Annotated in this window: 62 protein-coding genes (2 of these 62 running past the window's edge); 35 read left to right on the plus strand and 27 right to left on the minus strand. The window is 63.4% G+C overall.

Going from position 1 to position 54,650, the window contains the following annotated elements:
- The 5 genes from mtaB to NKH83_RS06985 form a co-directional block, all read left to right on the plus strand.
- Nucleotides 1-401 carry the 3' portion of a tRNA (N(6)-L-threonylcarbamoyladenosine(37)-C(2))-methylthiotransferase MtaB gene (mtaB, locus tag NKH83_RS06965; protein WP_352802832.1) on the plus strand. 901 nt of this gene lie to the left of the window's left edge, so the window shows 401 of its 1,302 coding nt (coding positions 902-1,302); its start codon lies beyond the left edge, outside the window; its stop codon occupies nt 399-401.
- Nucleotides 402-412: 11 nt separating this feature from the next.
- Complete coding sequence (gene ftsY / locus NKH83_RS06970) at nt 413-2,239, plus strand: signal recognition particle-docking protein FtsY (RefSeq protein WP_352479668.1); 1,827 nt, start codon at nt 413-415, stop codon at nt 2,237-2,239.
- Between the two features lie 60 nt (nt 2,240-2,299).
- Nucleotides 2,300-2,974 (plus strand): septation protein A, encoded by a 675-nt coding sequence (locus NKH83_RS06975; RefSeq protein WP_352479735.1) that lies wholly within the window; start codon nt 2,300-2,302, stop codon nt 2,972-2,974.
- A 66-nt stretch (nt 2,975-3,040) separates the two neighbouring features.
- Complete coding sequence (locus tag NKH83_RS06980) at nt 3,041-3,661, plus strand: pyridoxamine 5'-phosphate oxidase family protein (RefSeq protein ID WP_352479669.1); 621 nt, start codon at nt 3,041-3,043, stop codon at nt 3,659-3,661.
- Nucleotides 3,662-3,694: 33 nt separating this feature from the next.
- A complete protein-coding gene (locus NKH83_RS06985) occupies nt 3,695-4,228 on the plus strand; it encodes an NADPH-dependent FMN reductase (protein ID WP_352479670.1) in 534 nt (177 codons plus the stop codon).
- A 7-nt stretch (nt 4,229-4,235) separates the two neighbouring features.
- On the opposite strand, the gene NKH83_RS06990 is transcribed toward NKH83_RS06985, so the two are convergent.
- Nucleotides 4,236-4,445, minus strand: a complete 210-nt coding sequence (locus NKH83_RS06990; protein WP_254817859.1) for a tautomerase family protein — start codon at nt 4,443-4,445, stop codon at nt 4,236-4,238.
- 32 nt (nt 4,446-4,477) lie between these two features.
- Nucleotides 4,478-5,395, minus strand: coding sequence for an SMP-30/gluconolactonase/LRE family protein (locus NKH83_RS06995; protein ID WP_352479671.1), 918 nt, complete (start codon nt 5,393-5,395; stop codon nt 4,478-4,480).
- Nucleotides 5,396-5,657: 262 nt separating this feature from the next.
- Between NKH83_RS06995 and NKH83_RS07000 the strand changes: the two genes are divergently transcribed.
- Nucleotides 5,658-5,825, plus strand: a complete 168-nt coding sequence (locus NKH83_RS07000; RefSeq protein WP_254817861.1) for a hypothetical protein — start codon at nt 5,658-5,660, stop codon at nt 5,823-5,825.
- A gap of 33 nt (nt 5,826-5,858) precedes the next feature.
- Here the strand turns inward: NKH83_RS07000 and NKH83_RS07005 are convergent, their stop codons facing one another.
- The 4 genes from NKH83_RS07005 to ccmA form a co-directional block, all read right to left on the minus strand.
- A complete protein-coding gene (locus NKH83_RS07005; protein WP_352479672.1) occupies nt 5,859-6,434 on the minus strand; it encodes a DsbE family thiol:disulfide interchange protein in 576 nt (191 codons plus the stop codon).
- A complete protein-coding gene (ccmD, locus tag NKH83_RS07010; protein WP_352479673.1) occupies nt 6,431-6,598 on the minus strand; it encodes a heme exporter protein CcmD in 168 nt (55 codons plus the stop codon). Before ccmD ends, NKH83_RS07005 begins: the two co-directional genes overlap by 4 nt.
- A gap of 126 nt (nt 6,599-6,724) precedes the next feature.
- Entirely contained in the window at nt 6,725-7,390 is a 666-nt protein-coding gene (gene ccmB / locus NKH83_RS07015) for a heme exporter protein CcmB (protein WP_352479674.1), read from the minus strand.
- Between the two features lie 88 nt (nt 7,391-7,478).
- Nucleotides 7,479-8,087 carry a heme ABC exporter ATP-binding protein CcmA gene (gene ccmA / locus NKH83_RS07020; protein WP_352479675.1) on the minus strand — a complete coding sequence of 203 codons (609 nt, stop codon included), beginning with the start codon at nt 8,085-8,087 and terminating at the stop codon, nt 7,479-7,481.
- A 283-nt stretch (nt 8,088-8,370) separates the two neighbouring features.
- Between ccmA and acnA the strand changes: the two genes are divergently transcribed.
- A complete protein-coding gene (acnA, locus tag NKH83_RS07025) occupies nt 8,371-11,061 on the plus strand; it encodes an aconitate hydratase AcnA (protein WP_352802840.1) in 2,691 nt (896 codons plus the stop codon).
- 42 nt (nt 11,062-11,103) lie between these two features.
- Here acnA and NKH83_RS07030 read toward each other — a convergent pair whose 3' ends face one another.
- Nucleotides 11,104-11,775: a ceramidase domain-containing protein gene (locus NKH83_RS07030; RefSeq protein WP_352479677.1), complete on the minus strand. Its 672-nt coding sequence runs from the start codon at nt 11,773-11,775 to the stop codon at nt 11,104-11,106.
- 175 nt (nt 11,776-11,950) lie between these two features.
- Here NKH83_RS07030 and NKH83_RS07035 point away from each other — a divergent pair, with 175 nt between their 5' ends.
- Both NKH83_RS07035 and NKH83_RS07040 read left to right on the plus strand, forming a co-directional pair.
- Nucleotides 11,951-12,700, plus strand: a complete 750-nt coding sequence (locus NKH83_RS07035; RefSeq protein ID WP_352479678.1) for a DUF1223 domain-containing protein — start codon at nt 11,951-11,953, stop codon at nt 12,698-12,700.
- 476 nt (nt 12,701-13,176) lie between these two features.
- Nucleotides 13,177-13,563, plus strand: coding sequence for a DUF2794 domain-containing protein (locus NKH83_RS07040; protein WP_254817869.1), 387 nt, complete (start codon nt 13,177-13,179; stop codon nt 13,561-13,563).
- Nucleotides 13,564-13,567: 4 nt separating this feature from the next.
- On the opposite strand, the gene NKH83_RS07045 is transcribed toward NKH83_RS07040, so the two are convergent.
- From NKH83_RS07045 to NKH83_RS07060, 4 genes are all read right to left on the minus strand, one after another.
- Nucleotides 13,568-14,137 (minus strand): GNAT family N-acetyltransferase, encoded by a 570-nt coding sequence (locus NKH83_RS07045; protein WP_352802845.1) that lies wholly within the window; start codon nt 14,135-14,137, stop codon nt 13,568-13,570.
- Nucleotides 14,138-14,246: 109 nt separating this feature from the next.
- Nucleotides 14,247-15,026, minus strand: coding sequence for a Bax inhibitor-1/YccA family protein (locus tag NKH83_RS07050; protein ID WP_254817871.1), 780 nt, complete (start codon nt 15,024-15,026; stop codon nt 14,247-14,249).
- Nucleotides 15,027-15,245: 219 nt separating this feature from the next.
- Nucleotides 15,246-17,795, minus strand: a complete 2,550-nt coding sequence (locus NKH83_RS07055) for an ABC transporter permease (protein ID WP_352802848.1) — start codon at nt 17,793-17,795, stop codon at nt 15,246-15,248.
- On the minus strand, nt 17,795-18,505 hold the full coding sequence (locus tag NKH83_RS07060) for an ABC transporter ATP-binding protein (RefSeq protein ID WP_352479681.1): 711 nt from the start codon (nt 18,503-18,505) through the stop codon (nt 17,795-17,797). Before NKH83_RS07060 ends, NKH83_RS07055 begins: the two co-directional genes overlap by 1 nt.
- Before the next feature lie 108 nt (nt 18,506-18,613).
- On the opposite strand from NKH83_RS07060, the gene NKH83_RS07065 reads away from it, so the two are divergent.
- The 4 genes from NKH83_RS07065 (at nt 18,614) to NKH83_RS07080 (ending at nt 20,750) form a co-directional block, all read left to right on the plus strand.
- The gene (locus NKH83_RS07065) at nt 18,614-19,258 is read left to right on the plus strand and encodes an arylesterase (protein ID WP_352479682.1); all 645 of its coding nucleotides are present in this window, start codon (nt 18,614-18,616) and stop codon (nt 19,256-19,258) included.
- 137 nt (nt 19,259-19,395) lie between these two features.
- A complete protein-coding gene (gene thpR, locus NKH83_RS07070; protein ID WP_352479683.1) occupies nt 19,396-19,992 on the plus strand; it encodes an RNA 2',3'-cyclic phosphodiesterase in 597 nt (198 codons plus the stop codon).
- Nucleotides 19,993-19,998: 6 nt separating this feature from the next.
- Complete coding sequence (locus NKH83_RS07075; RefSeq protein WP_352479684.1) at nt 19,999-20,295, plus strand: 4a-hydroxytetrahydrobiopterin dehydratase; 297 nt, start codon at nt 19,999-20,001, stop codon at nt 20,293-20,295.
- A 92-nt stretch (nt 20,296-20,387) separates the two neighbouring features.
- Nucleotides 20,388-20,750, plus strand: a complete 363-nt coding sequence (locus NKH83_RS07080; RefSeq protein ID WP_352479685.1) for a YkvA family protein — start codon at nt 20,388-20,390, stop codon at nt 20,748-20,750.
- A 40-nt stretch (nt 20,751-20,790) separates the two neighbouring features.
- Here the strand turns inward: NKH83_RS07080 and NKH83_RS07085 are convergent, their stop codons facing one another.
- Nucleotides 20,791-21,399 (minus strand): methyltransferase family protein, encoded by a 609-nt coding sequence (locus tag NKH83_RS07085; RefSeq protein ID WP_352479686.1) that lies wholly within the window; start codon nt 21,397-21,399, stop codon nt 20,791-20,793.
- 362 nt (nt 21,400-21,761) lie between these two features.
- On the opposite strand from NKH83_RS07085, the gene NKH83_RS07090 reads away from it, so the two are divergent.
- The 3 genes from NKH83_RS07090 to NKH83_RS07100 all read left to right on the plus strand — a co-directional run bounded on the left by NKH83_RS07090 (nt 21,762) and on the right by NKH83_RS07100 (nt 24,211).
- On the plus strand, nt 21,762-22,268 hold the full coding sequence (locus tag NKH83_RS07090) for an invasion associated locus B family protein (protein ID WP_023721899.1): 507 nt from the start codon (nt 21,762-21,764) through the stop codon (nt 22,266-22,268).
- Between the two features lie 261 nt (nt 22,269-22,529).
- Nucleotides 22,530-23,762, plus strand: a complete 1,233-nt coding sequence (rlmN, locus tag NKH83_RS07095) for a dual-specificity RNA methyltransferase RlmN (RefSeq protein WP_352479687.1) — start codon at nt 22,530-22,532, stop codon at nt 23,760-23,762.
- Complete coding sequence (locus NKH83_RS07100; protein WP_352479688.1) at nt 23,759-24,211, plus strand: hypothetical protein; 453 nt, start codon at nt 23,759-23,761, stop codon at nt 24,209-24,211. The genes rlmN and NKH83_RS07100 overlap by 4 nt, the downstream gene beginning before the upstream one ends.
- 39 nt (nt 24,212-24,250) lie before the next feature.
- Here the strand turns inward: NKH83_RS07100 and NKH83_RS07105 are convergent, their stop codons facing one another.
- Entirely contained in the window at nt 24,251-24,892 is a 642-nt protein-coding gene (locus NKH83_RS07105) for a LysE family translocator (RefSeq protein WP_352479689.1), read from the minus strand.
- A 168-nt stretch (nt 24,893-25,060) separates the two neighbouring features.
- Between NKH83_RS07105 and NKH83_RS07110 the strand changes: the two genes are divergently transcribed.
- Both NKH83_RS07110 and NKH83_RS07115 read left to right on the plus strand, forming a co-directional pair.
- Nucleotides 25,061-26,284, plus strand: coding sequence for an argininosuccinate synthase (locus NKH83_RS07110; RefSeq protein WP_352802855.1), 1,224 nt, complete (start codon nt 25,061-25,063; stop codon nt 26,282-26,284).
- Between the two features lie 191 nt (nt 26,285-26,475).
- Nucleotides 26,476-27,069 carry a hypothetical protein gene (locus NKH83_RS07115; protein WP_352479691.1) on the plus strand — a complete coding sequence of 198 codons (594 nt, stop codon included), beginning with the start codon at nt 26,476-26,478 and terminating at the stop codon, nt 27,067-27,069.
- Between the two features lie 92 nt (nt 27,070-27,161).
- On the opposite strand, the gene NKH83_RS07120 is transcribed toward NKH83_RS07115, so the two are convergent.
- Entirely contained in the window at nt 27,162-27,956 is a 795-nt protein-coding gene (locus NKH83_RS07120; protein ID WP_352479692.1) for a lytic murein transglycosylase, read from the minus strand.
- A 185-nt stretch (nt 27,957-28,141) separates the two neighbouring features.
- Here NKH83_RS07120 and NKH83_RS07125 point away from each other — a divergent pair, with 185 nt between their 5' ends.
- The 7 genes from NKH83_RS07125 (at nt 28,142) to rpsP (ending at nt 35,179) form a co-directional block, all read left to right on the plus strand.
- Nucleotides 28,142-29,389 carry a flavin monoamine oxidase family protein gene (locus NKH83_RS07125; protein ID WP_352802858.1) on the plus strand — a complete coding sequence of 416 codons (1,248 nt, stop codon included), beginning with the start codon at nt 28,142-28,144 and terminating at the stop codon, nt 29,387-29,389.
- Nucleotides 29,390-29,479: 90 nt separating this feature from the next.
- Nucleotides 29,480-30,574, plus strand: coding sequence for a zinc-binding metallopeptidase family protein (locus tag NKH83_RS07130; RefSeq protein WP_352479694.1), 1,095 nt, complete (start codon nt 29,480-29,482; stop codon nt 30,572-30,574).
- A 63-nt stretch (nt 30,575-30,637) separates the two neighbouring features.
- A complete protein-coding gene (locus NKH83_RS07135) occupies nt 30,638-31,240 on the plus strand; it encodes a DUF1236 domain-containing protein (RefSeq protein ID WP_352479695.1) in 603 nt (200 codons plus the stop codon).
- 146 nt (nt 31,241-31,386) lie between these two features.
- The gene (locus NKH83_RS07140) at nt 31,387-32,355 is read left to right on the plus strand and encodes a CPBP family intramembrane glutamic endopeptidase (RefSeq protein WP_352479696.1); all 969 of its coding nucleotides are present in this window, start codon (nt 31,387-31,389) and stop codon (nt 32,353-32,355) included.
- A 410-nt stretch (nt 32,356-32,765) separates the two neighbouring features.
- Nucleotides 32,766-34,394 (plus strand): signal recognition particle protein, encoded by a 1,629-nt coding sequence (gene ffh / locus NKH83_RS07145; RefSeq protein ID WP_254817889.1) that lies wholly within the window; start codon nt 32,766-32,768, stop codon nt 34,392-34,394.
- A 7-nt stretch (nt 34,395-34,401) separates the two neighbouring features.
- Complete coding sequence (locus NKH83_RS07150; RefSeq protein WP_352802860.1) at nt 34,402-34,728, plus strand: chorismate mutase; 327 nt, start codon at nt 34,402-34,404, stop codon at nt 34,726-34,728.
- Between the two features lie 49 nt (nt 34,729-34,777).
- Nucleotides 34,778-35,179: a 30S ribosomal protein S16 gene (gene rpsP, locus NKH83_RS07155; protein ID WP_254817891.1), complete on the plus strand. Its 402-nt coding sequence runs from the start codon at nt 34,778-34,780 to the stop codon at nt 35,177-35,179.
- 71 nt (nt 35,180-35,250) lie between these two features.
- Here rpsP and NKH83_RS07160 read toward each other — a convergent pair whose 3' ends face one another.
- Nucleotides 35,251-35,514, minus strand: a complete 264-nt coding sequence (locus NKH83_RS07160) for a YMGG-like glycine zipper-containing protein (protein ID WP_023680734.1) — start codon at nt 35,512-35,514, stop codon at nt 35,251-35,253.
- A gap of 206 nt (nt 35,515-35,720) precedes the next feature.
- Nucleotides 35,721-36,131, minus strand: a complete 411-nt coding sequence (locus NKH83_RS07165; protein ID WP_352479698.1) for a DoxX family protein — start codon at nt 36,129-36,131, stop codon at nt 35,721-35,723.
- A gap of 254 nt (nt 36,132-36,385) precedes the next feature.
- Here NKH83_RS07165 and NKH83_RS07170 point away from each other — a divergent pair, with 254 nt between their 5' ends.
- Nucleotides 36,386-36,793, plus strand: a complete 408-nt coding sequence (locus NKH83_RS07170) for an ACT domain-containing protein (RefSeq protein WP_352479699.1) — start codon at nt 36,386-36,388, stop codon at nt 36,791-36,793.
- 187 nt (nt 36,794-36,980) lie between these two features.
- Here the strand turns inward: NKH83_RS07170 and NKH83_RS07175 are convergent, their stop codons facing one another.
- The gene (locus NKH83_RS07175) at nt 36,981-38,015 is read right to left on the minus strand and encodes an aspartate-semialdehyde dehydrogenase (RefSeq protein ID WP_352479700.1); all 1,035 of its coding nucleotides are present in this window, start codon (nt 38,013-38,015) and stop codon (nt 36,981-36,983) included.
- A gap of 455 nt (nt 38,016-38,470) precedes the next feature.
- On the opposite strand from NKH83_RS07175, the gene NKH83_RS07180 reads away from it, so the two are divergent.
- From NKH83_RS07180 to NKH83_RS07190, 3 genes are all read left to right on the plus strand, one after another.
- Entirely contained in the window at nt 38,471-40,318 is a 1,848-nt protein-coding gene (locus tag NKH83_RS07180; protein WP_352701217.1) for a DEAD/DEAH box helicase, read from the plus strand.
- 87 nt (nt 40,319-40,405) lie between these two features.
- A complete protein-coding gene (locus NKH83_RS07185) occupies nt 40,406-41,119 on the plus strand; it encodes a DUF805 domain-containing protein (protein ID WP_352802864.1) in 714 nt (237 codons plus the stop codon).
- 108 nt (nt 41,120-41,227) lie between these two features.
- Nucleotides 41,228-41,872 (plus strand): DUF805 domain-containing protein, encoded by a 645-nt coding sequence (locus NKH83_RS07190; RefSeq protein ID WP_352802867.1) that lies wholly within the window; start codon nt 41,228-41,230, stop codon nt 41,870-41,872.
- On the opposite strand, the gene NKH83_RS07195 is transcribed toward NKH83_RS07190, so the two are convergent.
- The 6 genes from NKH83_RS07195 to leuD form a co-directional block, all read right to left on the minus strand.
- A complete protein-coding gene (locus NKH83_RS07195; RefSeq protein WP_352802870.1) occupies nt 41,862-42,347 on the minus strand; it encodes a GNAT family N-acetyltransferase in 486 nt (161 codons plus the stop codon). The genes NKH83_RS07190 and NKH83_RS07195 overlap by 11 nt on opposite strands.
- 4 nt (nt 42,348-42,351) lie before the next feature.
- Nucleotides 42,352-43,455: a 3-isopropylmalate dehydrogenase gene (leuB, locus tag NKH83_RS07200; protein ID WP_352802872.1), complete on the minus strand. Its 1,104-nt coding sequence runs from the start codon at nt 43,453-43,455 to the stop codon at nt 42,352-42,354.
- A gap of 139 nt (nt 43,456-43,594) precedes the next feature.
- On the minus strand, nt 43,595-43,945 hold the full coding sequence (locus NKH83_RS07205; protein ID WP_352803334.1) for a VOC family protein: 351 nt from the start codon (nt 43,943-43,945) through the stop codon (nt 43,595-43,597).
- A 51-nt stretch (nt 43,946-43,996) separates the two neighbouring features.
- A complete protein-coding gene (locus NKH83_RS07210; protein WP_352738387.1) occupies nt 43,997-44,380 on the minus strand; it encodes a RidA family protein in 384 nt (127 codons plus the stop codon).
- A gap of 321 nt (nt 44,381-44,701) precedes the next feature.
- Nucleotides 44,702-45,628: an Ivy family c-type lysozyme inhibitor gene (locus NKH83_RS07215; protein WP_352802875.1), complete on the minus strand. Its 927-nt coding sequence runs from the start codon at nt 45,626-45,628 to the stop codon at nt 44,702-44,704.
- A gap of 61 nt (nt 45,629-45,689) precedes the next feature.
- Nucleotides 45,690-46,295, minus strand: coding sequence for a 3-isopropylmalate dehydratase small subunit (leuD, locus tag NKH83_RS07220; RefSeq protein ID WP_254817902.1), 606 nt, complete (start codon nt 46,293-46,295; stop codon nt 45,690-45,692).
- Between the two features lie 155 nt (nt 46,296-46,450).
- Here leuD and NKH83_RS07225 point away from each other — a divergent pair, with 155 nt between their 5' ends.
- From NKH83_RS07225 to NKH83_RS07240, 4 genes are all read left to right on the plus strand, one after another.
- Nucleotides 46,451-46,876: a GNAT family N-acetyltransferase gene (locus NKH83_RS07225; protein WP_352479709.1), complete on the plus strand. Its 426-nt coding sequence runs from the start codon at nt 46,451-46,453 to the stop codon at nt 46,874-46,876.
- 92 nt (nt 46,877-46,968) lie between these two features.
- Nucleotides 46,969-47,280 (plus strand): ArsR/SmtB family transcription factor, encoded by a 312-nt coding sequence (locus NKH83_RS07230; RefSeq protein WP_031213186.1) that lies wholly within the window; start codon nt 46,969-46,971, stop codon nt 47,278-47,280.
- A complete protein-coding gene (locus NKH83_RS07235) occupies nt 47,280-47,726 on the plus strand; it encodes an SRPBCC family protein (protein ID WP_352802879.1) in 447 nt (148 codons plus the stop codon). The genes NKH83_RS07230 and NKH83_RS07235 overlap by 1 nt, the downstream gene beginning before the upstream one ends.
- Nucleotides 47,727-47,763: 37 nt before the next feature.
- Nucleotides 47,764-48,252 carry an SRPBCC family protein gene (locus tag NKH83_RS07240; protein WP_352802882.1) on the plus strand — a complete coding sequence of 163 codons (489 nt, stop codon included), beginning with the start codon at nt 47,764-47,766 and terminating at the stop codon, nt 48,250-48,252.
- 36 nt (nt 48,253-48,288) lie between these two features.
- On the opposite strand, the gene NKH83_RS07245 is transcribed toward NKH83_RS07240, so the two are convergent.
- From NKH83_RS07245 to NKH83_RS07260, 4 genes are read right to left on the minus strand one after another with little or no spacing between them, the layout of a single operon-like run.
- A complete protein-coding gene (locus tag NKH83_RS07245; protein WP_352479711.1) occupies nt 48,289-49,455 on the minus strand; it encodes an NAD(P)/FAD-dependent oxidoreductase in 1,167 nt (388 codons plus the stop codon).
- Nucleotides 49,456-49,485: 30 nt separating this feature from the next.
- Nucleotides 49,486-51,072, minus strand: a complete 1,587-nt coding sequence (locus NKH83_RS07250; RefSeq protein ID WP_352802885.1) for an ATP-binding protein — start codon at nt 51,070-51,072, stop codon at nt 49,486-49,488.
- On the minus strand, nt 51,060-51,752 hold the full coding sequence (locus NKH83_RS07255; protein WP_352802887.1) for a response regulator: 693 nt from the start codon (nt 51,750-51,752) through the stop codon (nt 51,060-51,062). Before NKH83_RS07255 ends, NKH83_RS07250 begins: the two co-directional genes overlap by 13 nt.
- 4 nt (nt 51,753-51,756) lie before the next feature.
- Nucleotides 51,757-53,301: a DUF4153 domain-containing protein gene (locus tag NKH83_RS07260; protein ID WP_352802889.1), complete on the minus strand. Its 1,545-nt coding sequence runs from the start codon at nt 53,299-53,301 to the stop codon at nt 51,757-51,759.
- A 281-nt stretch (nt 53,302-53,582) separates the two neighbouring features.
- Here NKH83_RS07260 and NKH83_RS07265 point away from each other — a divergent pair, with 281 nt between their 5' ends.
- Both NKH83_RS07265 and NKH83_RS07270 read left to right on the plus strand, forming a co-directional pair.
- On the plus strand, nt 53,583-54,461 hold the full coding sequence (locus tag NKH83_RS07265) for an HpcH/HpaI aldolase/citrate lyase family protein (protein ID WP_352803337.1): 879 nt from the start codon (nt 53,583-53,585) through the stop codon (nt 54,459-54,461).
- A 28-nt stretch (nt 54,462-54,489) separates the two neighbouring features.
- Nucleotides 54,490-54,650, plus strand: partial view of a DUF1737 domain-containing protein gene (locus NKH83_RS07270; protein WP_352802892.1) — the 5' portion only. 46 nt of this gene lie beyond the right edge of the window; the window shows 161 of its 207 coding nt (coding positions 1-161); the start codon lies at nt 54,490-54,492; its stop codon lies off the right edge, out of view.

Genomic DNA, 54,650 nt, shown 5'->3' on the forward strand with positions numbered 1-54,650 from the left:
GCGCAGACATCATCGCCGGCTTCCCGACCGAGACGGACGCCATGTTCGAAAACTCGCTGGAGATCGTCGAGGAATGCGGCCTGACGCATCTTCATGTCTTCCCGTTTTCGCCGCGCGAAGGCACGCCCGCCGCGCGCATGCCGCAGCTCCGCCGCGACGTCGTCAAGCAACGCGCGGCACGCCTGCGCACCGCCGGCGAGGCCGCCTATCGCCGCCATCTTGCCTCGCTCGCCGGAACGCATCAGTCGATCCTGGTCGAGCGTGACGGCCTTGGCCGCACCGAGGGGTTTACGCTGGCAGTGTTGTCGGCGGGCGCGCCTGGCGACATCGTCGAGGCTGATATCGCCGGCCATGACGGTATCAGACTGATCGCCGCGCCGCTTGCCGCCCGCGGCGTCTGAGAGCGCAAGACATGGCTGGTTTTTTCAAGAAGATATTTTCGTTCGGCAAGAAGGAAGTGGTCGAGGAGCGGCCCGACGAGACCGCACCGCTGCCGCCGATCAAATGGGACGAACTGGAGGCGCTGAAGCCGGCCGCCGAGCAGACCGTTCCGGAGTTTTTGAAACGCGAAGAGCCTCGCCCCGAAGCCGTACCGCCGGTCGAGGCGGAAGCACCCGCGCCGCAGCCGGCGCCTGTTGAAGAGGCCGAGCCCGAACCTGCGCCGACCCTTCTGGTCGAGCCGGACACCCAGCCAGAACCCGCTCCGGTCGAGGAGCCAGAGGCGCCTGCTGAACAGGCTGCGTCAGACGCCGCTCCCGTCGTTCCCGAGCCAGCCCCGGAGCCAGAGCCGAAGGAAATTCCTGAGCCAGAGCCGACGCAGCCAGAAATCGTCCAGACTGAGCCTCCGCCATCCGAACGTGGCGCTGCCCCTCATCCGCCTGCAGGCACGTTCTCCCCGTATAGTGACGGGGAGAAGGGTGCTGATCGTCACGCCGAGCCTCGTTTTGAAAGCGGCAAAGAAAAAGCTCCGGCGCTGACGCCCCCCTCTCCCCGTCCCTTACGGGGGTCCGAAGGACGGGTGAGACAAGCGGCGCGCCCCGGAACGGGTGAGGGTGAGGGGCAGCGCCAACCTGCGCAAGACGCGGCACCCACTGCCGAAATCACGCCACCAGCACCCGAAGCGCCGCCGCCGGCCGAAATCCCGCCCCCGATCCGCCAGCCAGCGCCCGTCGAGACGAAGCCGCCGCTCGCCGAGATCGCGCCCGAGCCGGAGGCCGTCCCGCAACCATCGCCGGAGCCAAAGCCCGCCCCCGGCAAAGTCACCGTAACCAAGAAGGTCGAGCAGAAAGCCGAGCCGCAGAAGGCGCCCGAACCGACGCCGAGGCGCTCCTGGTTCCAGCGCATGCGAGACGGGCTTGCGCGCTCCTCCCGGGAGTTGTCGGGCAACATCGCCGGCGTCTTCACCAAGCGGAAACTCGACGAGGACACGCTGCAGGACCTGGAGGACGTGCTGATCCGCGCCGATCTCGGCATGGAGACGGCTTTGCGCGTAACCGATGCACTCTCCGCCAGCCGCTACGGCAAGGACGTCTCCGATACCGAAGTCCGCGCCATCATGGCGGCCGAGGTGGAGAAGGTGCTGTCCCATGTCGCCATGCCGCTGGAACTCGACCTCAGCCATAAGCCGCATGTCATCCTGGTGGTCGGCGTCAACGGCACCGGGAAAACAACGACTATCGGCAAGCTCGCCGCAAAGCTCACCGATGGCGGCCTCTCGGTGATGCTCGCCGCCGGCGATACTTTCCGCGCAGCCGCCATCGAGCAGCTGAAGATCTGGGGCGAGCGCACCAACTCGCCAGTCATTGCCTCGAAGCTCGGCGCCGACGCCGCTGGCCTCGCCTATGACGCATTCGAGCGGGCGAAGGAGGCCGGCTCGGACGTGCTGATCATCGACACCGCCGGGCGGCTGCAGAACAAGACCGAACTGATGGCGGAACTGGAAAAGATCGTCCGCGTGCTGGGCAAGCTCGATCCGGAAGCGCCGCACACGGTGCTGCAGACGGTCGATGCCACCACCGGCCAGAACGCGCTCAACCAGGTCGAGATCTTCCGCAATGTCGCCGGCGTCAACGGCCTGGTGATGACCAAGCTGGACGGCACGGCGCGCGGCGGTATTCTGGTGGCGATCGCGGCAAAGCATAAATTGCCGGTCTATTTCATCGGCGTCGGCGAACAGGTCGACGACCTCGAACCCTTTTCCGCAAGCGAATTCGCCAGGGCGATCGCTGGCGTGGCTTGACGAGCATGATCCCAATAAGGTGCAGGCTTTTTGGATTGAATCATGCGTAAGAAGGACCTTATGAGCCCACCCATTCTCGAACGCGACCCATCCGACCCGCAAAAGCAGAAGAAGGAAGCCGTCAATCCGCTGCTCAAGCTGGTGCTGGAGCTTGGCCCGCTGATGGTATTCTTCTTCGCCAATGCGCGCGGCGCATGGCTGGTGCAGAAATTCCCGGCGCTGGGCGAGTTCGGCGGACCGATCTTCGTCGCGACCGGCCTGTTCATGGCCGCGACCGCGATCGCGCTGATCGCTTCCTGGCTGCTGACCCGTACCTTGCCGATCATGCCGATGGTGTCGGGCGTCGTCGTCTTCATCTTCGGCGCGCTGACGCTCTATCTGCAGGACGATATCTTCATCAAGATGAAGCCGACCATCGTCAACACGCTGTTCGGCGGCGTGTTGCTCGGCGGCCTGTTCTTCGGCAAATCGCTGCTCGGCTATGTCTTCGAATCGGCCTTCAATCTCGACGCCGAGGGTTGGCGCAAGCTCACCTTCCGCTGGGGCCTGTTCTTCCTGTTCCTAGCCCTTGTCAACGAAGCGGTCTGGCGGAATTTTTCCACCGATACATGGGTTACCTTCAAGGTCTGGGGCATCATGCCGATCACGCTTCTGTTCACCTTCAGCCAGATGCCGCTGATCCTGCGCCATTCGCTCGAGGACAAGACCGAGAAAGCGGGAAAGGCCAGCAAGTAGCAATTCCAGGAAAAGATGAGTGCTGCGGTTTCCCTGGGAATTGCGTCAGAATAGGAGGGGACGAGGATGGAATTCATCATCACGCGCGACGAGCTGAGGACGATCTACAAGACGCCTCGGCCGACCGACGGCTCGATCCGCAAGGAATTGAAGACATTGGACGGCCACTGCCGTTCCTTCATCGGCAAGAGCCCGTTCGTGCTGATCGGCTCGTCCGACGGCGCCGGCAATGCCGATGTGACGCCCAAGGGCGACAGGCCGGGCTTTGTGGCAGTGCTCGACGAGAAGACCATCGCCATCCCCGACCGGCCGGGCAACAACCGGCTCGACACGCTGGAGAACATTCTTCTCAATCCCTCGGTCGGGCTGCTCTTCCTCATCCCCGGCATGAACGAGACGCTGCGTGTCAACGGCGATGCCCGCATCACCGTCGATGCGGCATTGCGCGAGCGGCTGGCGGTCGACGGCAAGGCACCGCAAAGCGTCGTCGTGGTGACGGTCAAGGCCGCCTATATGCATTGCGCCAAGGCCTTCATGCGCTCCGAACTGTGGAAGCCCGAAACCTGGTACGACCGCGCGACGCTGCCGACGCTTGGCCAGATCCTGCGCGACCAGCTGGCGCTTGCCGAAACGGCGGAGGCCACCGACCGCTGGCTTGACGAGGATTACAAGCAGACCATGTGGTAGCGTGCCCGGCAACGAATCGCCGAGCCGCTCCCTTTGCTGAACATTCTCGCCATTTCCGGCAGCCTGCGCGCCGCCTCGACCAATTCGGCCCTGGTCGCGGCCCTCACGCAAAACGCGCCGCCGGACTGTCACGTCTCCGTTTATGACGGGCTTGGTCGGCTGCCGATCTTCAACCCCGACGACGAAGGCGAGCGGACGCCGCCGCAAGCAGCGGCGCTGATCGATGCGGTCACCGCCGCTGACGGCGTCATCGTCTCCTGCCCGGAATACGCACACGGCGTGCCAGGCGGCCTGAAGAACGCGCTCGACTGGCTGGTGTCGCGCGATGCCGCCGTCGGCAAGCCAGCCATGCTGGTGCATGCCTCGCCGCGCTCGCTGTTTGCCCGCGCCGCACTGGTCGAGGTCATGCGGACAATGTCTTTCGCGCTCTATGAGGAAGCAGCGCTCGAAATCGCGCTGCTCGGCAAGAGGCGGCCGGAGGTGGAGAAAATCCTGGCGGAACCGGAAAACCGGCTGGCGATGCGCGGCGCCGTTTCGGATTTCGCCGAGTTCATCCGCGTCGGCTGAGCGGCGCTCAACCCTTGCCTCTCCGCGTCTCGACGTCGGTCTCGCCGACGAACCAGTCGCGTGCAGCGACCTCCTCGAAGACCACCCAGACATCGTTGTTGGTCAGGCCGGTGACGCCGGTTATGGCCGCTGTCACCTGGGCGGCGATCGCGGCCTTTTTGCCGGCCGGGTCATCGGCAATCACCTCCTTGACCAGGCGGATGTTCACGAACGGCATGGTTCCCTCCCTTGGATATGCTTGGCGGCCGCTCAGTAGGTTTTGGCGCCGTTGACCATGAGCCGGACCATGTAGAGCGAGGTCGTGCCGGCGATATAGAGGCAGTTCAGCTTGTTGCCGCCGAACACGCAATTGGCAACGACTTCCGGTACCTTGACCTTGCCGATCAGCGTCCCGTCTGGATCGTAGCAGTGGATGCCGTCGGCGGCGCTGGTCCAGATGCGGCCGTCCGCATCCAGCCTGAAACCGTCGAACAGGCCGGCGGTGCAGTCGGCAAAGACCTTTCCGCCTGAGACCGTCTTGCCGCCCTGGCCGACATTGAACACCCGGATGTGCGCCGGGTTTTGCGCACCATGCGTGCGGCCGGTGTCCGCGACATAGAGCTGGCGCTCGTCGAGCGAGAAGGCGAGCCCGTTGGGCCTGACCATGTCGGTGATCACCGCCTCGGTCTCGCCGGTGCCGGGATCGACCCGATAGACATGGCAGGCGCCGATCTCGCTTTCGGCCTTGTCGCCCTCGTAATCGGTATCGATGCCGTAGCTCGGATCGGTGAACCAGATCGAGCCATCGGACTTGACCACCGCGTCATTGGGCGAGTTCAGCCGCTTGCCGCGCCATTTGTCGGTGATGGTGATGACCGAGCCGTCATGCTCGGTGCGGCTGACACGGCGGCCGGAATGCTCGCAAGTAACCAGCCGGCCTTGCCGGTCGACGGTGTTGCCGTTGGAATTGCCCGACGGCTGACGGAACACGCTGACACTGCCGTCGGTCTCGTCGTAACGCAGCATGCGATTGTTCGGGATGTCGGACCATACCACATAGCGCCCGGCTGCAAACCAGGCCGGTCCTTCCGCCCATCGGCAGCCGGTAAACAGCCTGTCGACCTGTGCATTGCCGTTGAACAGCCGCGAAAAGCGCGGATCGAGAACTTCGTAGAATTCGCTGGCCATGGTTCCTCCCGGTAGCAGTCGCTTGGCGAGGCGCGATCAAGCCAGCCTGCGATCGATATGGCAAGATCGATGATGCGTCAGAAGCATTGTGGAAGCGAATGCTGGCCCGGACGGCAGGTCACATCCGGTTAACCGGCTATGCGCCCAGCGCAATGGTGCATTGCAACATCTTATTTTTGCAACGCACCATAACTATGTCATGCTTCGTATCGATCAAGGGAGGAACAACTGGCCGCAAATGCGGCGCAAAAGGAGACTCGCTATGATCATCGACAGCCTCATGAGCCGCGCTCGCGCCAGCATCGCCAAGCGCCGGCATTACAACCGCCTCGTCGCCGAAATCGACAGCTTCACCAGCCGCGACCTCGCCGACATGCGCGCCGATCGCTCAGAAATGCTCTACCAGGTCCACAAGCAGATCTACGGCTGAGTCTTCGGTCAACCTATCACAAACGGCGGGCAATCAGCCCGGCACGGCCAGCGCCTTCTCGATCTCCGGCAGCAGCAGCGTCTGCGCCGAGTCCGGCGTCAGCGGCCCGACATGCTTGTAGGCGATCTTGCCGTCCTTGCCGATGACGAAGGTCTCCGGCACGCCGTAGACACCCCAGTCGATCGCCGTGCGCCCGGCCTGATCGACGCCGATTGCCTGGAACGGATTGCCGAGATCGCCAAGGAACCGACGGGCGTTTTCCGGCTGGTCTTTGTAGTTCAACGCTGCCATGACGAAGCGTCTGTCCCGCGACAGCGCCAGCAGCACCGGGTGCTCTTCGCGGCACGGCGCGCACCACGACGCGAAGACGTTGACCAGCGTCACCTTGCCGGCGAACTGTTTTGAATCGAGGCCCGGCAAATTGGTGCCCTCGAGCGCCGGCAGGTTGGTCTGCGGCGCCGGCAGGCCGATCAGCGCCGACGGCACTTCCGACACGTCGCGCCCGGACAAGAGCTGCGCCAGGAACAATCCCGCCAGCCCGAGAAAGACCAGCAGCGGCAGCAGCACGATCAGGCGGCGGCGCGCCGGTGTTTCCGTTTCCGTGCTCATGGCTTGACTGCCCTATCGGAGCGCCGGCGCACGCCGGATGCTTCCAGCTCGGCGAGTTCTCGCTTGCGGCCGCGCTGGTCCAGCAGGATCCAGCCGATCAGCCCGCCCAGCACCACGGCCGTGATCGCATAGGCGGCGGTGACATAAAGCGCGTGTACGCTCATGCTTTTCGCTCCGCGGCGCTTTCCAAACGGTCCGTCTCGCCTTGTTCCGACATGTCTTCTCTTAACGCCGCGCCATCGGCTCCGCAATTGTTCGCCGCGCCGCAGGGATGAGCTGAAGCCAACACATCAATCCGTTCCGTGCCGCAGCGCCAGCGCCGCCGCCACCGGCCCGAGCACGGCAAGGAACAGGGTCAGCGCGGCAAGAATGAGGAAGGGCTGCAGGAACGGATCGGGGTCCGCTACCGCGCCATAGCTTGCCGATACGCCGAAGATCAGCACGGGAATGGTCAGCGGCAGTACCAACACCGAGATCAGCAGCCCGCCGCGCGGCAACGCTACCGCCACCGCAGCACCGGCGGCACCGATGAAAGTAATCGCCGGCGTGCCGACCAGCAGCGTCAGCGCCGTGGCGCCGATGCCGGCCGGCTCCATGTTCATGAACAGGCCGAGCAGGGGAGCGGCGACGACCAGCGGCAGCACGCTTCCCGCCCAATGCGCCAGGCATTTCGTCAGCACGGTCAAGGCCAGCATTTGCCGGTCGTTGCCAAGCACCAGAAGATCGAGAGAGCCGTCTTCCCGATCAGCCTGGAACAGCCGGTCGAGGCCGAGCAGGCAGGCAAGCAAGGCGGCAATCCACAGGATCGCCGGGCCGATGCGGGCCAGCAGCCTCAGGTCGGGACCGACGCCGAAGGGGATGGTCGCGATGACGGCGAGAAAGAAAATCACTCCAGTCAGCGCTCCGCCGCCGGCGCGGATGCTCAGGCGGATGTCGCGCAGGAAGAGGGACCACATTATGGTTTGGTCCCGATGCAGGCGTGAAGGCCAAGCAAAGGATGGAGTTCCGTCGCAGGACAGAGGGGGGCGCCGTAGAGCACCAACATCAAACGGCCTCGCCCATCACCAGCCCTTGTGCCCGCTCGATCCCCAGCGGCAAATGCGTCGCCGCGACCACGATCCCACCACTCTCGAGGTGCTTCTCCATCAATTCGCCGACTCTCTCCTCCGAAACCTTGTCCAGTCCTGCGGTCGGCTCATCAAGCAGCCACAATGGCCGATGGCTGACCAGCAGTTTTGCAATCGCCGCGCGCCGGCGCTGGCCGGTCGAGAGATAGCCGAACGGCAGATGGCCGATGCGGCCCAGGCCGACGGTTTCCAGCGCCTCTTCGACACCCGCAGAGCCCGCGCCCGAAAAATCGCGCCAAAAGCACAGATTCTCCTTGACGCTCAGCGCCGTCTTCATCGCGTTGAGGTGGCCGAGATAGTGACAGGCCGAGGCGACCGACGGGAAGTCTTCGCCACCACCTTCGAACCGCACACGGCCTGCCGCCACCGGCAACAGACCGGCGATGATCCTGAGCAGCGTCGATTTGCCGGCGCCGTTCGCCCCGGTGACGACCAGCGCCTGGCCATCCCCCAGCGCGAATTCGATGGCGGAAAATACCGACTCGCCGCCGCGTTCGCCGCCCAGATTTTCGGCGATCAGCCGCATCCGTTCCCCTTCGCCGAAAAGTACAAATGCGGCTTCGGTGCGCCGCAGCAAAAATGGCGATTCCGTGTCTAGAACTATTCCAGAAAATTCTCTATATCCGCATCATCCGTGCCAGCGGTCGGCGCGGGAACCGAATTTGCGCCGAACCAGCGCGCGTGCCGCCTTGAACGGCCCGGACGCTTGGGAACGGACAGCGGAAATGGCCGTACCCGCACCTTTGCGCGTGATTTGCATGCCCACTGGCGTCCGTTCCCTCCCGGCAACCGACAGTTAGGGATCGCACGTGTCCAAATCACTCGACAGCTTCAATTGCCGCCGCACGCTGACCGCCAGCGGCACCGAGTACATCTACTATGACCTTGTCGAGGCCGAAAAGAACGGCCTCACAGGCATTGCCCAATTGCCCTATTCGATGAAGGTGCTGCTGGAGAACCTGTTGCGCAACGAGGACGGCCGTTCCGTTACCAGGGAGAGCATCCAGGCGGTCGCCGGCTGGCTGACCGACCGGGGCACTGCCGGCGTCGAGATCGCCTATCGCCCGGCCCGCGTTCTGATGCAGGATTTCACCGGCGTTCCGGCTGTGGTCGACCTTGCCGCCATGCGCGACGCCATGGCCTCGCTCGGCGGCGACCCGCAAAAGATCAATCCGCTGGTGCCGGTCGATCTGGTCATCGACCATTCGGTCATCGTCGATGAATTCGGTACGCCGCTGGCTTTCGCCCGCAATGTCGAGCTTGAATATGAGCGCAACGAGGAACGCTATAAATTCCTGAAATGGGGCCAGCAGGCGTTCCGCAATTTCCGCGTGGTGCCGCCCGGCACCGGCATCTGCCATCAGGTCAATCTCGAGTACCTCGGCCAGGTGGTGTGGACCAACAGCGAAGACGGCGAGACCACCGCCTATCCCGACACCTGCGTCGGCACCGATTCGCACACCACCATGATCAACGGTCTTGGTGTGCTCGGCTGGGGGGTCGGCGGCATCGAGGCGGAGGCCGCGATGCTCGGCCAGCCGGTTTCCATGCTGCTGCCGGAAGTCATCGGCTTTCGCCTCACCGGCAGGTTGAGGGAAGGCGTCACCGCTACCGACCTGGTGCTCACAGTCACCCAGATGCTGCGCAAGAAGGGCGTCGTCGGCAAGTTCGTCGAATTTTTCGGTCCGGGCCTATCCAACATGACGCTGGCCGATCGCGCCACCATCGGCAACATGGCGCCGGAATATGGCGCCACCTGCGGGTTCTTCCCGGTCGACAGCGAAACCATCCGCTACCTCACCATGTCCGGTCGCGACGAAAGCCGCATCGCCCTGGTCGAGGCTTATTCGAAGGCACAAGGCCTGTGGCGCGATGCCGGCTCGGCCGATCCGGTCTTCACCGACCTGCTGGAGCTCGATCTCGGCAGCGTCGTCCCGTCGATGGCCGGCCCCAAGCGGCCGGAAGGCCGGGTCGCCCTTGAAGACATTCCGGCCGGCTTCGCCAAGGCGATGGAGACCGAATACAAGAAGGCCGCCGAAATCGACAAGCGCTATGCCGTCGAGGGGACGGACTACGATTTTGGCCATGGCGATGTCGTCATCGCCGCCATCACCTCCTGCACCAACACCTCGAACCCGAGCGTGCTGATCGGCGCCGGGCTGTTGGCGCGCAACGCCAACCGGCTCGGCCTCAAGCAGAAGCCGTGGGTCAAGACCTCATTGGCGCCGGGCAGCCAGGTCGTGGCCGAATATCTCGAGAAATCCGGCCTGCAGAAGGAACTCGACCAGATCGGCTTCAACCTGGTCGGCTTCGGCTGCACCACCTGCATCGGCAATTCCGGCCCGCTGCCGGCGCCGATCTCCAAGACCATCAATGATAAGGGCTTGATTGCCGCGGCAGTCTTGTCCGGCAACCGCAATTTCGAAGGCCGCGTCTCGCCCGACGTGCAGGCGAACTATCTCGCCTCGCCGCCACTGGTCGTCGCCCACGCGCTGGCTGGGACCGTGACCAAGGATCTGACCACCGAGCCGCTCGGCGAGGATCGCAACGGCAATCCGGTCTATCTCAAGGATATCTGGCCGAGTTCGGTCGAGATCCAGGAATTCATCGAGAAGAACGTCACGCGCGAATTGTTCGCCCGCAAATATGCCGACGTCTTCAAGGGCGACGAGTACTGGCAGAACGTCAAGGCGCCGGAAGGCCAGACCTACGCCTGGGACGACAATTCCACCTATGTGCAGAACCCGCCCTATTTCGCCGGCATGACGTCAGGCTTCGGCAAGATCGGCGATATCAAGGGCGCACGTGTGCTCGGTCTGTTCGGCGACAAGATCACCACCGACCACATTTCACCGGCCGGTTCGATCAAGGCGGCCTCCCCGGCCGGCAAGTACCTCACCGACCACGGTGTCGGCGTCGCCAATTTCAACCAGTACGGCACGCGCCGCGGCAATCATGAGGTAATGATGCGCGGAACCTTCGCCAACATCCGCATCCGCAACCACATGCTGGGCGAGAACGGCCGCGAGGGCGGCTACACCATCCATTACCCGTCGAAAGAAGAGGAATCGATCTACGACGCCGCCATGCGCTACAAGAAGGAAGGCGTGCCGCTGGTCATCTTCGCCGGCGTCGAATATGGCAACGGCTCGTCGCGCGACTGGGCGGCCAAGGGCACCAATTTGCTGGGCGTCCGCGCCGTCATCGCCCAGTCCTTCGAGCGCATCCACCGCTCCAATCTTGTCGGTATGGGCGTCATCCCCTTCGTCTTCGAGGAAGGCACCTCATGGGCCTCGCTCAACCTCAAGGGCGACGAACTGGTTGAGATCGACGGACTGGGCAACATCAAGCCGCGGCAGAAGATGATCGCCAGAATCACCTACGGCGACGGCAGCGTCAAAGAGGTCCCGATCATCTGCCGCATCGATACGCTGGACGAGCTCGACTACTTCAAGAATGGCGGCATCCTGCAATACGTGCTGCGCGATCTGGCAGCATAGAGAGAGGGGAGTACGGCAGTAAGGGAATAGGGAACGCTTCCCCTATTCCCCTATTCCCGGCTTTCCAAACCGTGCTGTCGCCGCCAGCAGCACACCGAGCATCAGCCCGTTGAGGATGTGCCACAGGAAGTGCGTGCCGAGCGGGAAGCTGCCGCAGACCAGCGGATCGATCATCCGGCAGATGACCGACACGACGAAGATCGCCGAGCCCGCCAGATTGTACCAGCCGGCACGGTTGCCGCTCGCCGCCACCAAGGCGCCGAAGAAGGCGAGCGCCAGGAAGGGCGGCAGATAGCCGGTCGTGCCGTTCGACGCCTCGCGCAGCCAGTCCGGCACGGCAAAGGTCACCAGCCCGGCGACGGCATAGAAGGCGACGAAGATGGCGATCGCCTTGCCCCATTTCATGCCGAGAAAACGCCGCAGGTTGAACAGCGTGTAGGCCAGCGTGAACCCGGCGATCGGCAGCACGTCGGCCCAGACCGTGCCACGGTTGGCAAAGGTGTGGAACAGCGACGAGCCGACGCCGATCGCCACCACCCACCAGGCCAGCACTTCGGCGAAGATACCGGTGCCGCGCTTGCGCACCTGCCAGACACCCCACAGCCCGGCGGCAAAAAAAGCCAGATTGCTCAGCGCATTGAGCGGTTCGGCCCAGAGTTCCGGCCCGGTCCGCTCGCAGTACAGGTCGACCGGCGCCAGGAGAGATTGCCACATGCTGATTGCCGCCCGAATCGCTTCCATCGTCTAGTGCAAGTCCACCTATTGCGCCCTTGCCAGCGGTTGCAACGGCAAAATTTCACCGCAACGTGACTTCCCGTTGACTGCCGCTTCTGCCACATATTTCGACAACCAGAACAAAGCCGGCGTCACCGGCGGGATCGGAACGGCCATGCCATCTCGAAGACCATTGCGGCTTGCGGCCCTTGCGCTGGCCCTCTCGGCATTTGCCGGAAGTGCCTTTGCCGAGCCAACCGACAAGCCGTTAGGCGTCGTCGAGCTCTTCACCAGCCAGGGATGCAACTCCTGTCCGCCGGCAGATGAATTCTTCGCCGAGCTCGCCGCCAAGGACGACATCGTCGCGCTCGCCTATCATGTCGATTATTGGGATTACCTCGGCTGGCAGGACACGCTGAGCCGCAAGGAAAATACCGAGCGGCAATACGAGTATATGCGCGCCTTCGGCAGCCGTTCCGTCTACACCCCGCAAGCCGTCATAAACGGCCGCAGCCATGTCAACGGCGCCAGCCGCAAGGAAGTCGACGGCGCGCTGGCCCGCATGGAGAGGGTCGGCGAAGGCATGCGCGTCGGCATCAAAGTCAGCCGGACCAGCGATCGCGTCATGATCGATGCCGGCGACGCCGTGACCGGCCCCGCCGACGCGCATGTCGTCATCGTCTATTTCAACCCGCCGCAGACGATAAAGATCGGCAAGGGCGAAAACAGCGGCCGCAGCATGACCTACTGGAACGCCGTCTCCAGCATCCAGACCGCCGGCATGTGGCACGGCAAGGCGCAGCGCTACGAACTGCCGATGAGCGAGATCGCCAAGAAGGGCGGCTGCGCCGTGCTGCTGCAGTCGGTCGGCAAGGACGGCATGCCCGGTCCGATCCTGGGCGCAGCCTTTATCCGCAAGCCTTAGATAGAGCGCTCCTCCTTGTTCCCTGTGGGAGAAGGGATAACCGCGCTCAAGCCTCCGACGACAGCCTACTGGAGGGATCGCACCGCCACGGCTCGGGCCAATAAAAAACCGGCGTCAGCTTGCTTCTGACGCCGGTCATTTAGGTTTTGGGATCGTCGCACCCGATCTTTCCAAGGAAAAACCGAGGTTGGTTCGATCCGACGCAGACCCGTGGGCGGGGGGCTTGGGGTTTACGAGCCGGTGCCGGACCGAACCGTCTCAGGCAACACCGGTAAATTCGTCGGACATTGGGGCATGAGCACGGATAAAAAAAGGCAGGATTGTGGCGAAGCATCACCAATTCCAACAGGCGTTTCGCAAACGTGACTGGACGCTGGAGAAACCGCACGGCGCTGCCCTTGCCCGGCCGGGCCTTGCAATTCGGCAACGAAAGCGCCAACTTTGGTCGGCGTACGATTCATTGCGAGGATCCAGGCATGACTGATCGCAGCAGCGGGATGGAGGATGGGGACGCATCCGCAATACTGATCCCGCTGCATGAGGCAAGACGCGAACGCCTCGACCAGCCGGTGCAGTTCGACCGGCGCGAACTGGACCAGATCCTCAGGCTCTATGGCCGTATGGTTGCCGCCAATGAGTGGCGCGACTATGCCATCGACCATCTCGCCGACCGCGCCGTTTTTTCTGTCTTCCGCCGCACCAGCGAAGTGCCGCTTTTCCAGATCGTCAAGGATCCGAAGCTGGCGCGCCGGCAAGGCGCGTTCGCCGTCATCGCCGCCGGCGGACGCATCCTCAAGCGCGGCCAGGAGCTCGGCCGGGTGCTTGGCGTGTTCGACCGAACGCTGAAGCTGGTCGAAGCGTAACCTCTTATTTTTGTTCGCGGAACTTCTGCTCGGGCAGCGACTGCGGATCAGGCGGGATCGACGCCCCGCCATTGATCGGCAACTGCATGAACACCGTGTCGAGCCAGCGTCCGTGCTTATACCCTGAGCCTTCCAGGCGGCCGGAATGACGAAAGCCGAGCTTCTCGTGCAACCGCACCGAGGCGCTATCGGGCCGGCCGTCGCCGATCACCGCGATGATCTGGCGAAAACCTGCCGCCTTGGCCGCTTCGATCAGCCCTTGCATCAAGAGCAGCCCTACGCCTTGCCCTTTGGCCTTGGGCGCGACATAGACGGAATCCTCAACGACGAAGCGGTAGGCCGGGCGCGGCCGGAACGCCCCGGCATAGGCATAGCCGAGCACGCTGCCGGCCTTTTCCGCAACGAGATAGGGAAAGCCGCCCGCCATCAGGTTGTCGAAGCGCGCGCCCATCTCGGTGCGGCTTGGTGGCTCGAGTTCGTAGCTGGCAGTGCCATTCGTCACCGCGTCGGCATAGATTTCCGTCATCCGGTCGAGATCGGCCGACGTCGCGGCCCGCAAGGTGATGCTGCTCATAATTTAGGCACGTCGTTCATCTGCCCTATATCACAGCAAAAGCCGGCACAAAAGAAAAGGGCGGCCATTGGGCCGCCCTTTCCAAACTCGCTGGTCCAGGAAAACCGTACTAGCGACGGTCGCCCATGAACTGCAGCAGGAACATGAACAGGTTGATGAAATCGAGATAGAGCCTCAGTGCGCCCATGATCGCCTTGCGGCCGGCGACATCAGTCTCGTCACCCTCGAAATACATCTCCTTGATGTTCTGCGTGTCGTAGGCGGTGAGGCCTGCGAAGATCAGCACGCCGATCGCCGAAACGGCGAAGGAAAGCGCCGACGACTGCAGGAAGATGTTGATCACCATCGCGATGATCAGGCCGACCAGGCCCATGACCAGGAACGACCCGAATGCCGAGAGATCGCGCTTGGTCGTGTAGCCGTAGAGCGACAGCCCGCCAAAGGCGGCGGCGGTGGCGAAGAAGGTCTGCGAGATACTGGCGGTGGTGTAGACCAGGAAGATCGACGACAGCGACAGGCCGACGAGGCCGGCGTAGACCCAGAACGTCGTCTGCGCGGCCGAAACGCTCATCGACTGGACGCGGAACGACAGGAACATCACCGCTGCCAGCGGGGCAAAGATCACCAGCCATTTCAGCGGCGAGCCGAAGATCGCGTAGCCGAACGAGGTCAGCATCTCGCCGCTTGGCAACGTCGCGACCGCCGAGGCGGGATCGCTGGTCGTGGCCAGCATGATTGTGCCGACCGCGGCAAGGCCGGTGATGAGGAGGCCAAGCCCCATCAGATTGTAGACCTTGATCATGTAGGCCCGCAGGCCCTGGTCGATGGCAGCATCGACGCCGGCGCCGGGCACGGCGCGCGTCTGATAATTGCGAACGGGATCAGCCATGGAAATCCTCATATTGCTTCTGCCCCGTCCGGTGTCAGGTCCATTTGAACCCAGGCGCCGCTGGCGGGGCTCCAGCATGCCTGCGCCGAAATATGATGGTTCTTGGTGTAAAGGACAAGACCGTAACCAAACGTAATGCGCCGTGAAGTGCGGGAGATCCGGTTTTATTGGCCTTCCCGCCCGGAACATTAACGAGATTTAATCAAAACCGGCTCTGGCTCAAAGATTCCGCAGCACCGGCGCCGCCTTGTGGCCCAGCACCCGCCACGTGCCGGCAAGGCCGATGCCGACCGTGACCACCAGTGAAAAGCCGATGGTCGCCACCGCCACCTCGGGCATGAAGTGCGATGGCAGCGTCATGATGCGCGCGACGACGAACCATGCCGCCACACCGCCCGCCGCCAGCGCGAAGATCGCGGTGGCAAGGCCGATCAGCATGTATTCCAGCGAAAACGCGGCGATCAGCGTTTTCCTGGTCGCACCCAGGGTCTTCAGCACCACCGCGTCGTGGATGCGAGCCCGGTTGCCGGCGGCGAGCGCGCCGGCCAGCACCAGCACCGAGGCGATCAACGCCACGCCCGCTGCCGCCCTGATTGCTGTGCCGAGCTGCGCCACCAGCCGGTTGACGATTTCGAGCGCGTCCTTGACCCTGACCGTCGTGACCGCGGGAAAGGCACGCGTGACGGCATTGAGAAGATGAGCGTCGTCGGCTGCCGACGCATTCGTCTCGGTAAGCGTCGCCAACCAGCCGTGTGGCGCCCCGGCGAATGTGTTGGGCGAGAACACCATGACGAAATTGATGCCCATTGTTTCCCATTCGACCTGGCGGAAATTGGCGATCTTGGCCGTGATGTTGCGGCCGAGCACGTTGACGGTGACGGTGTCGCCGAGCTTCAGCCCGATCTCGTTGCCTTCCTTGGCGGAAAACGAGACCAGCGGCTCGCCGGCATAGTTCTCCGGCCACCAGCTGCCCTCGGTCAGCGTCGCATTCTCCGGCATCTTTGCGTCATAGGTCAGGCCGCGATCGCCGCGCAGCACCCAGGCGCCCTCGGCCGGAACCTTGACCTTGTCGACAGCGACGCCGTTGAGCGCCATCACCCGGCCGCGCAGCATCGGCACCTTGATCAGCCTGCCCTGCGGCGCCTCTTTGGCGACCAGCGCAGAGAAAGCATCGACGTCGCCGCTCTGGATATCGACGAAGAAGAAGTTCGGTGCCCGTTCCGGCAGGCTGCCCGAGATCTGCCGCCTGAGATTGCCGTCGATCAGCGCCAGCGTCACCAGCAGCGTCAGCCCGAGGCCAAGCGACAGAACCACCGATGGCGTCAAGGCGCCTGGCCGATGGATGTTGCCGATGGCGAGCCTGAGCGCGGTCGAACGCACGCGCGGGCTTTTCTTTGCCGCCCACTGCACCAGCGAGCCGACGACACGCAGCACCAGGAACGACACCACCGTGGCCCCAATGAAGATCGAGGCAATACGGCGGTCGCCGGAAAACAGGATCACCAGTACCGCCAGGAGCAGGGCGATGCCCAATGCCGCGGCGATGTAGAGCGGGTGGGGAAAACCGCGGCCCTCGAAACCCATTTCGCGAAACAGCGCCGTTGCCGGCACGTCGCGGGCGCGGCCGAGCGGAAGCAAGGCGAAAGCCAGCGTCACCAGCAGCCCGAACAGCGCTGCCATGCCGAGGGCGCCGGGATAGAACCCACCTTCCGCCGGCACAGGAATAACCGATTGGAGTGCGGCGCTGGCCGCGAATGGCATCAATGCGCCGAGCACCAGGCCCAGCGTGATGCCGAGGGCGGCGATCATCAGGATCTGGACCAGATAGACGGCAAAGACGAACCCGCCCGAAGCCCCTAGGCTCTTGAAGGTGGCGATGACGCCGCGCTTGCCGTCGAGATAGGCACGCACGGCATTGGCCACGCCGACGCCGCCGACCACCAGCGCCGTCAGCCCAACCAGCGTCAGGAATTGCGAGAACCGCTCGATGTTCGAGGACAACGCCGGCGCCGCGTTGCTGCGCGTGCGGATCGACCAGCCGGCCTGCGGGAACTCTTTTGCCGCCTGCTCCCGGATAGCCTTGATCTGTGCGTCGCCGGTGCCGCCGGGCAGCCGGACCTTATAGGCGTTCTCGACCAGGCTGCCCGGCTGGATCAGGCCGGAAGCGGCAAGCCCGTCGGTCGACACCATCAGCCGCGGCGCAAAGCCGAAGCCATCCGACACCGCATCCGGCTCGTTGACCAGCCTTGCACGCAGCTCGAATGTCGCGCTGCCGAGCTTCAGCCGGTCGCCGATGCCAAGGTTCAGCCGCTCGAACAAAAGGTCCGGCGCGGCGGCGCCGAAGACGCCGGATTTTTCGCCGAACAGATCCTCTCGCGACAGCACCGGCTCGGTCTCCAGCGCGCCATAGAGCGGATAGGCGCCGTCGACCGCCTTGGCCTCGACCAGCGCCTGGTCGGAGCCGTCCTCGAGCCTGGCCATCGAGCGCATGTTGGCACTGTGCGAAACCGTGCCAAGCCGGTCGAGGAAGCTGCGTTCGGCTCTGGTAAGATCGCGCTGGTTGAGCTGGAAGCGGAGATCGCCGCCGAGCAGCGTCTGGCCCTGGTCGGCAACACCGGCGGAAATCGCTTGCGCGACCGAATTGACGCCGCCGATTGCCGCGACGCCGAGCGCGATGCAGGCAAGGAAGATCAGGAAGCCGGACAGCCCGCCACGCATTTCGCGCAGCGAAAACCGAAAGGCGAGCCTCAGTGTTTGCGACAGCGGCATCAGGCGGTCACCTTGCCGGCCCTGGTGGCCGGCTCAGGCGCGTCCTCGATCAGCCCCGACCGCATCGACACCTGGCGCGAGCAGCGCGCGGCGAGTACCGGGTCATGTGTGACCAGCACCAGCGTCATGCCGCGCTCGGCGGCCTTGGCAAACAGCAGGTCGGCGACGTGCCGCCCCGTCGCCTGGTCGAGATTGCCGGTCGGCTCGTCGGCGATCAAGATGCGCGGCGACGGCGCCAGCGCCCGGGCGATAGCCACGCGCTGTTGCTCGCCGCCAGACAATTCGCCGGGGTAATGGGTGACGCGATCGCTGAGACCGACCGCCGCCAGCTCGCGCGCCGCCACGCCGAACGGATCGGCATGGCCGGCAAGCTCCAGCGGGACGGCAACGTTTTCCAGCGCCGTCATATTGGGGATGAGATGGAAAGACTGGAATACGATGCCGATGTTTCGCCCCCGAAACGATGCGATCTGGTCTTCGCTTTTGCCGTTGAGCAGCTCGCCGGCAATTCGAACCGTGCCCGAATCGACCCTTTCAAGCCCAGCCAAAACCATCAGCAGTGTCGACTTTCCCGAACCGGAGGGTCCAACGATGCCTGTCGCCTCGCCGCCCGCCACATTGAGGCTGACGCCCTTCAGCACATGGACCGAGGAGCCACCTTCACCGAGCGTCAGCGATACGTCTTTCAGCGAAATGACGGCTTCTTCCAAAATCAAATCGTCCTATATGGAGGATGAAGGCTAGAGCATCCGATGCTCGACAAAGATGAAAACCCGCCTTCGCCAACAGATGTTCCTGGTTCATATGGGGCCTGCCGCATGGCTTTCAAACACACCTTTGCCGCAGCCTTCGCCCTTTTCCTCGCCGTTTGCGGCGCCATTTCGTCGGCGAGCACCGAACCCTTCACCATTGTCGGTTTAGGCGACAGCTTGATGGCGGGTTATGGCCTCGGGCCAGGTCAGGGCTTCACCGAAAAGCTGCAGGCGGCGCTTCGCGCCAAGGGCTACGATGTCACGGTCGCCAATGCTGGCGTCTCCGGCGATACGACGAGCGGCGGCCTGTCACGGCTCGACTGGTCGGTGCCGGACGGAACGCAACTCGTCATCCTGGAGCTCGGCGCCAACGACATGCTGCGCGGCGTTTCGCCCGCCATAGCGGAAAAAAACCTGGACGCCATGCTGGCAAAACTGAAGCAGCGCAAGATCGCCGTTTTGCTTGCCGGAATGCGCGCGGCGCCCAATCTCGGCGCCGACTACCAGAAGGCGTTCGACGCAATCTTTCCGCGACTGGCTGAAAAATACGGCGTGCCGCTCTATCCTTTCATTCTCGAGGGCATCGCTGGTCAATCCGTCCTGCAGCTCGAGGACGGCCTTCATCCGAACGCCGGAGGCGTCGACCGCATCGTCGAGGGTATCCTGCCCGGTGTGGAGAAGGCCATTGCAACGGTGCGGGGTAATTCCTGAAGGCGAGGGTTCGCCGCCGCACTACATTCCGTAGGGGAAGCTTTTAGGCAGCCCTGCGACCAACAAACCGCTTGCCCCGTTCGAATATCGATGATTCGCTAGGTGCAAGAGTTCGATTCGAGGACAGGAGGCTTCCCATGCCGCGTCTTTTTACCGCCCTCGAAATACCGCGTGATGCCGCTCTTTCGCTGTCCCTGCTCAGGGGCGGCCTGCCCGGAGCCCGCTGGATCGACGTCGAGAACTACCATCTGACGCTGCGCTTCATCGGCGATGTCGAGGGCCATGTCGCCGACGAAATCGCCAACGCGCTCGACCGTGTTCACCGCTCCTCCTTCCCGCTGACGCTGTCCGGCGTCGGCGCCTTCGGCCAGAAGAAGCCGCATGCGGTGTGGGCCGGGGTCGCCGCTTCGCCCGATCTTTCCGCGTTGCAGGCCGAGATCGTGCGCATCTGCCAGCGGCTCGGCATCCCGGCCGACCCGCGCAAGTTCATGCCGCATGTGACGCTGGCCCGCCTGCGCAATTCGAGCCCGCTCGATGTCGCCCAGTACCTGTCGGCACGCGGCAATTTTTCGACGCTGCCGTTCCGGGTCGGCCGCTTCGTGCTGATGTCGTCGCGCGATTCGGTCGGTGGCGGGCCTTACGTCGTCGAGGAGGCCTGGCCGCTTTCAGGTGCCGACAACCGCATCGCCAGCCGTTTGGTCGGCGCCGCCGACGCTTCGCGGATCATGCGGTAGGCGGATATGACCAGGGAGAAACTAGCAAAAGAGGCGATCCGCGCCGAACTTGCCGGCCTCGAAGGCTGGTCGCTGGCCAAGGATGGCGGCTCGATCACCCGCACCTTCACCTTCAAGAATTTCTCCGAAGCCTTTGCCTTCATGACCCGCGTCGCCCTGGCGGCGGAGAAGATGGACCACCATCCCGACTGGTCGAACGTCTACAAGACGGTAAACGTGACCCTCAACACGCACGACGCCGGCGGCCTGACGGCGCTGGATTTCGATCTGGCCAGAAAGATGAACCGCTATTTCGGCGGCTGAGCCTATCTGCACCTTGCAGCGAGGTTCGGCTTTCACCACATTTTGCCTCGCGGTCATGCGTGAAGTCACGCGACGGCCGCACGGAGAGATTGATGGCGCAAAAATCCGGTTTTGATTTCTTCGGCCCCGGCAGCAAGCCGGGCAACGAGAGTGAAGTGCGCGACAAGTTCTGGCGTACGGCGAAGAAAGCCGCCCGGCATATCCCGTTTATGGAAGAGGTGGTCGCCGCCTATTACTGCGCCATGGACAAGAAAACGCCGCTTCGCGCCAAGGGCACATTGCTGGCTGCGCTCGGCTATTTCGTACTGCCGACGGACGTCATCCCCGATTTTATCGTTGGGCTTGGCTTCACCGACGACATCGCCGTGCTGACCGCCGCGATCACAACCGTCAGCGCCCACATCACGCCCGCGCACCGGCTCGCCGCCAAACAGGCCATCGCCGACAAGAGCTGAGCCGGCACGGCGCAAAAAATCGCGCGAGACTTTCCGGCCGTCAAACCCACCGCCGCACCCGCGCCTTGTAGGCGCGATAGGCATCTCCGAACTTCCGCTCGAGATAGCGCTCTTCCGGCGCGATGACGCCGGTATTGATCACCCACAGCAGGGGGATGACGAGCGCGATAGCCCAAAGACTTCCGGCGGCGACGCCGAGGCCCAGATAGATGAGGGTCGCTCCCAGATATAACGGGTTTCTGGTCCGCCGATAGATACCGTCGACGACCAGCGCCGTCGTTGGCAAGGTCGGTGGTATGTTGGTTCCAGCGGCCTGAAAGCGGCCCGCCGCCATAAAGAGGAACACGAAGCCGCACACCGCGAGCACGGCGCCGGCCAGATAGCGGGCGAGCGCCTGCCCGGCCATGACAGGGAGCGGCGCGAGCACCTCGAGCACGGTTGCCGCCGCCAGGAAGCCGAGGAAAATCAAAGGCGGTAGCGCAATGACCCCGGGCACGTCGGACGCGCCCGATCCGCCCGCCGCCTCTCCGCCATCCGACCGGGGAACCGCGCCGCTAGCCGCCGCGCGGACGGCGACACGAATGCCGAACACGATCGCCAGGACGACTGTGCCGCCCGCGAGGATCAGGACTGTCTCGGAAATGGCCATGGCCAAATCTCCCGTAAGCCGCCAAGGAGGGCACCCTGGCCGAGTGCCGTGGCGACGAACGCAGACATGGTACCGCCTGCAGGGAAATTCGTCACGTACCTCAAGAAAAGCGGGAATCGCCGCGAAACCTAGCTGCTTGAAAAGTCAAACTCTTGCCGTTTTCGTGGCCTCCAAGTCGCGGAAGGGACAGTGCGCCAGCCGCTTTTTCGAGCGGCAGCGCGAAGACGGCGGCGGTTTCCTGGCGTGAACATCCTTTTCTCAGGGGAAATTCACCGTTTGGTAACCCAGATTAAATCAAAATGAAGCGACGGGCAGGACGCCGAGCCGGCCTGCCGCCGCACCAGTGGAATACGGGAAAAGCGATGCGCGGATTGATTGCTATAGTTTCCAGCCTGGCCCTGGTGGCCCTGACGGCGCCCGCGCTGGCGCAGTCGGCCACCAAGATCGGCCAGCATAATGCCTGGGGCACCTACAGCTATCAGGCGTCGGGCGGCGGCAAGGTCTGCTATGTCCTGACCGTGCCAACCGACAAGCAGCCGCCGACGCTCGATCACGGCGACATGTTCTTCTTCGTCAGCCAGCGGCCGGGGCAGCAGGTGTCCTACGAGCCGCAATTCATTGCCGGCTATACCTTCCAGGAGGGTTCCAAGGCCACCGTCACCATCGACAAGAAGTCTTTCTCGATGTTCACGCGCGGCAAGTCGGCCTGGGTCGAGAACGCCGCCGAGGAGCCGGTGCTGATCGCCGCGATGAAGACCGGCACCGACATGAAGGTGTCGGCCAAGTCCGGCCGCGGCAACACCACCACTTACGTCTTCTCGCTGAAGGGCATCTCGGCGGCGCTGGCCTCGATCGCCAAGTGCAAGTAGGCGGTTAGGCGCGGTCTTCCCTTCCCTCCTTGTGGGAGAAGGTGGATCGGCGCGCAGCGCCGAGACGGAAGAGGGGTGTTGGACGGAACGCGGTCGGCGCCAAGCTGAACACCCCCGACCGAGCTACGCTCGGGCCACCTTCTCCCAGGGGAGAAAGGAAAGACCACCTGCATGACTCCGCCGCGAACCTGTGCTATGCGCCGCGCTTCATTTCGGGCACGATGCTGTATTCGGCCGCAAATCGCTTATATTGGCGCAACAATGACCCTTTCATTCGATCTTACCACTGAGGGCGCGCGTGACGCGTTGCGCACCCGCACGACGCCTGAAAAGCCGTCGCTGATCGGCCTGACGCGCGCCGAACTCGGGGCCGCCCTCGTCGCCGCCGGCATCGTGCCGGAGCGCCAGGCGAAAATGCGCGCCCAACAGCTCTGGCATTGGATCTATGTGCGCGGCGTTTCCGACTTTGCCGGCATGTTCAACATCTCCAAGGATCTGCGCGCCGCGCTCGACAGGCATTTCACCGTTGCCAGGCCCGAGATCGTCGAGGAGCAGATTTCCTCCGACGGCACGCGCAAATGGCTGTTCCGCTTTCCGCCGCGCGGCGCCGGCCGGCCGGTCGAGATCGAGACCGTCTACATTCCCGAAGAAGGCCGCGGCACGCTCTGCATCTCGTCGCAGGTCGGCTGCACCCTGACCTGCTCCTTCTGCCACACCGGCACGCAGAAGCTGGTGCGCAACCTGACCGCCGAGGAAATCCTCGCCCAGCTTTTGACCGCCCGCGACCGGCTCGGCGATTTCCCCGACCGCGACACACCCGACGGCGCCATCGTGCCGGCCGAGGGCCGGAAAGTGTCCAACATCGTCATGATGGGCATGGGCGAGCCGCTCTATAATTTCGAGGCGGTGAAGAAGGCGCTGCTGATCGCATCCGACGGCGATGGGCTTTCCCTGTCGAAGAGGCGCATCACGCTCTCGACATCGGGTGTCGTGCCCGAGATCTTCCGCACCGGCGAGGAGATCGGTGTGATGCTGGCGATCTCGCTGCACGCCACCAATGACGATCTGCGCGACCTTTTGGTGCCGATCAACAAGAAGTATCCGCTCAACGAGCTGATCGCTGCCTGCCGGGCCTATCCCGGCCTTTCCAACGCCAAGCGGATCACCTTCGAATATGTGATGCTGAAGGACGTCAACGATTCGATCGAGGACGCCAAGGCGCTGGTCAAGTTGCTCAAGGGCATCCCAGCCAAGATCAATCTGATTCCGTTCAATCCGTGGCCGGGCACCAACTACCAGTGCTCGGACTGGGAGACGATCGAGAAATTCGCCGACTACATCAACAATGCCGGCTATGCTTCGCCGATCCGCACGCCGCGCGGCCGCGATATCCTCGCCGCCTGCGGTCAGCTCAAGTCGGACTCCGAGCGTATGCGCAAGGTCGACCGGCTGGCGCTGGAAGCGATGATGATCGCGGGGCATGGCGAGGTGTGAATCGCGTCGTCGCCTATCTGATCCGCTTCGCCGTCATCCTTGTCGGCTATGGCGTTGCTTCGCTGGCGGCAAGCGCCTTCCTTAACATCATGTTCCTGGCGTCTCTTGGGCTGATGACGGACGAGACGCAACCGGCGGCGCAGGCTTCGCTGTGGTTTTCAGTCCCCTTCGTCGGGCTGTTCGTCGCCTATTTCGCTTTCATGCCGGCGGCGATCGCCATCCTGATTTCCGAGATCCTTGGCCGGCGGGACTGGCTGTTCTATGCACTGGCGGGCGCGGCGGTGGCGGCGGTCTTCCTCGGCTTCGTCCACCAGACGGCCGATGCCAATTTCGAGGTTACCAACACCAGCGTCATGCTGGCGGTGATCGGCTGCGGTATGGTCGGCGGTATTTTCTACTGGCTGAGCGCCGGGCGCTCGGCCGGAAGCTGGCGCCAGATCAGCGCATGACCCGAACCAAAGGTTCGGAAAGGATCATGCGCAAAGTACCTATTTCGCCTGGGCGGTCAGGATCTTGAGCGCGAAGGCCGAAAAAACTCCGGCAAACAGATAGTCGACGACGCGGGTCACACGCGGGCTGGATTTCATCGCGGCCGAGAATTTTTCCGCCGCCAGCACCATCGGCGCCGTCACCGGGATCGCCAGCACGACGAACATCGCGCCGAGGAAGAACAGCTTTCCCGGCGCGTTGGGATCATGCGCGGAGACGAATTGCGGCAGGAAGGTCATGAAGAACAGGATGATCTTCGGGTTGAGCAGATTGACCCCGAGCCCCGCGGCCCAGCTGCGGAACAGCGAGATCTGCGGCCCGCTCTTCTTCTCCGGTGAAAACGCCGACCCTTTTGTGATCGCCTGCCATGCCAGGAAGACCAGATAGCCGGCGCCGAAAATCTTCAGCACGAAGAACGCCATCGGCGAGGCGACGATCAGCGCCGAGACGCCGACCACCACCAGCGTGGTGTGAATTAGTGTGCCGCACAAGGCGCCGGCCATCGAGGCAAAGCCGGTGGCACGGCCCTGGCTCAGCGTGCGCGAGACGAACAGCGTCATGTCAGGCCCGGGTGTGATCGCCAGGATGAAGGTGGCGATGGAAAACTGGATAAGCGTCGTACTGTCGGGGATGAAGGACATGGCTCGTCTCGTAGCGGCAAAAGACGGCGCAGCCATAGCGCAGGACCCGTGTGCTCGCCAGCCTCTGAGCGATACAGCATCTGGTCCAGGCATCGTTCGTCCCTTGCGCTGGCCTAAAACGCCGTGATACCTCGCCCGCGAAGAACCCCTGTCGCGGAACTGCCCACCATGTCGAAAGCAAAACCCGTCAAGAAAGTCGTGCTCGCCTATTCCGGCGGCCTCGATACCTCGATCATCCTGAAATGGCTGCAGACCGAGCTCGGCGCCGAGGTCGTCACCTTCACCGCCGATCTCGGCCAGGGTGGCGAACTGGAGCCGGCTAGGCGCAAGGCCGAGATGATGGGCATCAAGGACATCCGCATCGTAGATGTCCGCGAGGAGTTCGTATCCGATTTCGTTTTCCCGATGTTCCGCGCCAACGCCGTCTATGAAGGCAGCTATCTGCTCGGCACCTCGATCGCCCGGCCGCTGATCTCGAAACATCTTGTCGAGATCGCCAGGGAGACCGGCGCCGACGCGATCGCGCATGGGGCCACCGGCAAGGGTAACGATCAGGTGCGTTTCGAGCTTTCCGCTTATGCGCTGAACCCCGACATCAAGGTCATCGCACCCTGGCGCGACTGGTCGTTCAAGTCGCGCACCGACCTGATCAACTTCGCTGAGCAGCACCAGATCCCGGTGCCGAAGGACAAGAAGGGCGATGCGCCGTTCTCGGTCGACGCCAACCTTCTGCACTCCTCCTCCGAGGGCAAGGTGCTAGAGGACCCGTGGAGCGAGCCGCCGGAATTCGTCCACCAGCGCACCATATCGCCGATGGATGCGCCGGATGAGGTCACCGAGATCGAGATCGAATTCCTCAAGGGCGATCCGATCGCGCTCGACGGCAAGAAACTGTCGCCGGCGACGATGCTGGCGGCGCTCAATGATCTCGGCCGCGACAACGGCATTGGCAGGCTAGATCTGGTCGAGAACCGTTTCGTCGGCATGAAATCGCGCGGCGTCTACGAGACCCCCGGCGGCACCATCCTGATATCGGCCCACCGGGCGATCGAATCGATCACGCTCGACCGCGGAGCCGCCCATCTCAAGGACGAGTTCATGCCGCGCTATGCCGAGCTGATCTATAACGGCTTCTGGTTCGCGCCCGAGCGGCTGATGCTGCAGGCGATGATCGACAAGAGCCAGGAAGACGTTGAAGGCACCGTGCGGTTGAAGCTCTACAAGGGCAACGTGATTGTCACCGGCCGCAAGTCGAGGAAGACGCTCTATTCCGATGCGCTGGTCACCTTCGAGGACGACCGCGGCGCCTATGATCAGAAGGATGCCGAAGGTTTCATCCGCCTCAACGCGCTCAGGCTGCGCACGCTGGCGGCGCGTAGTCGAAAAAGCTGACATCTGAACAGCACCCTGGGGCCGCTCCACCGATCCCGTGAAAGCTGAAACGGTTCGAGAAACCCGGCGGAGACGCCGGGTTTTATTTGTTACTTCTAATATAACAGAAATTAAACCACCTCAAAAGAGTTCTGTTTGACCTTTTGGCGACTTCATCTAAGTTCCCGCTTGCTGTATGGGGGCTTTTGACAATGAAAAATGGTGTTTTTATTCTGCTTGCAACGGTCACCGCCTTGACGGTGTGCCAGTTGTCAGAGGCAAGCGCGAAACGCAACCCGGGCGCGAACTTGGGCGGATGTGTCACCGCTGTCCACGCATGGGGCATCACGCTCAAGCACGATATCGCCTCCTTCATGGGCGTCTCGCAGGAGCGCATGCCGGCCCTGTTCTGCCAGCGCCTTGCCGAAGGGGTGCGCACCGGACGCATCAGCTACTCCGACATAAACAGCCTACAGCTCGACCAATCGACCGAAATCTGGCTGGTCATCAAGGGCAAGTCAAAGGCGGCTGCTAGGGCCACCCCGGCGCCGCGGAACCCCAAATTCCGTACCTGCTCAAATGTTATCACCGGCTCCTTCGAGGTTGCCGCTTCCGAGAAATGCCCCTTGGGCGGCAGCTACTCGCAAGCTGCCGGAGTCCCGACGGTGATCGAGGGCAGGCCAAAGGCGGCTCCTTCAACGCCACCGAACTCCAAGTTCCGTACCTGCTCAAATGTTTACTCAGGCTCCTTCGAGGTTCCCGCTTCCAAGAAATGCCCATTGGGCGGCGGTTACGTGAACAATTGAGAGCCCAGGCGCTCGCCGCTCTTGGCATGCCACACGCACCGACAAAAAAGCCCGGCACACGGCCGGGCTTTTTGTCGAACGGACATTTCTAGTCAGCCGCCGTCGATCGCGTCGGCGATATGGGCGATGGCCTGTTGGTAGACGCTCGCGGAATTCCAGCCGGCAATTGCACCGATATTCGCCTGCGCGCTGGCGCCCGGTCGCCAACCATGACTCTTGAGGAAGTTGGCGGTAGAAGCCAACGCAGTGGCCTTGTCGCGCAGGTTTTTGTTACCTACGCCATATGTCAAAACATTTCCGGGCAGGAACTGCGTGTGACCAATCTCGCCATGCGCGGCACCGACCGACGAGGCGCTCAACGCTCCGCGATCAACCAGCTTCAGGGCCGCAATGGCATGCGGGTAGAAGAACTCCGGACGGCGGCAGTCATAAGCAAGCGTTAAAATGGCGGAGACCGTATTCTGGTTGCCCATGGCGGAACCGAAGCCGGTCTCCATGCCCCAGATGGCGAGCAACACGCCCGGCGACACGCCGTAATTCTGTTCGATCTTGTCGAACAGCGCAGCATTGGCCTTCTTCAGCGCACGGCCCCTGGCAATGATCGCGGACGCGCCACGGCGCTTCATGAAAGCTTCCACCGAGCCGCTGAAAGCCTTATGGATGGCGCGGTCGACGGAGATCGTCTTTGTCGCGTAGGTTGCGCGAGCCAGAGCGGCCAGACCCTTCGAGCCGACGCCGTCGGCCTTGGCCTCCGCGGCGAACTCCGGTTTCCACGCCTCGAAGCCGGCGCCGCTCTTGCCACAGCTGGCCGCCTGCGCGCCCGTCGCCAGCGCAAGCACCGCCACCACCGTGGCCACTACAAACATCTTCTTGGCAAGAAATGCCATGCTGCTCTCCTGGTTGCCTGAATCACGTTCCCAATTGCGAACTTGCCTGCGAAACACCTGCTTGTCACTGCCCCGGCGCCACGCCGATGCACTCAATACAGCAGGAACCTCAAATCCACCACACTGGCGGACGCCCGGGAATTTGCCTACGATCAAGTAATTATTGTGGCGGGGGCAGAATAAGCATGGAAGACGTTGACGTCGTGATCATCGGCGCCGGTTCAGCCGGGCTTTCGGCTGCCAAGACCCTGCGCGCTGCCGGTTTTTCCTTCAAATTGTTGGAAGCGATGAACCGCATTGGCGGCCGCGCCTGGACCAGCGATCAGCATTTCGGCGTGCCGTTCGACATCGGCTGCGCCTGGTTGCATGCCGCGGACCGCAATCCTTATTTTCCCGAGGCGAAAGCCGCCGCCTGGACGCTTCATCACCACGACATGAATGTCGATCATCTCTACTACCGCGAGCGAAAGGCAAGCGAAGCCGAAGAGGCGGCGATGAAGGTTGCCGACGCAAGGCTGTTCGAACTGGTGGCGGCACATCAGGTGAGGGAAGGCGACGACGACTGTCTTTCGGCATTGCTCGCCAAGGGACACGCGCCGCGCGCCGCCGCAACCTTCGCCGGGCCGATGGATTTCGGCGCCGACGAGGACGAGATATCGATCCGCGACTTTCAGGCGGCCGCCGATCTCGATCCGAACTATTTCACCAGGGAAGGCTTCGGTACGCTGGTTGCGCGCTTCGGCGCCGATGTGCCGGTGGCACTGTCGACGCCGGTGCGCAAGATCGTCTGGGATGGGCCGGGCGTAGCCTGCGTCACCGATCGCGGTACCATCTGCGCCAAGGCGGTTATCGTCACCGCCTCGCCGGCAGTGCTCGCCTTCGAGGAGATTGCGTTCTCGCCTGCACTCCCCGACGCGCATTTCGCCGCCTTCTTTGACCTGCCGATGGGCATGCTGACCAAGCTGCCGGTCGAAATATCCGGTACAAGGCTCGGCCTGGAGCCGTTCGACGATTTGCTGATCGAGCGGCTGGCCAGACACGACATCTACTTCCTCTGCTTTCCCTTCGACCTCGATCTGATGGTCGGTTTCGTCGGCGGCGATTTCGCCTGGGAGATGTCGGCGGCGGGCGAGGCGGCCGGCATCGACTTCGTCGTCGACCGGCTCTGCGGCATCTTTGGCGGCGACGTGCGAAAACATGTCGGACGCGCGATGATGACCAATTGGGGCGCTGAGCGGTTCGTGCGCGGCGCCTATGCGGCGGCGCGGCCAGGCCGCTCGCAAGCGCGCGCCACGCTGATGCAGCCGGTGGCGGAAAAGATCTTCTTCGCCGGCGAGCATTTGGCCGGTCCGCTGATGCAGACCTGCGGCGGCGCCAGGCTATCGGGCGCGGCAGTGGCCAAGGAGGTCGTCGCCCAGCTTGCGGCAAAATAGCGTCGGCCGGCAGGAACGTGGGCAGCTGACAGGCGTTTGGCGTTCTCCTGTTCGTATTGTCCTTCGCATTTCGAATGATTTGAGACGCCAATGAAGCTTTTCGACTGCCCGCATTGCGGCCACCGTCTCTATTTCGAGAACGCGCAATGCCTGAACTGCGCCAGCCTCGTGGTCTACGATCCCGAGCATGCGCGCTTCGCGCTGTCCGGCGGCGACGTCTTCCATTGCACCAATGCCGACGAATGCGCCTGCAACTGGATGGCGGAGCCCGGCCACGCCTTCTGCCGCGCCTGTGCGCTGAACCAGCTGATTCCGGATCTGTCGGTCGACGGCAACCGCCGCCGCTGGATCCGTGTCGAGGCGGCAAAGAAGCGTGCCGTGTATTCGCTGCTCGCCTTCGGCCTGCCGGTCGCACCCAAGCAGAATCCCGGCGACGAGATCGGCCTCGCTTTCGATTTTCTTGCCGATCCGATCGGCGGCGGTCCCGGCGGCGAGCGTATCTTGACCGGCCACGACAACGGCCGGATCACGCTCAACGTCGCCGAGGCGGATTCGGCAGAGCGCGAGCGACGGCGCGTCGAGATGGGCGAGAACTACCGCACGCTGCTCGGCCATTTCCGCCATGAACTCGGCCATTATTACTGGGACCGCCTGATCCGCGACGATCCGCAAAGGCTTGCCGGTTTTCGCGCTTTGTTCGGCGACGAGCGCGCCGATTACGAACAGGCGCTGAAGACCTATTATGCCGATGGCGCGCCGCCCGACTGGCAGCAGCGCCATATCTCGGCCTATGCGACGTCGCACCCATGGGAGGACTGGGCCGAGACATGGGCGCATCACATGCACATCACCGACACGCTGGAGATGGTGCATGCCCTGAATTTCCCGCTCGGCCGGTTGGAAACCGTTGAAGCCAACGAGCTGCCGCGCGCCGATACCGGCGGCAAGTTGCAGCCGGCACCATCGGAACCCGCCCCCAGGCCAGAGCCCTTCGAAAGGATTCTCGAGCGCTGGCTGGTGCTGTCGGAGGCGTCCAACTCGATCAACCGCTGTATGGGCCTGCCCGATCTCTATCCCTTCGTCATCTCGGACGTGGCGGCGCAAAAACTTGCTTTTGTTCACGAGCTTTTGACCGACCTGCCGAAAACGACTGGAACAAATCGTGAGCCGGCCGAAGCCTTTTAGCCGGAACGCATGCGGCTTTGCTTCGTTTTCGGTCCCGAGGGACTGTGAAACGGAGAGAAAACCATGAAACGCATATTGTTTCCGGCGGTGGCCGGAGCGCTCATAGCGATGTCGGGCTCTGCTTTGGCCGACACCGCCGTCTCGGCCATCACCGATCTCAATGTACGCGCCGGCCCCGGCCCGCAATATCCGGTCATCGGTGTGCTCGCGGCCGGCCAGTCGGCGACGCTCGACGGCTGCATCGCCAATAGCAAATGGTGCACCATCGCCGAGGCCAACGGCCAGGGCTGGGTCTATTCCGACTATGTGACGGCCGATTTCGGCGGCAGCCGTGTGGTCCTGACACAGCGTCCGGCCAGCGCTGACATTGCCGTCGTGACACCGCCTGCCGATAGCGCCGAATATTCCGACACCTATACCGGAGCGATCGTTGCCGGCGAGGCGATCGAGCCTATCCGCAGACCGCCGGCCGAGATCCGCACCTATGTCCGTACGCATCGGCTCGAACCGGTCTATCTCGAGGGCGAGGTGGTGACCGGCGCGACGTTGCCTGACACCGTCGAGCTGCGCGAGATTCCGGACTATGATTACCGCTATGTCTATGTGAACGGCCAGCCGGCACTGGTCGATCCAGGCACCAGGCGCATCATGTACGTCGAGCGCTGACGATACAAACAGGGCGGTCGCCTATAGCGGCGGCCGCTCGCACTGCCGACACTGCCACAAGCCGGTACTGCCGCTGCAATACCGGTTTCCACATTGCGGCCGATGTTCTAGACCTTGCGAGCCGAAGCACCAGCCAGCGAGCCCGCGTGACGATCGACCCAACCGCCTTCCAACAGTACCGGCACACCACCAACAACAAGACCACTTTGCCGCGGCTTCTGCTTGGAGCGGTGGTGGTCATCCTGTTCTGGCTCGGAATCACTGCCGCCGTGCTGTTCGGCGGCACATATGCCTTTGCCGTTTGGCAGGCGTCATCTGGCACCGCCTCGCCAGGTGGAGGAGCGGTGCAGGATTTCATGGCCTCTCCTGCGGGCATCCTCGCGGCGCTGGCTTCATTTGTCGGAATCTGGCTCGGCCTTTGGGCTGCAATGCGCTGGATCCATCGCGAGAAGCTGACCGCCCTGATTGGCGTCAGCCGGCGCATTTCTTGGGCGGGGTTCCTGAAAGGGTTGACCGCGGTGCTGATCACCTCGCTGCTTTCCGAGATCCTGCTTTATGGTTTGCAGCCCGACATCGCGCGCGGCGCGATCGGCCTGTCCTCGTGGCTTTTGTTCCTGATCCCGATCGCCGCCCTGACCTTTCTGCAGACCTCGTCGGAGGAGATGCTTTTTCGCGGTTATCTGCTCAGGGGCCTGGCGAGCCGGTTCCAGAACCCTTTCATCTGGGCGCTGCTGCCGGGATTGCTGTTCACCGCCCTGCACTGGAGCCCAGGTTCGAGCGCCGCCATCAATGCCTGCGTGCTGGCCTCGATCGCCGCCTTTGCGCTGTTGCTGACCCTTCTGGTCTATGCGACCGGCAATCTCGGTGCCGGCTTCGGCGCCCATCTCGGCAACAATCTGACCGGTTTCCTGCTGATTTCGCACCAGCAAAGCTATAATTCCTTCGCCCTGTTCAACGCCAAGCCGCTCGAATCCGCCGGCTGGACGACTTTAGACGCCGTCCTCATCGCCGTGATCGGCATCGTCAGCAGCCTGTTGACTGTTCTGTTGCTTTTGCATCCGCGCTCACCGCTGAAGGTCGAGCCGGATATGCCGCTCGCCGGCGGCGTGCGCTGATGCGCCTTGCCTGGCCGCCCCGAGCATATTTGGCGCAAAGCCTGACCAAAGCTTGACTCTGCGGCCGATTTCCTGTCTACACGCCGCGAAATCCGCGACGAGTATTCCTCCGAGCAAACCGACCGGGACGCCGAAACCTCCTTGAGGTGAAGTGCTGTAAATCGATCCCGGAGGCCAACACCCGGCAGCGCTGTGCGCCCCCGGGTGCTTTTTGGCTTTGGGCTTTTGCCCGGACCGGCTTTTGTTTGGACAGTTGGCGCGAACGCATTACCTCTCGGGCACATCCGGGTGCCAGGGAAAAGGAAAAAGAATGTTTGAATCGCTACAGGAACGCACAAGAAGCGTGGAGGGCCATCGGCCCGACAGGGATCAAAATCAATCCAAGGCGCTGTCGCGCGGTGGGTTGACCAATGTTTGAGTCCCTGCAAGAGCGCCTTGGTTCGATCCTGAATGGCCTCACCGGCCGCGGCGCCTTGTCGGAGGCTGATGTCTCGGCGGCGCTGCGCGAGGTGCGCCGTGCGTTGCTCGAGGCCGACGTGGCCCTGGAAGTGGTGCGTTCCTTCACCGACAAGGTGCGCGAGAAGGCCGTCGGCGCCGCCGTGGTCAAGTCGATCAAGCCCGGCCAGATGGTCGTCAAGATCGTCCATGACGAACTGGTCGAGATGCTCGGCGCCGAGGGCGTCGCCATCGATCTCAATGCACCGGCTCCGGTCGTCATCATGATGGTCGGCTTGCAGGGTTCCGGCAAGACGACGACCTCGGCCAAGATCGCCAGGCGCCTCACCGACCGTCAAAACAAGAAGGTTTTGATGGCCTCGCTCGACACGCGGCGTCCCGCCGCGCAAGAGCAGCTCCGCCAGCTCGGCGAGCAGGTCAAGGTCGCCACATTGCCGATCGTCGCCGGCCAGACGCCGGTCGATATCGCCCGCCGCGCCGTGCAGGCGGCCAAGCTCGGCGGCCATGACGTCGTCATCCTCGACACTGCCGGCCGCACCCACATCGACGAGCCGCTGATGGTCGAGATGGCCGACATCAAGAAGATGTCGTCGCCGCACGAGATCCTGCTGGTTGCCGATTCGCTGACCGGCCAGGACGCCGTCAATCTGGCAAAAAGCTTCGACGAGCGCGTCGGCATCACCGGCCTCGTGCTGACCCGCATGGACGGCGACGGCCGCGGTGGTGCGGCGCTCTCGATGCGCGCCGTTACCGGCAAGCCGATCAAGCTGATCGGCACCGGCGAAAAAATGGACGCGCTGGAGGAATTCCATCCCAAGCGTATCGCCGACCGCATCCTCGGCATGGGCGACATCGTCAGCCTCGTCGAGAAGGCGGCCGAGAACATCGACGCCGAACAGGCGGCGGCGATGGCCAGGAAGATGCAGTCGGGCAAGTTCGACCTGAACGACCTCGCCGGCCAGCTTCAGCAAATGTCGAAAATGGGTGGCATGGGGGGCATCATGGGGATGATGCCCGGTATGGGCAAGATGAAGGATCAGATGGCCGCCGCCGGTCTCGACGACAAGATGTTCGGCCGCCAGCTCGCCATCATCTCGTCGATGACCAAGGCGGAGCGCGCCAACCCCGATATTCTGAAGCACTCGCGCAAGAAGCGCATCGCCGCCGGCTCGGGCACCGACGCGGCCGAAATCAACAAACTGTTGAAGATGCATCGCGGCATGGCCGACATGATGAAGGCGATGGGCGGCAAGGGCAAAGGCGGCGGCCTGATGCGCGGCATGATGGGCGGCCTCGCTTCCAAGATGGGGCTCGGCGGCATGATGCCTGGCGGCCCAGGCGGTCCCGGAGGCGGCATGATGGGCGGCGGCATGCCGGATCTCTCCAAGATGGACCCGAAGCAGCTCGAAGCCTTGCAGAAGCAGGCGCAGGCGGCCGGGCTCGGCGGCATGAAGGGCCTGCCCGGTGGTCTTCCCGGTGGCGGTGGCCTGCCTGGGCTGCCCGGCGGCATGAAACTTCCCGGCCTGCCGGGTGGTGGCGGGCTGCCAATGCTTGGCAAGAATGGCCTGGGCAAGAAGAAGTGAGAGCGCCATGAACGAAGAGAAGGACATGGCGGACGCGCGTGCGGCGCTGGCCAATTATCGCGCCTCGATCGACAATATCGACGCGGCGCTGATCCACATGCTGGCCGAGCGCTTCCGCTGCACCAAGGCAGTCGGTGTGCTGAAGGCGGAACATGGCCTGCCGCCTGCCGACCCGGCGCGCGAGCAGGAGCAGATCGCCCGTCTTCGCCAACTGGCCAAGGACGCCCATCTCGACCCGGATTTCGCGGAGAAATTCCTGAACTTCGTCGTCTGCGAAGTGATCCGCCATCACGAGCAGATCGCCGCATCCAACGGCGTGACGAGAACCGGCTGAGGACCAGCCACCAACCGATCAACCAAATCAGAGCTTTAGGAGAAGAGAAATGCCACTGAAAATCCGATTGGCCCGTGCGGGCTCGAAGAAGCGTCCCTATTACCATGTCGTCGTCGCCGACGCGCGTTCGCCGCGCGACGGTCGTTTCATCGAGTCGCTCGGCTCGTGGAACCCGCTGCTGCCCAAGGACGGCGAACGCGTCAAGGTCGACGCCGAGCGCGTCAAGCATTGGCTGTCGCATGGCGCCCAGCCGACCGACCGCGTGCTGCGCTTCCTCGATGAAGCCGGCATCGCCAAGCGCGAAGCCCGCTCCAACCCGAAGAAGGCCGAGCCCGGCAAGAAGGCGCAGGAGCGCGCAGCCTTGCTGAAGAAGGCGCAGGAAGATGCCGCCGCGGCCGTTGCCGCCGCTGCAGCCGCGCCGGCCGAGGCGGAAGCCGCCAGCGCCGAATAAATCATCTCCACAACCACGAAACGGCGGGCCTTGCCCGCCGTTTTGCTGTTCGTCCGCATGGTGCGGCCCGATCAATAGCCCTCTGGGCAACTCGCAACGTACACACGACCGTTACGATCGCGATAACGGCACTGGCCGCTTTCGCTGGCACGGCCGATCAGCGCACCGGCCAAAGCGCCGGCCGCACCACCGATCACCGCGCCCTTGGTTGGGTTGCCGGCCACCGCAGCGCCGACCGCCGCACCGCCCAGGCCACCAACTGCCGCGCCTTGCTCAGTGCGGGAGCAGGCACCGAGCGGTACCAGCAAGGCCATCAAGATCATCACCTTTTTCATTGTCGTTCCTCTCCAACAGGGTGCCGTCCTCGCCGCTGAACCTCCTAACTCGCAACCAGGCGATTTGATCCAAAGAAGAAGATCGGCTGCCGCCCGGCGGCGCTCGATTTGATCCAACTCGATTTGATCCAAAGAGTAGAAAAGCGGCGGCAGATCGCGCCCGCTCTGGCGGCGTGGCCACCATCGAACGGCTTTCGAAGTCGCCGCTATTGGTTGAATGGGAACAACCCGCGCACCCTTGGATCGCGCAGATACAGGCCACCCCAGAGGATGGCGCCGAGATAGACGCCGAACAGTATGTGCGAGAACAAAGGGCTGCCGATCCGCACATGCGTGGCGACGGCGCCGCCGAGATAAGCGGTGAGCAGGATGGCGCCGAGCACCGAGGTGCGCGGCAGCGCGTAAAGCGCTGTCGAGACCAGTCCAATGATGCCGAGAATGCGCGAGACATTGGCATCGGCCGGCCAGCCGAGCTGCACCATGGTCTGGGTGACGATTTCGAGCGGCGGTAGCTTGATCACGCCGTCGAAGATCATGAACAGCACGACGACGGCGCTGAGCACGCGGCCGGCCCACAAGGCACGCGATGAGACGGGTGCTGCCTGAGACATGGTCATTGATGTTCCCTCCGGTCGTTGTGAGCACTGGCTCCTCCGCCAGCTCGAACCAAGGACGCGGCCCATTACGGCGATCCGACATGCCTCCAGTTCTTTTCACTCCAGCGGCGAACCTTGGGTGTGTACGTTCAGTCAGCAACGAACCTGGCCAAGTCCACCTTGCGGGGTGAGGTGGAGGGCGTTATCGAAAATCCATAGAAGTGTCTTCGAGCGCTCGACGCAGCAGCCGCCTAGTCGCACAACGAAAGCAATCGATGGCCGGAGAGACCGACCTGAAACAGTTGCTGGCGGCAATGACGCCGGAATTGCTTGCCGGGGTTCATGTGTTCACCACGTTGCCACCCGATGCGCCCGTTCCCGACAGGCTCCACCCGGTGATGCTATTTCGCGAGCGCGAGGGCATGACGCTGATCGTGCATGAAGACCATGCCAAGGCCGCTGGACTGAAAACCGTGTTCCGCTGCCGGATGCTGACGCTGAACATCCATTCGTCGCTGGACGCGGTCGGCTTCCTCGCCGCCATCACCGCACGACTGGCCGCGGCCGGCATCGGCGTCAATCCGGTCTCGGCCTTCTACCACGATCACCTGTTCGTGCCCGCCGACCGGGCGGAGGAGGCGCTGGAGTTGCTGTTGGACCTAGCGGAGGAGAACCGGCTGTGACGCCGGCACCTTGCTGGCCATTTGAGACGCCTGCGCTGCCCCTCATCCTCCTGCCGGAACCTTTTCCCCGTGAGCGGGGAGAAGGGCGCTAACGGCCGAAGGCCGAGCCCGCGACTGCGGGCCGCCGGCCTTCCGGCGCCCCCGCGGAGGGCCAGCCGCGATAGCGGCGATACGGCCGTGAGCGAAACTACGCCGCCTTCTTCTTTGGCTGTATCAGCCCGCGCTCGACCAGCAGCTCGGCGATCTGAACCGCATTGAGTGCCGCGCCCTTGCGCAGATTGTCGGAGACGATCCACATCGAAAGGCCGTTGTCGATGGTCGAATCCTCGCGGATGCGCGAGATGAAGGTGGCGTCCTCGCCGGCCGATTCCAGTGGCGTGATGTAGCCGCCGTCCTCGCGCTTGTCGATGACCTGGCAGCCCGGCGCCTCGCGCAGGATCTCGCGCGCCTCATCGGCGGTGATCGGCTTTTCGAACTCGATGTTGACCGCTTCCGAATGACCGATGAACACCGGCACCCGCACGCAGGTCGCCGTCAGCTTGATCTTGGGGTCGAGCATCTTCTTGGTCTCGGCCACCATCTTCCACTCTTCCTTGGTGAAGCCGTCGTCGAGGAAGACGTCGATATGCGGGATGACGTTGAAGGCAATACGCTTGGTGAACTTCTTGACGTCGACGGTGTCGGCGACGAACACAGCGCGCGTCTGCGTGAACAATTCGTCCATGCCTTCCTTGCCGGCGCCGGAGACCGACTGGTAGGTGGCGACGACGACGCGCTTGATGGTGGCAGCGTCATGCAGCGGCTTCAGCGCCACGACCAGCTGCGCCGTCGAGCAGTTCGGGTTGGCGATGATGTTCTTGCGCGTGAACAACGAGATCGCATCCGGGTTCACTTCCGGAACGATCAGCGGCACGTCCTGGTCGTAACGGAAGGCCGACGAATTGTCGATGACGACGCAGCCCTGCTTGCCGATCTTCGGCGACCATTCCTTTGAGACGTTGCCGCCAGCCGACATGATGCAGATGTCGGTGTCTGAAAAATCATATTGATCGAGCGCCCTGACCTTCAGCGTGCGGTCGCCGAACGACACTTCCGTGCCTTGGCTGCGCCGCGAGGCCAGCGCCACCACCTCGCTTACCGGAAAGCCGCGTTCCTCCAGTATGTTAAGCATTTCCCGGCCCACATTGCCCGTGGCGCCGACGATCGCAACCTTGAAACTCATCGAAATCTCCTGTCGCTCTCCGCTCGGTTTCTGGAGAAAACCCGCCGGCCGATGCGGGTTTCAACCCCCGGGCCGGACCCGGGAGAGGGTGGTTAGGCCAAGGGAATCAGACCGTTTTGGTGGTCGTTTTGCCGGTTTTTTTGAGCAACAACGTGGGTGTGCTGGAACGAGGAGACGCACCGACGCACCCGGCCCAATGGTTCGCATTGGGGCCGGGGATGTCGAATGCAAGGAGCGCCATCATAAGGCCGCGCATCGAAACTATCCCGTTCGGTGCCGGCTTTTACGCGGTTTGCGTCCAGAGTCAATCGCAAGCAGGCCAACCCGCCCGCCCTGTACAATGACATCGGCACCAAGTACGAACGGGTATCGTCTGGCTCGTGGCGCCCGTCCGTGGCGCTTGCCGACATTTACCCGTCGCCGGGTATTCAGAATCCGAATTTCGAAAGAGCAAGATGTCCAATTTCGAAGCTATTGTTCCCGCGCTGGCAAAGGCGCTGGAAAAACGCGGCTATGTCGAGCTGACGCCGGTGCAGAAAGCGGTTCTCGAGCTTGGCCAGGCCGATGCGCTGGTTTCGGCCCAGACCGGCTCCGGCAAGACCGTCGCCTTTGGGCTGGCTTTGGCGCCGACCCTTCTGGACGGCGCGGAACGCTTTTCCCACGCGGCGGCACCCATGGCACTGGCCGTCGCGCCGACGCGGGAACTGGCCCTGCAGGTGACGCGCGAGCTGGAATGGCTCTACGAGCTGACCGGGGCAGCGATAGCCTCCTGCGTCGGCGGCATGGACATGCGCACCGAGCGGCGCGCGCTGGAGCGCGGCGCCCACATCGTCGTCGGCACGCCCGGCCGCCTGCGCGACCACATCACCCGCAACTCGCTCGACATGTCGGCGCTCAAGGCAGTGGTGCTCGACGAGGCCGACGAGATGCTCGACCTCGGCTTTCGCGAGGACCTGGAATTCATCCTTGACGCGGCACCCGCCGATCGCCGCACGCTGATGTTTTCCGCCACTGTGCCGCGCTCCATCGCCACGCTGGCCAAGGGCTACCAGCGCGATGCGGTACGCATCTCGGCCTCGGGCGAGGAGAAGCAGCATCTCGACATCGAATACCGGGCGCTGAGCGTCGCTCAGGCGGACCGCGAAAACGCCATCATCAACGTGCTTCGCTACTACGAGGCGAAGAATGCATTGGTGTTCTGCAACACCCGCGCCGCCGTCAACCATCTGACGGCGCGCTTCAACAACCGCAACTTTTCCGTCGTGGCGCTGTCCGGCGAGCTTAGCCAGAACGAGCGCAGCCACGCGCTGCAGGCGATGCGCGACGGCCGCGCAAAAGTCTGCATCGCCACCGACGTCGCGGCACGCGGCATCGACCTGCCCAACCTCGAACTGGTCGTCCACGCCGACTTGCCGACCAACCCGGAGACGCTCCTGCACCGAAGCGGGCGGACGGGACGGGCAGGACGCAAGGGCGTCAGCGCGCTGATCGTGCCCAACAATGCCCGCAGGCGCACCGAACGCCTGCTGCAAAGCGCCGGCCTTGCGGCGACGTGGGCGAGCCCGCCTTCGGCCGACGACGTCTTGCGCCGCGACGACGAACGCATCCTCGCCGACCCGGTCTTCAGCGAGCCGGTGACGGACGATGAGCGCGGCTTCGTCAACGCGCTTCTCGACCAACGTGGCGCCGAACTGGTGGCGGCGGCCTTCGTGCGTCTCTGCCGCTCCAGCCGCTCGGCGCCCGAGGATCTCTTGGACGTCGCTCCGTTCACGCCGTCGGGCGACAGACCCGCTGGCGACAGAGCCGCCCGCCGCGACGAGGCACCGAGCCGCCGCGACGATTTCGGCGACAGCGTCTGGTTCTCGCTGTCGGTCGGGCGCCGGCAGAACGCCGAGCCGCGCTGGCTGATCCCGATGCTGTGCCGGACAGGCGGCATTTCCAAGCGCGAGATAGGCGCGATCAAGATGCAGCCGGAGGAAACCTTCGTGCAGATCGCGGCGGACTGGGCCGAGCGCTTCCTCGCTGCGATCGGTCCCGACCGCAAGCTGCAGGGCAACATTGCGGTCAAGCGGCTGGACGCCACGCCGGATTTGTCGCGAGCCGGCTATCAGGAACCAAGGCCCGACAAGAAGCCGCACCGCGGCAAGCGCACCTTCGATCAGCATGCGCCCAAATTCGAGAAGCGCGCACCGGCCGACCAGCGCCCGGCATTCGAGACGAAGCCCTGGGCCGGGAAACCGGCCAAGGCGAAGTTCGAAGGTGGACCTGCGAAACACAAGAAATCGAAGAAACGGCCGGGGTAAATAGCCAGCACTCTCCATTTCCGCACGCCCTTGCGGTCTGCCGGAACTTTGCACAGTCTGGGGCAGGGAAACGGGGGTGGGCAGGACATGCGCGGCGAAGTTCTTCATTACGACGAAGACCAGGGTTTTGGTTTCATCACCGGAGCCGACGGCAACCGCTACACTTTGGCGCGCGAAGATTTGCGCCGCGAAGCATCGGTTGCCGGAGGTACTACCGTCGAATTCCAGCCGGCTGGCGGACGGGCACGCGATGTTTTTTCGATCCGCGCCCAACCTCGCAGTGCGCCTGCCGACGCCTCCACTGCAACCGCCGTGCCATCTCAGGCTGGCAATGCGCCAGCGGCACGTCAGCCGCAGCATTTCGGCCGTTCCGCTGAACAAAGTCCGGCCGAATCCGCCGGCCTGTGGAACTATTTCTGGCTGGGTCTGACCGAGAATTACTTCAACTTCGCCGGCCGTGCCCGCCGCAAGGAATATTGGGGGTATTGCCTGTTCTGGACGATCGCGCTGATTGTGGTCATAGGCATCGGCGTCTTCATCGACGACGCCATGGGCAATCTCGACAACAGTGAATTGCCGGCAGTGACGGTCGGCCTTTTCGGTCTCTTTCTGCTGGCGACAGCCCTGCCGTGGTTCGGGCTGAACGTGCGTCGGCTGCACGACATCGGCCTGACCGGCTGGCTCTTCCTGCTTTTCCTGATCCCGACCTTCGGCACCGTGATCATCCTGATCTTCGCGCTCATCCCGACACAGGCACGTGAAAACCAGTGGGGTCCAGTGCCGGCAGGCGTCAGGGTTTAGCCGGCGCCGTGCCTCGCAGCCGCTCCATTCGCACATGTCATGCGTGCATATTGCAATTGAAAACAACCTTGGATAGTATCAGTACGGCACAGTATTTGGGGGCAAGCAATGCGCGGCGCGATTTATCATTATGACCAGGATCAGGGTTTCGGATACATCAATGGAGCCGACGGCAAGCGTTACATCGTCGGGCATGAGGATCTGAGTCCCGGCGTGGCGTTGGTCAGAGGCGCACCCGTCGAGTTCCAGCCGGACGATGGGACTGCGCGCGCCGTCATTGCAGGAAGGCCAAGGGCTGCGGAATCCCGCAGCCTCATTCCCAACGGCGTTGAACCTGCCCAATCCACCGGATTATGGGCTTATTTCTGGCGCGCATTCAAAGTGAGACATGTCAGCTTCACCGGCCGCGCCTGCCGCAAGGAATTTTGGGGCTTTTTTCTGCTCACGCTGATCGTGTTCTTCGCGCTTCTTGCGTTCGGCGTCCTCATCAATGCAGCGATCACAGCTGTCAGAGGCGACCTGGAATTTGGAGCTTTGGGTTATGCGCCAGCCTTCGTGTTCCTGCTACTGACTGTCCTGCCGTGGTTTGCCCTTATGGTACGACGCCTGCACGACATCGGCCTGAGCGGCTGGTTCGTTTTGCTGTACTTCGTTCCCGGCTTCAACACGCTGGGTCTGTTGGCGCTTGGGCTTATCCCATCCAAGGTCGGTGAAAACCTTTGGGGTCCGGTGCCGGCGGGCGTCAGGATTTAGCGATCGCCTTCAGCGCCTCGCTCGAAAGCCTGAGGAAGACCTTCCGGCCCTGGCGCTCCGCGCCGAGCCCGACGTAGAAGCGCAGCGCACGCTCGTTCCAGTCCTCGGTGGTCAGGTCGATGCGGCCGATGCCTTCGCGCAGGCAATGGCCGGCAAGGAATGCCCTCAGCGCTCGACCGACACCGCCATTGCGGGCATCATCGCGTACGAATAGGTCCTTAAGGAACAGCAGCCGCTCGAGATCGATGCCGGGATGCGCGATCGCAACCGAGGCCAGCCCGCAAACTTCACCATCGACGAAGGCGAGCGCAAAATGCGGATAGGTCGGACTTTCGTCGCCAAGCCATTTCTGCGCCGCCGACAAAGCTTGGCTGGCGTCGAGTGGCGGCTGCCGGTAATGCACCGCCATTTCGCAAAGCATGGCGGCGAGTGCCGCGGCATCCCCGGTCGTCGCCCAGCGGACGTCGACCGACACGGGATCAGCCCAGGAACTTGGCGATGATCGCGTCGCCCATCTCAGCGGTGCCGACCTCGGTCATCCCCGGCGAATGAATATCCCTGGTGCGCAAGCCCTGGTCGAGAACGGCGGCGATCGCGCCTTCCAGCCGGTCGGCCTCTTCAACCATGCCGAAGGAATAGCGCATGCACATGGCGAAGGAGGCGATCATGGCGATCGGATTGGCGATGCCCTTGCCGGCGATGTCGGGTGCCGAGCCGTGCACCGGCTCGTAGAGCGCCTTGCGCTTTTTTGTCTTCGCATCCGGCGCGCCTAGAGAGGCGGACGGCAGCATGCCGATCGAGCCGGTCAGCATGGCGGCGATGTCGGACAGCATGTCGCCGAACAGATTGTCGGTGACGATGACGTCGAACTGCTTCGGCCGGCGCACCAACTGCATGCCGCCGGCATCGGCCAACATGTGATCGAGCTTGACGTCGGCATAGCGCGCCTTGTGCGTCTGGGTGACGACCTCGTTCCACAGCACGCCAGATTTCATCACATTGCGCTTTTCCATCGAGGTGACGTGGTTCTTGCGCGTGCGTGCCAACTCGAAGGCAACGCCCGAAATGCGCTCGATCTCGAACGTATCGTAGACTTGGGTGTCGATGCCGCGCTTCTGGCCGTTGCCGAGATCGATGATCTGCTTCGGCTCGCCGAAATAGACGCCGCCGGTGAGCTCGCGCACGATGAGGATATCGAGCCCTTCGACCACCTCCTGCTTGAGCGAGGAGGACGCCGCCAGCGCCGGATAGCAGATTGCCGGCCTGAGATTGGCAAACAGCTCCATGTCCTTGCGCAGCCGCAGCAGACCCGCCTCCGGGCGCACCTCGTAAGGCACCGCATCCCATTTCGGTCCGCCGACGGCGCCGAACAGCACAGCGTCCGCGGCCATCGCCTTGGCCATGTCGGCATCGGAGATCGCCGCGCCATGCGCGTCATAGGCGCAGCCGCCGACAAGGCCCTCATCGGTAACGAAATCGCTGCCGAGCCTGTCGTTCATGGCGGCGATCAGCTTCTTCACCTCGGCCATCGCCTCGGGGCCGATGCCGTCGCCGGCAAGCAGGAGAAGATTTTTCGAAGCCATGAGAACCGTCCCGATTGTTTAGCGCATGAACGCGGCCTTGCTAAACGCCAAGCAGCCGGCGCGCAAGCCTGCGGTTCATAGCATCGGACCCAAAAGTGGAGACCGGTTTTGGGAGAATCCGATGCTCAAGCCAAAACGCCTACAGATGCGAAAGAATATTGACCAGCCTGCCGAACGGGTCGCGTACGAAGAAGCGCCGCACGCCCCAGGGTTCGTCCGCCGGACCGTATTCGATGACAAAGCCGGCCGTCCTCATGCTTTCAAGCGCGGCATCGACGTCGTCGACTTCGATAGAAATGTCCGGCACCGGCGTTCCTGATCCCCCTTCGGCCATGAAACTGACCTGCACGGACATCGTCTCTTGCGAGCCGTAGGTAGCGATCCAGCCCATATCCATCTTGAGATCGAGGCCGAGCACATCCTGATAGAAGGGTTTTGCCGCCGCGATATCCTGCGTGTCTATGTTTGCAACGATGCGCTTGACCTTCACCATGGGCCGATCCTCGTGCTAACCGTGTCGTTGTCGCAACCGTGACAGGCATCAGGCTGTGCGCCGCAGCGCCGTCACCTCGATCTCGATCTTCATCTCCGGCTTGTTGAGCTGGCACACGATCATCGTTGCCGCCGGCCTGATCTCGCCAAAGGCCTCGCCGAGGATCGGGAACACCACATCCACGAAAGCCGCATCGGTGATATAGTAATGTGCCCGCACCACATCGGCCATCTCGAAGCCGCCGTCTTGCAGTGCCTTGGCGATGGTAGAGAGGCAATTACGCGTCTGCGCCTCGACCGTCTCCGGCATCGTCATAGTGGCATAATCGTAGCCGGTCGTTCCGGACACGAAACACCAGTCGCCCTGCACCACAGCACGCGAATAGCCGGCGGTCTTCTCGAAGGGCGAACCGGTGGAGATCAGTTTTCGCATGGGGCGGCCTCGTTGGGTTGCTGAGCGTCGTCTAGCAGAGGGGGCCGGGCGGGTCATGAGCCAAGCTAGGCAAATTGTTGTCACGAGGCGGCAAGACGCAAACCTTGGAGATTGGCCGGAGCACCTATCCGTCGTCATCCTATGGCGGAGCAAGGAGCGTAGCGACGCAGCGTAGACCATAGGATCCATGCCGAGACATCATGGGCTTTGCCACGGTGCAGAATTTCTGCTCAGCCGCGCCTTCCGACAACGGTCGCGGCAGGGATCCTCGGGTCAAGCCCGAGGATGACGAATGCGCAGTTGCGACCCCTTGTCGAAACCTTAATTCGCCGACCCCAGCGCCTTGTCCAGCGCTTCCTTGACGTCGGCCGGCCATGTACTCACCGCCGGCCACGCGTCCGGCTCGGGCTTGTCGCCGCGGCGGGCGAAATAGAGCTTATGGTTGATCGGGTCGACGGCCATGAAACCGTCATTGCCGCCGCAATCATGCGGCACGCAGCCGCTGGCAAAAAAGGCGCCCGAAGCGGTCGCCTCAGTACCGCCGCCGACCAGCAGGCTGGTCGCCATGTCGGGCATGTCCTTGCCGAGCAGCGTCTCGGCTAGCCTGTAGACGGCCTCGTTGTGAAAGGCATCAATGATGTTGTCGTATTTCGACGGATCGACGTCTTTCCAGTCCGTGCCCGGCTCCGGCATGTAGGTCAGATTACCGGATGTCGTCAGCCCGTCCGTCGGCGACCATTGCAGCGCCGGCTTGGAATCGCCCGGCAAAAGATAGGGTACGAAATAGATGGCGCTGTCGGAGATCGCGGCCGGCGGTGCGCCGCATTCATCCTGCTCGACCGTGGTCGTCTGGATCGTGCCGCCTTCCGGCTTCCACACGATCACCTTGGCCGGGCCGCATTGATTGCCGCCGTCGCCGACATCGACCAGCGCCACCTTGACACCGCCGACCTCGACGACCTTGTCGAAGAAGACGTCGTAATTGCGCGCCAGTTCCTTGCCGTCGAAGGCGAGCACCCGTTCCCCGTACTCTTCCTCCTGGGTGATGGTCAGCTGGCCGCCCTCGAACGGGATCGGCGCCTGTTTGTCATTGTCGGCTAGGGCCGCATTGCTCAACGCGCCCTGGTCGGCCCCGCCGGACGCATCGTCAGCCGGCACGAGCACCATATCTGTCTGTGCATGCGCGCCTGCCACTGGCATCAGAATCCACGCCAGCGCGCAGGCCCCTGCAAGAAGCGAACGTGTCATGACTGTCCCCTCCGTTCAGCCGCCACGAACCCGGCCTGTCGCGACCAGGTTATCGTACCGCTCAGGCCCAGGGGCGCTCAGCAGCATTCTTCTTCTCGAACGAAGCGATGGCGCCGGCCTTCTCCATGGTCAGACCGATATCGTCGAGCCCGTTGAGCAGGCAGTGGCGCTTGAACTCGTCGAGGTCGAACTTGACCACGCCGCCGTCCGGCCCGCGGATTTCCTTGGTCTCGAGATCGACCGACAGCGTCGCGTTGGAACCGCGCGAGGCATCGTCCATCAGCTTCTCCAGGTCTTCAGCGCTGACGGTGATCGGCAGGATGCCGTTCTTGAAGCAGTTGTTGTAGAAAATGTCGGCGAACGAGGTCGAGATGACGCAGCGGATGCCGAAATCGAGCAGCGCCCACGGCGCATGTTCCCGGCTCGAACCGCAGCCGAAATTGTCGCCGGCGACCAGGATCTGCGCCTTGCGGTAGGCCGGCTTGTTGAGCACGAAGTCCGGATTTTCCGAACCGTCGTCCTTGTAGCGCATTTCGGCGAACAAGCCGGTGCCGAGCCCGGTGCGCTTGATCGTCTTGAGATAATCCTTTGGGATGATCATGTCGGTGTCGACATTGACGATCGGCATCGGCGCGGCGACGCCGGTGAGCTTGGTGAATTTTTCCATGGTTCTTGCCCGTCTTCTTCTCGTTGCGGGGAATTGCTGGCGCCCGGTTTACACAAAGCCGCGGGCAAATAAAAGGCGGCTGTTTCTGGAGTTCCGTCGCCGATCGAAACACAAAACGCTTCAAAACCACTGGCCCATGGTGCACTTTTATCGACATGACAACGCGATCCACGATCCTTTACGCCAGCGAACCAGGCCTCGGCATCGCCGAGTTCCGCCGCGTGCTGGTGGAATCCGGCCTCGGCGAGACACGGCCCGTCGATGACAACACTCGATTGAAGGCGATGTTGTCAGCGGCCAATTTGGTGCTCACCGCGCGTCTCGACACAGAAGGCAAGCCGCTGGTCGGTGTCGCTCGCGGCATCACCGACTTTTCCTGGGTCTGCTATATCTCCGAGCTCGCTGTTTCTGCATCGGCGCAAGGGCTGGGTATCGGCAAGGGTCTGATGGATGAGGCACGCCGGCAACTCGGACCGTCCGTCGCCATCAGCCTGATCTCCATGCCCGACGCCGTCGGCTTCTATGAGCGTATCGGCATGGAGCGCATGCCCAACGCATTCTGGTTCGGCCGCAAGCGCTGAAATCCACTTTCAGCGACCTCAACCTGCGCATCCTCGGCCAAGGTTCTGCCTCTTGACATGCAACCAGACGGTTGCATATTAGGGTCATGAGCATGGATGCGGTCTTTCGCGCCTTGGCCGACCCGACACGTCGGCGATTACTGGACAGCCTTCATGCAAGGAACGGGCAGACGCTGAACGCGCTGTGCGGTGAGATGGACATGACGCGCCAGGCGGTGACCAAGCATCTGGCGATCCTGGAAGAAGCAAACCTCGTCACCACCATCCGCAAGGGACGCGAGAAGCAACATTACCTGAATCCGGTTCCCATCAACGAGATCGCCGAACGCTGGATCGGCAAATTCGAGCGGGGGCGACTGGGCGCCCTCAGCGATTTGAAGAAACGCCTCGAAAGGGAAGACTGATGAGCAATATTTTCGTTTATGTCACCTACATCCGCACCTCGCCCGAAAAACTCTGGCAAGCGCTGACCGAGCCGGAGTTCCAGCGGCAATATTTCTTCGGCGCCCAGATGCTAAGCGACTGGAAACAAGGTTCGGCGTGGAAGATGGTTTACACCGACGGCCGCGTCACCGACAGCGGCGAGGTCCTCGAGATCGATCCACCCAAGCGCATCGTGCTCAAATGGCGCAACGAGTTCATACCCGAGGTCAAGGCGGACGGCTACACACGCTGCACCTTCGCCATCGAGCAGGAGGGCGAGATGGTGAAGCTCGCCATCACACACGAAGCCGATGGACCGCACAAGCTGCTTGGCTATGTGGCGAACGGCTGGCCGCTCATCCTGTCCAGCCTGAAGAGCCTGCTCGAAACCGGCAAAGGCCTGTCGCGCCCTGCGTCGAAGGCTTGAGGTTGTTTCGATAGCGAAACGTTTCTGGAGACAGGCGATGTACAGTTCCGCGGTGCACAGCATCACCAATGGCAAGACCGTTATGGCGAGCGCCGATGTTTGCGCGCCGCCCGAGCGGATCTTTGACGCGCTCGTTACACGTGAGGTCGAGCGCTGGTGGGGGTCCGCCGCGACCTACCGGATGACCGGATGGACGGCCGACCTCCACGTCGGCGGCCGCTGGAGCGTCACCGTCGAGACGGCGGCCGGCAGACACCTGCCCGCCAGCGGCGAATTCCTGGAGATCGAAGAGCCGCGCCGGATCGTGCAGACGCGGAGATACGGCTGGGACCATCCGACGCTTGGCCGCCGCGAAACCAAAGTCGCCTGGCTGCTGGAGCCGATCGCCGGCGGCACACGCGTCACCATCTGCCATGGCGGCTTCGCCGGCCTCGCTGCTGCCGCGACGAAGCATGCCGAAGGCTGGGCCCAGGTGCTGGGCTGGCTTCAGGCGTATCTTGGTACGGACGGCTTGGTGGCGGCTTAATCCACCAAGCAACGGTAGCATCCCTTCGGGCTAGCGTTAAATTACATTCAATTCCCGAAACGGCCGCCCATCGGCGATCCGGCTATACCCGAACGCCGAGCAATCCACCGTGCGATAGCCGCCATGCACGATCAGTTCGGCCAGCGCCTTGCCGACCGCTGGAGCCTGCTGCAAGCCGTGACCGGAAAACCCGTTGGCGAAGAGGAAATTACCGACCTCGGGATGCGGGCCGATCACCGCATTCTGGTCGAGCGTGTTGTAGTCGTAATGGCCGACCCAGGCGCGCGTCGGCTTGATCGCCTCGAAGGCTGGAATGCGGGTCGCCAGCACCGGCCAGATCACCTCTTCGAACAGTGGCCAGTCGGGGTCGAAGTCGGCGGGATCGGCTGGTCCTTCGCCCTCTTCCGGCTCGGCGCCACCGGTGATGTAGACCGAGCCCTCCGGCCGGACATAGATGCCGCTCGGGTCGACCAGAAGCGGCATGTCCTCATATTTCTCGCGCGCCTCGAAGACGAAGACGTTGCGCTTGCGCGGCTCCACCGGCAGCGCCAGCCCTGCCATTGCCGCCACCTTGCCGGCATTCGGCCCGGCGGCGTTGACGACGGTGCCGGCCTCGAGCCGCTCGCCATTGTCCAGAAATACACCAGTGACGCGGCCGCCTAGCCGCTCGATACCCGTCACCGACGCCGTGATAAAGTCGATGTTCTTCGTGCGCAGTGCCTTGCGGAACAGCATCAGCATCGCATGCGCGTCGAACCAGCCTTCGCCGCTGCGGCCATAGGCGCCGGCGGAAATGCCCTCGACCGACAGCCACGGAAAGCGGCGGACGAGCGCCTCCGCATCCTCGAGCAGGATGTCGGCGCCCTCGGCCATCTGCGCTTCGTGGTTGGCCCGCAGGATAGGCAGCCCGTTTTCGCCGGCAAGGATGAGATAACCGCCTTCGCGAAAGCCGATATCGGCATCCGCGCCAAACTCTTCCCTGAGCCGCCGGAACAGTTTCAGCGTGAACTGCGACAGACGGATGTTTTCCGGGATCGAAAACTGCTGGCGGATGGAGGCGCAGGACAGTGTGGTCGCCGCATGAGAAAATTGCGGGTCGCGCTCGACAAGTGCAATCGAGCCCGAAAACCCTTCCTCGCGCAGGTAATAGGCAACCGACGAGCCGACGATGGCTCCACCGATGATGACGATGTCGTAATGCACCTTTTCGCCCTTCCGGTCTGAATCGCCGAGTCACGCCGCCGGCAGGATGATCTCGAAGCGCGTGCCGCTCGCCGAGTCAACCAGCCGGATCGTGCCATCATGCGCTTTCAGGAGGGCCAGCACGATGCCGAGGCCCATCCCGGTGCCGCCGGAATCGCGGCGCGTGGTGAAAAACGGCTCGAAGATGCGGCCTCGGTTGCTGGGCGAAATGCCGGCGCCGTCGTCGTCCACCACAATGGTGGCCTTGCCGTCCGCGCTTGCGGCCGTGATCGAAACCAGCGTTGCGCCGTGCCGCGCCGAATTGTCGATGAGATTGGCCAGCACGATCGCCGCGTTTTCGGCCGATATGCGCAGACCGATCCGGGCGCCCGCCTCGAGGCGCACCGCCAGCCTGTCGTCGGCCGGCAGCAGCGCCAGCGCAGCAGTGAGCGACGTGCTTTCGCCGCTGGGCTCGAGATTTTCGGCGCGCGCCAGGTCGAGCAGGCGGCGCACGAGCAGATTGAGCCGGCCGGCATCGGTGACGATATTGTCCGAAAAGCGCCGCCGCTCGGCCTCGTCCATCGCGCTGCCCGAATCGCGCAACAGTTCGGCGGCGCCCTGGATCGCCGTCAGCGGCGATTTGAGCTCGTGCGAGACGTGGGTGGCAAAAGTCTGGATGCCGTCGGAGCGTGCATGCAGTTTTTCGGCCATGTCGAGGAAGGCGGCAGAAAGCGCCGCCATTTCGCGCGTGCCGTGGTGATCAAGCGGCCTGATCGCCGCGCGGTCGCCGGCGGCGATGCGATTCGTGCGTTCCATCAGCGCATAGATCGGCCGGCTGACGGTGCGCAGGAAAACCAGCCCGATCAGCAGCGTGCCGCCTAGAATGGCAATTGCCGCCAGCGCCACCTTGCCGCGCTCGCCATAGAGATGCTTGACGATGTTGTTGGGCGTCCGCGACAGATAGACCACGCCGGCGACCTTGCCGGAAACGGCAACCGGCATGGCGACAAAGACGCGAACCTTGGTGCCGCGGCTGACCGAATAGAGCGGCGGCGAAGGCTGGTCCGGCACCCGCAGCCTAAGCGCGCTGGCGTAGCGGCCGGCAAGCGCTGCGCGAACTTCTTCGACAGCGGCGAGCGACAGGCCGGCCTCCTCACGGCCGGCGATGACCACGCCTCCGGGATCGAGCAGCCGGAAGCCGGCAAGTGTGGTTTTCTGCGTCTCGGTAAGAATGCCCGACAGCCGCGCGCCGATGGCCGCGAAGGCAGGATCGACGCTGGCCGCCGTGGCCGCTGGTCGGGTTGGCAGGATCCTGTCGGACGCAAGATCGAGGCGCGGTTCGATTGGCTGGTAGGGAGAAGCCCGATCCCCTGTACTGGGTGGAGGCATGGATGTGCCGAGCTTTTCCGGGGCAAGGCCGGCCTCACGGACCTCTTGCGCATAGATCGCGGCAAGGGCGGCACCTTGTGCGATCAGCTCGGCCTCGGTCTGGCGGATCAGCTGGTTCTCGTAGAGCCGGAAGAAAAACAGGCCGGCCAGCGGCAGCGCCATCACCATGATCAGGATGGCAATGACGACCGTGGCAAGCCGTGGCCGCCATTTGCTGCCAATCCATTTTCGGGCGCTCAACTCCCGCATCGGCCGAGCCGGAAGCCGACGCCATGCACGGTCTCGATCGCATCGACACAGCCGATGGCCGCGAGCTTGGCGCGGATGTTGCGGATATGGCTATCGACGGTGCGGTCGGCGACGTGGATGTTGGCGGCATAGGCATTGGCCATCACCATATCGCGGCCGAGCACATGCGCCGGCCGCGCCAGAAACCCTTTCAGGATCGCGAATTCGATCGAGGTCAGCGCCAGCGGCTTGCCGTCGAAGCTGGCTGTATGGCTTGCCGGCACCAGCGCCAGTCTGCCATGAGAGAATTGCCGGTCGTCGGCTGGTTCGGGCCCAGGCCGGGCGCGGCGCAGGATGACGTTGACGCGGGCGACCAGCTCGCGCGGGCTGAACGGCTTGGTGACATAGTCGTCGCCGCCCATTTCCAGCCCCAGTATGCGGTCGATCTCCTCATCCCGCGCGGACAGGAACAGCACCGGCACGTCGGATGTGTGGCGAAGCCGCCGGCACACTTCCAGCCCGTCCATTTCCGGCATGCCGATATCGAGCACGACAAGATCGGGAGCACGGCGTTCGATCGCCAGCAAGGCAGCTGCGCCGTCCGGCACTGCCAGCGTTTTCATGCCGGCCTTTTCGAGCGCGAAGCAGATGATTTCGCGAATGTGCGGATCGTCGTCGGCGACCAGAATGTGGTGCGGCATCAACTCAGCGGCCCGGCATGAAGGGTTCGGACATCGGAGGAACCACAAACGGGCCACGCCTGTCGAGGGCGCGGTTGAGCCGCCAGTCACGAAAGCTCCAGCCGCGCCAGTTTTCCTGGCCGGCGCGGAAGCGTGCTTCGTCCTGTGCATACCAGCCGGCGAGTTCGCGGATGGAGGCATCCTGCGCGGAAACCGTCCTGCTCTGGTGCTGGACGAAACGATCGAGTGCCGGCAAGGCGCCGGGCCCGAGCGAGCGCAGGTACCAGACGTCGAGCTGGGTGCCTTGGCCGGTCATTTCGAAGGAATGGTCGACATTGTAGTTGGCGATCAGCGCGGCAAAGTTGATGAACGAGCAGGCATAGAGCGTCGCCGATAGCGTCAGAAGATTGGCGGAAAGCAGCCATTCGTTGGATTTTCCGCGCGCGATGCGGGCTATGATCAGGGCAAGGCCCGCCGCCACCAGCCCCATCCAGACGAAGGCGGCGACACGCCAGTAGGTCAGCGCATAGATGCCGATATAGAGATCGAGCCGCAGGATCGACGAGATCACCAGGAGGATGTTCTGCGCCACCCAGGCATAGACCAGCCGGCGGATGAGCGGATCGCCGGAGGTCGCGCTTCCTGGCCTCAGCGCCGCCAGCACGAAGCCGGCGGCCAGCAGCGCCGTGACGATCAGCGGGTAGGCGCCGCGATGCGCGTAGGCGGCATAGGTCAGCCCGTCGGGAAGCGCGATGCCGCCCCACAGATAGGTGGCGTCGAGTGTGCTCTGCACCACGAACAGGATGTTGAAGACGACGAGCGCGCGCAGGATAGCGGCCTTGCCGAAGACGATGTCCTCGATCGTCGTCCTGGTGGCCGGCGTCGCCGCTGCGCTGGCTGGCGACACCCTGCGGCGGCGGAGAAACCGCGGCAGGCGCGGCCGCAGAAAGGCCCATACGCCGACGAGCACGAATAGCCAGAAGGCAAGACGCGGCAACTGCATGAGGTTGAGCAGGGCGAAGAGGTCAATCAGCGAAAACCAGTATTCGATGACCGGATTGGCGGCGCCGAACAGCGCGAGAAACACTGCGCCGAGGCTCAGCGGCATGACCCAGACGGCGATCGCCGCAAGGCGCACGCGCCGCCGGCCAAGCCGCCGCGCCGCCGTGCGCCAGCGGAAGAAATCCAGGACGAGCCGAAATGGCGTTGCAAGCAGGAACAGCGAGAGTTGGCCGGCAATGCGGGCAAGGCCGGGCCGCAGCCGTCCGGCCAGTGAAAGCACGAAGACGGCCATCGCCGCCAGCGCAATGGAGACGGACAGTGCGCTGACATTTTCCACGAGCGGCAGCAGCCCCGCAAGCAGCGCAACCGGCTTGAACAAGAACTTGCCATCGTTGAAGACGCCGAGAGGATGGAGAGCCATGCTCGCCGCGGCAATCGCAACGCCGAACAGGAAAAGCGTGATGCCCGCCGGTTGGCCATAGAAGAAGAAATCGGCCAACGCGACGAGCAGGACGGCAACGCCGAAGCGGCTGCAATAGCTCGGCGCCGCCGAGAGGAATGCTGTCATGATCGGGCTTTCTCGGCGGCTTTGATGCGGCCGGTGGTCAGGGATTTGCGGACGAAAGGGAGGAGGGTTGCCAAAGTCTGGGGCGGATCGACGAGCCACCAGCTTTCGCGGCGAAGCCGGTACGGCACGGACCAACGGGAGTTCGTTTGCTCTTGCATGCCGCCCTTGTCGCATTCTGCCGGGTGGCAAGCGGGGCGGAGACGAGGAGATTTTCCGAAACTACGTGCAGTTTTTATGCACGGCTTGCCTCGGCTGGCTGCAGGCGGCATAGATCGAACATGATCACCGAAAGCTACCGCCCGCGCCGCTCGGTGCTTTACGTTCCGGCCTCGAACGACAAGGCGCTGGCCAAGATCCCGTCGCTGACCTGCGATGCCGTCGTCATCGATCTCGAGGACGCCGTCGCCCCGGCCGATAAACTTTCCGCGCGCGAGAAACTGGCGGCGATTTTCGCCGGCCGTTCCAACCGGAGCTGCGAGATGATGGTGCGCATCAATGCGCTGTCGAGCGAATGGGGCGCCGACGATCTGCTGGCCGCGGCAAAATGCATGCCCGGCGCCATCCTGCTGCCCAAGGTCGACACGCCGCGCGACATCCTCGAGGCCGGCGACGTGCTCGACGATAATTTTGCGCCGGACGAGGTCAAGCTGTGGGCGATGATCGAGACGCCCAAGGCGCTGCTCAATATCGGGCCGATCGCCGAGCTCGGCCGCGACCCTGCCTCGCGCCTGGTTTGTTTCGTTGCCGGAACGAACGACCTAGTCAAGGACACCGGCATTCTCGCCACGCCCGATCGGCGCTATCTCGTGCCATGGCTGATGCAAATGGTGCTCGCGGCGCGTGCCGGCGGCCTCGACCTGCTCGATGGCGTCTTCAATGATTTTCGCGATATGGACGGGTTTGCGCGCGAGTGCGCGGAAGCGGCCGCCATGGGTTTTGACGGCAAGTCGCTGATCCATCCAGCCCAGATCGAGGCGGCGAACCGCGCTTTTGCACCGACGCCTGACGCATTGGCCGAGGCGCGCGCGATCAAGCAAGCCTTCGCGCTTGCCGAAAATGCCGGCAAGGCGGTGATTGCGCTGAACGGAAAAATGGTCGAGCGGCTGCATCTGGCGCAGGCCGAAAAACTACTGGCGAAGGCCGCCGCTGTTCGCGCATGATTATCGTAACTGACAACAGGATTGAAGAATGAAACTCTACCGCTTTCTGTCCGGCCCGGACGATGCCAGCTTCTGCCACAAGGTGACGGCGGCGCTGAACAAGGGCTGGCACCTGTTCGGCTCACCGACCTATGCCTTTGACAAGGAAGCCAAGACCATGCGTTGCGGCCAGGCGGTGGTGAAGGACAT

The organism is Mesorhizobium sp. M0909 (genome assembly GCF_040319515.1).
GTDB lineage: Bacteria > Pseudomonadota > Alphaproteobacteria > Rhizobiales > Rhizobiaceae > Mesorhizobium.

Excerpts from the sequence above, each read along its gene's own strand:
- ccmB (WP_352479674.1), bottom strand. The coding sequence starts at position 7,390 with ATGTGGTCCCTCTTCCTGCGCGACATCCGCCTGAGCATCCGCGCCGGC.
- NKH83_RS07260 (WP_352802889.1), bottom strand. The coding sequence starts at position 53,301 with ATGACAGCATTCCTCTCGGCGGCGCCGAGCTATTGCAGCCGCTTCGGC.
- NKH83_RS07235 (WP_352802879.1), top strand. The coding sequence starts at position 47,280 with ATGAGCAATATTTTCGTTTATGTCACCTACATCCGCACCTCGCCCGAA.
- rpsP (WP_254817891.1), top strand. The coding sequence starts at position 34,778 with ATGCCACTGAAAATCCGATTGGCCCGTGCGGGCTCGAAGAAGCGTCCC.
- NKH83_RS07125 (WP_352802858.1), top strand. The coding sequence starts at position 28,142 with ATGGAAGACGTTGACGTCGTGATCATCGGCGCCGGTTCAGCCGGGCTT.
- NKH83_RS07210 (WP_352738387.1), bottom strand. The coding sequence starts at position 44,380 with ATGCGAAAACTGATCTCCACCGGTTCGCCCTTCGAGAAGACCGCCGGC.
- NKH83_RS07150 (WP_352802860.1), top strand. The coding sequence starts at position 34,402 with ATGAACGAAGAGAAGGACATGGCGGACGCGCGTGCGGCGCTGGCCAAT.
- thpR (WP_352479683.1), top strand. The coding sequence starts at position 19,396 with ATGCCGCGTCTTTTTACCGCCCTCGAAATACCGCGTGATGCCGCTCTT.
- NKH83_RS07000 (WP_254817861.1), top strand. The coding sequence starts at position 5,658 with ATGATCATCGACAGCCTCATGAGCCGCGCTCGCGCCAGCATCGCCAAG.
- NKH83_RS07170 (WP_352479699.1), top strand. The coding sequence starts at position 36,386 with ATGGCCGGAGAGACCGACCTGAAACAGTTGCTGGCGGCAATGACGCCG.
- NKH83_RS07165 (WP_352479698.1), bottom strand. The coding sequence starts at position 36,131 with ATGACCATGTCTCAGGCAGCACCCGTCTCATCGCGTGCCTTGTGGGCC.
- NKH83_RS07065 (WP_352479682.1), top strand. The coding sequence starts at position 18,614 with ATGGCTTTCAAACACACCTTTGCCGCAGCCTTCGCCCTTTTCCTCGCC.
- NKH83_RS07135 (WP_352479695.1), top strand. The coding sequence starts at position 30,638 with ATGAAACGCATATTGTTTCCGGCGGTGGCCGGAGCGCTCATAGCGATG.
- NKH83_RS07190 (WP_352802867.1), top strand. The coding sequence starts at position 41,228 with ATGCGCGGCGCGATTTATCATTATGACCAGGATCAGGGTTTCGGATAC.
- NKH83_RS07005 (WP_352479672.1), bottom strand. The coding sequence starts at position 6,434 with ATGAGCACGGAAACGGAAACACCGGCGCGCCGCCGCCTGATCGTGCTG.
- NKH83_RS07085 (WP_352479686.1), bottom strand. The coding sequence starts at position 21,399 with ATGGCCATTTCCGAGACAGTCCTGATCCTCGCGGGCGGCACAGTCGTC.
- NKH83_RS07080 (WP_352479685.1), top strand. The coding sequence starts at position 20,388 with ATGGCGCAAAAATCCGGTTTTGATTTCTTCGGCCCCGGCAGCAAGCCG.
- NKH83_RS07075 (WP_352479684.1), top strand. The coding sequence starts at position 19,999 with ATGACCAGGGAGAAACTAGCAAAAGAGGCGATCCGCGCCGAACTTGCC.
- NKH83_RS06980 (WP_352479669.1), top strand. The coding sequence starts at position 3,041 with ATGGAATTCATCATCACGCGCGACGAGCTGAGGACGATCTACAAGACG.
- NKH83_RS07230 (WP_031213186.1), top strand. The coding sequence starts at position 46,969 with ATGGATGCGGTCTTTCGCGCCTTGGCCGACCCGACACGTCGGCGATTA.
- NKH83_RS07050 (WP_254817871.1), bottom strand. The coding sequence starts at position 15,026 with ATGGCTGATCCCGTTCGCAATTATCAGACGCGCGCCGTGCCCGGCGCC.
- NKH83_RS07130 (WP_352479694.1), top strand. The coding sequence starts at position 29,480 with ATGAAGCTTTTCGACTGCCCGCATTGCGGCCACCGTCTCTATTTCGAG.
- NKH83_RS07090 (WP_023721899.1), top strand. The coding sequence starts at position 21,762 with ATGCGCGGATTGATTGCTATAGTTTCCAGCCTGGCCCTGGTGGCCCTG.
- NKH83_RS07045 (WP_352802845.1), bottom strand. The coding sequence starts at position 14,137 with ATGAGCAGCATCACCTTGCGGGCCGCGACGTCGGCCGATCTCGACCGG.
- NKH83_RS07110 (WP_352802855.1), top strand. The coding sequence starts at position 25,061 with ATGTCGAAAGCAAAACCCGTCAAGAAAGTCGTGCTCGCCTATTCCGGC.
- ffh (WP_254817889.1), top strand. The coding sequence starts at position 32,766 with ATGTTTGAGTCCCTGCAAGAGCGCCTTGGTTCGATCCTGAATGGCCTC.
- rlmN (WP_352479687.1), top strand. The coding sequence starts at position 22,530 with ATGACCCTTTCATTCGATCTTACCACTGAGGGCGCGCGTGACGCGTTG.
- leuD (WP_254817902.1), bottom strand. The coding sequence starts at position 46,295 with ATGGAAAAATTCACCAAGCTCACCGGCGTCGCCGCGCCGATGCCGATC.
- ccmA (WP_352479675.1), bottom strand. The coding sequence starts at position 8,087 with ATGCGGCTGATCGCCGAAAATCTGGGCGGCGAACGCGGCGGCGAGTCG.
- ftsY (WP_352479668.1), top strand. The coding sequence starts at position 413 with ATGGCTGGTTTTTTCAAGAAGATATTTTCGTTCGGCAAGAAGGAAGTG.
- NKH83_RS06975 (WP_352479735.1), top strand. The coding sequence starts at position 2,300 with ATGAGCCCACCCATTCTCGAACGCGACCCATCCGACCCGCAAAAGCAG.
- NKH83_RS07105 (WP_352479689.1), bottom strand. The coding sequence starts at position 24,892 with ATGTCCTTCATCCCCGACAGTACGACGCTTATCCAGTTTTCCATCGCC.
- leuB (WP_352802872.1), bottom strand. The coding sequence starts at position 43,455 with ATGGCTTCGAAAAATCTTCTCCTGCTTGCCGGCGACGGCATCGGCCCC.
- NKH83_RS07215 (WP_352802875.1), bottom strand. The coding sequence starts at position 45,628 with ATGACACGTTCGCTTCTTGCAGGGGCCTGCGCGCTGGCGTGGATTCTG.
- NKH83_RS07040 (WP_254817869.1), top strand. The coding sequence starts at position 13,177 with ATGACTGATCGCAGCAGCGGGATGGAGGATGGGGACGCATCCGCAATA.
- NKH83_RS06990 (WP_254817859.1), bottom strand. The coding sequence starts at position 4,445 with ATGCCGTTCGTGAACATCCGCCTGGTCAAGGAGGTGATTGCCGATGAC.
- NKH83_RS07115 (WP_352479691.1), top strand. The coding sequence starts at position 26,476 with ATGAAAAATGGTGTTTTTATTCTGCTTGCAACGGTCACCGCCTTGACG.
- NKH83_RS06995 (WP_352479671.1), bottom strand. The coding sequence starts at position 5,395 with ATGGCCAGCGAATTCTACGAAGTTCTCGATCCGCGCTTTTCGCGGCTG.
- NKH83_RS07225 (WP_352479709.1), top strand. The coding sequence starts at position 46,451 with ATGACAACGCGATCCACGATCCTTTACGCCAGCGAACCAGGCCTCGGC.
- NKH83_RS07120 (WP_352479692.1), bottom strand. The coding sequence starts at position 27,956 with ATGGCATTTCTTGCCAAGAAGATGTTTGTAGTGGCCACGGTGGTGGCG.
- NKH83_RS07160 (WP_023680734.1), bottom strand. The coding sequence starts at position 35,514 with ATGAAAAAGGTGATGATCTTGATGGCCTTGCTGGTACCGCTCGGTGCC.
- NKH83_RS07175 (WP_352479700.1), bottom strand. The coding sequence starts at position 38,015 with ATGAGTTTCAAGGTTGCGATCGTCGGCGCCACGGGCAATGTGGGCCGG.
- NKH83_RS07185 (WP_352802864.1), top strand. The coding sequence starts at position 40,406 with ATGCGCGGCGAAGTTCTTCATTACGACGAAGACCAGGGTTTTGGTTTC.
- ccmD (WP_352479673.1), bottom strand. The coding sequence starts at position 6,598 with ATGAGCGTACACGCGCTTTATGTCACCGCCGCCTATGCGATCACGGCC.
- NKH83_RS07030 (WP_352479677.1), bottom strand. The coding sequence starts at position 11,775 with ATGTGGCAATCTCTCCTGGCGCCGGTCGACCTGTACTGCGAGCGGACC.
- NKH83_RS07250 (WP_352802885.1), bottom strand. The coding sequence starts at position 51,072 with ATGCGGGAGTTGAGCGCCCGAAAATGGATTGGCAGCAAATGGCGGCCA.
- NKH83_RS07255 (WP_352802887.1), bottom strand. The coding sequence starts at position 51,752 with ATGCCGCACCACATTCTGGTCGCCGACGACGATCCGCACATTCGCGAA.
- NKH83_RS07055 (WP_352802848.1), bottom strand. The coding sequence starts at position 17,795 with ATGCCGCTGTCGCAAACACTGAGGCTCGCCTTTCGGTTTTCGCTGCGC.
- NKH83_RS07180 (WP_352701217.1), top strand. The coding sequence starts at position 38,471 with ATGTCCAATTTCGAAGCTATTGTTCCCGCGCTGGCAAAGGCGCTGGAA.
- NKH83_RS07035 (WP_352479678.1), top strand. The coding sequence starts at position 11,951 with ATGCCATCTCGAAGACCATTGCGGCTTGCGGCCCTTGCGCTGGCCCTC.
- NKH83_RS07240 (WP_352802882.1), top strand. The coding sequence starts at position 47,764 with ATGTACAGTTCCGCGGTGCACAGCATCACCAATGGCAAGACCGTTATG.